Source organism: Streptomyces sp. NPDC001508, from assembly GCF_040298665.1.
In the GTDB taxonomy this organism is placed as follows: domain Bacteria; phylum Actinomycetota; class Actinomycetes; order Streptomycetales; family Streptomycetaceae; genus Streptomyces.
Genome location: NZ_JBEPAP010000019.1, coordinates 82870 through 134759, shown reverse-complemented (window position 1 = coordinate 134759; position 51890 = coordinate 82870). Strand labels below are relative to the sequence as shown.

Sequence of the window (51890 nt, the reverse complement as noted above, 5' to 3'; positions counted from 1 at the left end):
GAACGAGCGGCGCCCCGCGGGGAGTTCCCGCGGGGCGCCGCTTGTTTGAGGACTTGTCAGGACGCGGTCGCCGCCCGGCTGCGCGGGTCCGGGCGCGTCTAGGCCTTGCGCGTCCGTGTCGTCTTCTTCGCGGGTGCCGCCTTCTTGGTGACCCCCTCGGCCTTCTTGGTCGCCGTGTTGTTCGCGGTCTTCGCCGTTCTGGCCGTGGTCGTCCGCTTCGCCGTCGACTTGGCCGCGACGGTCTTCTTGGCCGAGGCCCGGCGCGGGGCGGGCACCGAGGCCGCGTCGCTGATGCGTTCGGCGTCCAGGACCTCACGCAGGAACTTGCCGGTGTGGCTCGTCGGGACCCCGGCGACCTCCTCCGGTGTGCCCTCGGCGACGACGAGACCGCCGCCCGCACCGCCCTCGGGGCCCATGTCGACAACCCAGTCAGCGGTCTTGATCACATCGAGGTTGTGCTCGATGACGATGACCGTGTTGCCCTTGTCGACCAGGCCGGAGAGGACCTTCAGCAGCTTGCTGATGTCCTCGAAGTGCAGACCGGTGGTCGGCTCGTCCAGGACGTAGACGGTGCGCCCGGTGGAGCGGCGCTGGAGTTCGCTCGCGAGCTTGACGCGCTGCGCCTCGCCACCCGACAGGGTGGTCGCGGACTGGCCGAGCCGGACGTAGCCGAGTCCGACGTCGTGCAGGGTCCTGAGGTGGCGGGCGATCGCGGGGACGGCCTCGAAGAAGTCGAGGGCCTCCTCGATCGGCATGTTCAGGACCTCGGCGATGGACTTGCCCTTGTAGTGGACCTCCAGGGTCTCCCGGTTGTACCGGGCGCCGTGGCAGACCTCACACGGCACGTAGACGTCCGGGAGGAAGTTCATCTCGATCTTGATCGTGCCGTCGCCCGCACAGTTCTCGCAGCGGCCGCCCTTGACGTTGAAGGAGAAGCGGCCGGGCTGGTAGCCGCGGACCTTGGCTTCGGTGGTCTCGGCGAACAGCTTGCGGATGTGGTCGAAGACACCGGTGTACGTCGCCGGGTTGGACCGGGGGGTGCGGCCGATGGGCGACTGGTCGACGTGCACCACCTTGTCGACGAGGTCGTCGCCGTCCACGCGCGTGTGCCGCCCCGGCACATTGCGGGCGCCGTTCAGCTCGCGGGCCAGGTGTGTGTAGAGGATGTCGTTGACCAGCGTCGACTTCCCGGAGCCGGACACACCCGTGACGGCCGTGAACACACCCAGCGGGAAGGACACGTCGATGTCCTGGAGGTTGTTCTCCCGGGCCCCGTGCACCGTGAGTCTGCGGGACCGGTCCTGCGGGCGCCGGACGTCGGGCACCGGAATGGACTTCCTGCCCGCCAGGTACTGACCGGTCTGCGACTCCTCGTTGACGAGCAGTTCCTTGAGGGAGCCGCTGTGCACGACCTTTCCGCCGTGCTCGCCCGCGCCGGGGCCGATGTCCACGACCCAGTCGGCGATCTTGATGGTGTCCTCGTCGTGCTCGACGACGATGAGCGTGTTGCCCATGTCGCGCAGCCGGACCAGGGTCTCGATGAGCCGGTGGTTGTCGCGCTGGTGCAGGCCGATCGACGGTTCGTCGAGGACGTACAGGACGCCGACCAGCCCGGAGCCGATCTGGGTGGCCAGGCGGATGCGCTGGGCCTCGCCACCGGAGAGCGTGCCGGCGGCGCGGTTCAGCGAGAGGTAGTCCAGGCCGACGTCCACCAGGAACCTCAGCCGCTCGTTGACCTCCTTCAGCACCCGCTCGGCGATCTTCTTGTCCCGGGCACTCAGCTTCAGCTCGCCCAGGAAGTCCGCGCAGTCACTGATCGACATCGCGGAGACCTCGGCGATCGACTTCCCCATGATCGTGACGGCGAGGACGATCGGCTTGAGCCTCGTGCCCTCACAGGTGGGGCAGGGCACCTCGCGCATATAGCCCTCGAAGCGCTCGCGGCTGGCGTCGCTCTCGGCCTCGCTGTGCCGGCGCTTGACGAAGGGCACGGCTCCCTCGAAGGGCGTCGTGTACACGCGCTCTCGCCCGTACCGGTTGCGGTAGCGCACCTCGATCTGCGTCTTGTGGCCGTAGAGCAGGGCCTTCCTGGCGCGCTGCGGAAGGCCGGCGAACGGAATGTCCGTCCGGAATCCGAGGGCGTCCGCCAGGGCGCCGACGAGTCGGCCGAAGTAGTCCTTGGTGTGCCCGTGCGACCAGGGGTGGATGGCGCCGTCGTCGAGGGACTTGTCCTCGTCCGGGACGATCAGCTCGGGGTCGACCTCCATGCGCGTGCCGATGCCGGTGCATTCGGGGCATGCGCCGAAGGGCGAGTTGAAGGAGAAGGAGCGGGGCTCCAGTTCCTCGAAGGACAGGTCGTCGTAGGGGCAGTACAGGTGCTCCGAGAACATGCGCTCGCGCTCGGGGTCGTCCTCGGGGAGGTCGACGAAGTCGAGCACGACCATGCCACCGGACAGGCCGAGGGCGGTTTCCACGGAGTCGGTGAGGCGCCGCTTGGCGGAGTCCTTCACTGTGAGGCGGTCGACGACCACCTCGATGGTGTGCTTCTCCTGCTTCTTCAGCGCGGGCGGTTCGGAGAGCTGGACGGTCTCCCCGTCCACACGCGCACGGCTGTACCCCTTCGTCTGAAGGTCGGCGAACAGGTCGACGAACTCGCCCTTGCGCTCGCGCACGAGGGGCGAGAGCACCTGGAAGCGGCTCCCCTCCGGCAGTTCCAGGACCCTGTCCACGATGGCCTGCGGCGACTGGCGCGAGATGGGCCGGCCGCACTCGGGGCAGTGCGGCTTGCCGATGCGCGCGAAGAGCAGACGCAGGTAGTCGTAGACCTCGGTGATGGTGCCGACCGTGGAGCGGGGGTTGCGCGAGGTCGACTTCTGGTCGATGGAGACCGCCGGGGACAGGCCCTCGATGAAGTCGACGTCCGGCTTGTCCATCTGTCCGAGGAACTGCCGGGCGTAGGAGGACAGCGACTCCACGTAGCGCCGCTGTCCCTCGGCGAAGATGGTGTCGAAGGCCAGCGAGGACTTGCCCGACCCCGACAGGCCCGTGAAGACGATGAGCGAGTCACGCGGCAGGTCGAGCGAGACATTCTTCAGGTTGTGCTCGCGCGCGCCACGGACGATGAGACGGTCGGCCACGCCGGTCCGCACCTTTCTTCAGAGAAGTGACAGGGGCCGGGGCCCCCGTGCTTCTTCAGACTAGGGGGAGCCACTGACAACGCCGGTCGGATTCCCGGTTGGATAACAAACCCGGGCCATCCAGCATGCCCGACGCCGCCCCCGACGATATAGCACGCACATTCGATTTGCGGGCCAGCCCCACAACCTTCACCCGAAGGAGTGGCGGGGCTAGGGTCGGCCCCATGGTTGATCACGCCCACGACCTGGTGTCTGTACGTACCGCGTCCGATCGGCTCCTCATCGCAGCCGCCGCACTGGACAACGCTGCCGTGACCGAGTCGTCACGGCTGCCCGGCTGGACCCGCGGACACATCCTGGCCCACCTGGCCCGCAACGCGGACGCGCTCGTGAACGTCCTGGAGGGGCGTCCCATGTACGCCTCCGCCGAGGCCCGCGACGCCGACATCGAGCGGGACGCCCCGCGCCCCCTGGACGTCCAGCTCGCCGACCTGCGCAACAGCGCGGCCCGCTTCCATAACGTGGGCGCCGCGCCCGCGGACTGGACCCGGACGGTGGAACTGCGCAACGGGGTCGTCGACGCGGCGTGGCGGGTGCCGTTCCGGCGCTGGGCCGAGGTCGAGCTGCACCACGTGGATCTCGGGATCGGGTACGAGCTGGAGGATCTTCCGGCGGAGTTCGTGGTGCGCGAGATCGACTTCCTAGCAGAGCGCTTCCGCGGTCACCGGGACGTGCCCGCGACGAGTCTGGCCGACGACGAGGGCCACACATGGGCCACGGGCGGCGGCGCCGAGGGCGGCCCGATCGCCGTCGAGGGATCGGCCGCCGACCTGCTCGGCTGGCTGGCCGGGCGGCGCGACGGCTCCGCCCTGCGAGCCGTGGGCGGCCCGCTGCCGACGCTGCCTCCGCTGTAGCCGGCGGAGCCCCCGGGCCGCTCCCCGCTATAGGCTGGCGGCCATGACGTACAGCGGAGAGGTGACGGTCGGCGGACCGGCGGACGTGCACGAACTCAAGGACCTGATGATCACCAAGATCGCGGTCGGGCCGATGGACAACAACGCCTATCTGCTGCGCTGCCGGGCCACCGACGAGCAGTTGCTGATCGACGCCGCCAACGACGCGGAGACGCTGCTCGGCATGATCGGTGACGACGGCATCGCCTCCGTCGTCACCACGCACCAGCACGGTGACCACTGGCAGGCGCTCGACCGGGTGGTGGCGGCCACGGGCGCGCGTACGTTCGCGGGCCGGGACGATGCCGCCGGCATCCCGGTGCCGACCGACGTCCCGGTCGACGACGGCGACATCATCCGGGTCGGCCAGGTCCAGCTGACCGCGCGCCATCTGGTGGGGCACACCCCGGGGTCGATCGCGCTGGTCTACGACGACCCGCACGGCCACCCGCACGTCTTCACCGGGGACTGCCTCTTCCCCGGGGGTCCCGGCCGGACGACGCGACCCGCGGACTTCGAGAGCCTCATGTCCGGGCTTGAGACGAAGGTCTTCACGCTGCCGGACGAGACGTGGATCTACCCGGGCCACGGCAACGACACCACCCTCGGGGCGGAACGTCCCCACATCCAGGAGTGGTGGGCCCGCGGCTGGTAGACCCCCAGGTGCGACCCGGACGTGCTCTGTCACATCGCCCTCACGTCGCCCGCCGTCGCGCTCCCTCTGTCGCACCGTCTCCGAGCCCGTCACGATGTCCCTGGCAGTCGACGGCGAAGGGACGTACATGGACCGCATGGGGGTTCCGCACCGGACGTTCAAGCACTTGCTGAGCGGGTTCGTCCGTAGCGAGGCCGAAGAGATCGCTCACTACGGCCGGGACGCCGACGTCGTGATCCCCGGAGAGCCGTTCGGCAGTGTGTTCGCCTGGCTCTGGGAGGAGCACCGGGATGCCGCGGTGGGGGCTTTCGCCGGTCTCCTGGCCGAGGCGCGACGCGCCGGCGAACTGGGCGACGAGATACGGCTGGAGAGCCTGATCAAGGGTCTGCGTACGGCGCTTCAGCGCTCTCGCCTCGGTCAGGAGCAGGAGTTCTGGGATGTGGAGCGGACACTGCGCGAGCAGGTTCCGGAGCACTTCGGCGGCAGGACCGACCTCTGACAGCGAACGCCGATGCAGCCATTCGCCCCGCCACCGATCGGCGCGGGGCGCTGCGTTGCGAAGTGGTGCACGGTGTGGCGCGCGGTCGCCGTCTTCACGCTGGCGCATGCGCGGCCCGTGCGCATGCGCCGCGTACGCGCCTGCCACGAGCGCCGAGCGCGGGCACTCGGGTCCCGCCCCCGGCGCACACTCGGCCCGTACGCTCCGCGCAAGGTGGCGGCGCGCGCCCCGTGTGAATCGTTCGCACACGTCGAGGGCGCGTGCGCGCTCCCGGAATGCGCTGATGCGCGGTCAACTGGTAGCAGCCCCGCGCAGGATGACGGCTCCTGGGCGGGACGGGCCGTCGGCCACACCATCATCCCGCCCTCGGCCGGCGGCCCAGGCGGCGGACAGGCGGACCCAGGCCGCCGGCCACGGAGGCGGGCGTGGTCGGTCGGGCCCGGGCCGGTCACCGGGAGGCACGGGCCGCCATCGGCGGGCCGGCGGCGTTCACACGGCGGCAACACCCATTCCCAGCATGCGGACAATTACCGTCATGACCTCGACAAACACGGCATTCACTGCCACTCTCCCGCCATGCATCTTGCCCCTCGCGCGCTGCGCGGCGCCGTCGCCGCCGTCATAGCCCTGCTCGCCACCGCCGTCGGCTGCGCTCCGCAGCCCGAGGAGAAGGCGGCCACCACGCCGTCCGGTTCGGACGGGACCACCTGTGCCAAGGGCGAGTTGGACACCAGGACAGCCGGCAAGCTGACCATCGCCACGGACGAACCCGCCTACGAACCGTGGTTCAAGGACGACGAGCCCGCCAACGGGAAGGGCTTCGAGTCGGCGGTGGCGTACGCGGTGGCCCGGCAGCTCGGCTACGACCGGGACGCCGTCGTCTGGCAGAGCGTGCCCTTCAACAAGGCCTTCGCGCCAGGGGCCAAGACCTTCGACTTCGACATCAACCAGGTGTCGATCAGCGCCGAGCGCAAGAAGGCCGTGGACTTCTCGTCCGGCTACTACGACGTGCGCCAGGCCGTCATCGCCCTCAAGGGCACGAAGGCCACGAAGGCGACGGGCATCGCGGATCTGGCGGATCTCAAGCTGGGCGCCCAGGTGGGCACCACCAGCCTGGACTACATCAACGACCTGGTGCGGCCCAAGCGGGAGGCGGCCGTGTACGCCAAGAACGACCAGGCGAAATCCGCGCTGAAGAACGGCCAGGTCGACGCCATCGTCGCCGACCTGCCGACCGCGTTCTACATCACGGCCGCCGAGATCCCGAGCGCCGAGATCGTGGGCCAGTTCGAGAACCAGGGCGGCACCCCGGAGCAGTTCGGGCTCGTCCTCGACAAGGGCAGCGCGCTCACCTCGTGTGTCACGCGGGCCGTCGACGCGCTGCGCAAGGACGGCACCCTCGCCCGGATCGAGACGCAGTGGCTGTCCGATGCCGTCGACGCCCCCGTGCTCAAGTGACGGTCACGAAGGGCGAGTCCGGCCGGGAGGGCGCGGACGACAAGGGTCGCGTCTCGGGTGAGCCGACCGGCGCCCGCCCCGGCGACGGTTACGTCCCGTCGCGGCGGCGGCTCGACCGCGAACGCCACAAGCGCGCCCGGACCCGGCGCGCCACGGCCGTTGCGGCGCTGTCGACGCTGGCGACGGCCGCCGTCCTGTATCTGGTCGTCGTCAACGCACCGGGCTGGCCGCGCACCCAGGAGACGTTCTTCAACGGGCGGTACGCGCGCGAGGCGTTCCCGAAGGTCCTCGAAGGGCTGTGGCTGAACGTCCGGCTGCTGCTCGTCTGCGGCGTCGCCGTCCTGGTCCTCGGCATGCTGATCGCCGTCGCGCGCACACTGCGCGGCCCGGTGTTCTTCCCGTTGCGGGTGCTGGCCGCCGCGTACACCGACTTCTTCCGCGGACTGCCGCTGATCATCAATCTGATGATCGTGGTGCTGGGCGTTCCGGCGCTGCGGCTGCAGGGCGTGACGGTCGATCCGGTGCTGCTGGGCGGCACGGCGCTGACCCTGACGTACTCGGCATACGTGGCCGAGGTCTTCCGCGCCGGCATCGAGTCCGTGCATCCCTCGCAGCGTGCGGCGGCCCGCTCGCTCGGCCTGACCAACCGGCAGGCGCTGCGCCATGTGGTGCTGCCCCAGGCGGTGCGTCGCCAGGTGCCGCCTCTGCTCAACGACTTGGTATCGCTTCAGAAGGACACCGGGCTCGTGTCCATCGGCGGCGCCGTGGACGCCGTGCGGGCCGCGGACATCATCGTGGGCCGCAGTCTCAACTACACGCCGTACATCGTCGCGGGACTGGTCTTCGTCGCGCTGACGATCCCGATGACCCGCTTCACGGACTGGATGACGGCCCGGATGGACCGGCAACGGACCCAGGGAGGCACGATATGAGCACCACGCACACGGAGGGCTCCCCCGTGCTGCGCATGGAGTCCGTCCGCAAGACCTTCGGTGGCACGGTCGTCCTGCGGGACGTGGATCTGGAGGTAGCACCGCACACGGTGACGGCGCTGATCGGCGCCTCCGGCTCGGGCAAGTCGACGCTGCTGCGCTGCGCCAACCTCCTGGAGGAGATCGACGACGGCGCGATCTGGCTGGACGGCGTGGAGATCACCGACCCCAGGGTCGACCAGGACGCGATACGGCGCCGTATCGGCGTGGTCTTCCAGGCGTACAACCTCTTTCCGCACATGACGGTGCTGGAGAACATCACGCTCGCCCCGCGCCGGGTGCACGGGGTGGCGCGCGCGGAGGCGGAGGAGCGCGCCGTGGAGCTGCTGGAGCGGCTTGGTCTGGGTGACAAGGCGCGGGCGTACCCGGACCGGTTGAGCGGTGGCCAGCAGCAACGGGTGGCGATCGTGCGGGCCCTGGCGGTGCGCCCGCGACTGCTGCTGCTCGACGAGATCACCGCGGCCCTCGATCCCGAGCTGGTGGGCGAGGTGCTCACCGTGGTCCGCGACCTGAAGGACGACGGCATGACCATGGTGCTGGCAACGCACGAGATGGGCTTCGCCCGGGACGTCGCCGACCAGGTCTGTTTCCTGGACGGCGGCGTCGTGCTGGAGCGGGGCACCGCCGAGCAGGTCTTCGAGGATCCGCAGCAGGAGCGCACCCGCCGCTTTCTGCGGCGGATCGTGGAGGCGGGCCGCCTCTGAGCCGCTTTCAAGCCGCCTACAAGGCGACGACTTGAAGTCGGCGGCCGGCTCGAAGACGGCAGTCGGCTTTAAGACGTCGATCGGCTTTCAAACCTGTGCGTCCTAGGCGTCGGTCTGTGCCGCGCCCACCAGAGCGGCGACCCGCTCCACGCCGAACACATACCCCTGCACTCCGCACCCGGCGATGACGCCGTCGGCGCGCAGGGAGACGTACGAGTGGTGACGGAACGACTCACGCTTGTGGATGTTGGAGATATGGACCTCCAGTACGGGCAGGCCGTCGCAGACGTTGAGCGCGTCCAGAATCGCGACGGATGTGTGCGAGTAGGCACCCGGGTTGATGACGATCCCGCAGTGGTTGAGCCGCGCCTCGTGGATCCAGTCGACGAGTACGCCCTCGTGGTTGGACTGCCGGAAGTCCACCGTGCCGCCGTGCGCCCCCGCGGCCTTGGCACACAGGGCCTCGATGTCGGCGAGGGTGTCGGAGCCGTAGATCTCGGGCTGGCGCTGGCCGAGCAGGTTCAGATTGGGCCCGTTGAGGATCATGATCGGGGCGTTGGCCAGGGTGCGGGGCACGGTTCCTCCGGTCCGTTCGGGGTGGCGGTGTGTCGACGACCGCTGCTGGGACCCGGTTTACCACGGTGCGCCGGCGGCACGTTGTGCGGCGGCGGCCAGGCTCTGTGCCCGGGCGCCGCAGGCGTACGCCCCCTGCATGCCGGTCGTCTTCGACGTCGACTTCGCTCGCACCGGGCCCCGTTCATGATTCGCCCTGGAGGAACGATCCGCGTCGACGGCCCGGCCCGGCGCGTCACGGTCCTCTGCTGACGCAGGACTCACCTCCGCACGCCCCCGTAACCGCCCATCACTGTGGGTAGTTGACGCGGCATGCGCGATGTACGCACCGTAAGGTCACCGTCCATGCTGCGGATCGCAGCCGCCTCGCTCGTCGGCAGCGCGATCGAGTTCTACGACTTCTTCGTCTACGGGACCGCGGCGGCCCTCGTCCTCGGTCCGCTGTTCTTCCCGACGTTCTCGCCGCTGGCGGGGACACTGGCCGCCTTCGCGACGTTCGGCGTGGGGTTCGTCGCCCGGCCGCTGGGTTCCGTGCTGTTCGGGCACATGGGGGACCGACGGGGGCGGCGGCCGGTTCTCATCGCCTCACTGCTGCTCACCGGCGTGTCGACGGTCGCGGTGGGGTGTCTGCCGACGTACTCGACGATCGGGGCGGGCGCGCCCCTGTTGTTGCTCGTCCTGCGCTTTCTGCAGGGGCTGGGACTCGGCGGTGAGTGGGGCGGAGCGGTGCTGCTGACCGCGGAGCACGCCCCTCCGGGACGGCGGGTGCTGTGGTCGAGCTTTCCCCAGGTGGGGCCTTCACTGGGCTTCCTGCTCGCCAATGGCGTGATGCTGGCCCTGTCGGCGTCGCTGTCGGACACGCAGTTCGCGCAGTGGGGCTGGCGGGTGCCCTTCTGGATGGCCGGGGCGCTCGCCCTGACGGGGCTGTGGCTGCGCTCCTCGCTCACCGAAAGCCCCGGGTTCCTGGCCATCGAGGACCACGCGCGCGTGCCGCTCGTCGACGTCTTCCGGCACCACTGGCGGCTGGTGCTGCTGACGGCCGGAGCCCTCGCGGTGGGGTACGCCGTGTTCTACGCCGTGACCACCTGGGCCCTCGCGTACGGGACGGAGCGGCTCGGGGTGAGCCGCTCCGTCATGCTGACCTGTGTCATGGCCGCCGTGGTGGTGAAGGGGGCGCTGACGCCCTTCATGGCCGTGCTCGGCGACCGCTTCGGGCGGCGGCCCATGTGCCTGACCGGGTGCACCGCCGCCGCCCTGTGGATGTTCCCGATGGTCGCGCTCCTGGCCACGGGGGAGCCGCTGCTCATGTTCCTCGCCTTCCTCGGTGCGCTGGTCGCGTTCATCACCATGTTCGCGGTGATCGCCGCGTATCTGCCGGAGCTGTACGAGGCCCGGCTGCGCTGCACGGGCGCCGCGGTGGGCTACAACCTCGGCGGAGTCCTCGGCGGCGCGCTCACGCCGATCGTCGCGACCGCGCTCGCCGAGCACTCGGGGCGCGTCCCCTGGGGCGTGGGCGCCTATCTGACCGGGGTGGCGCTGCTCAGCCTTTGGTGCTTCGCCCTGCTGCCGGAGACCCGTCCGGTGCCGGCGGTGACGGCCAAGCCGGTCACGGGTTGATCGCCAGTTCCAGATAGGCCGCGAACAGCACCAGGTGCACCCCGCCCTGCAGGGGCGTGGCATGGCCCGGCACCACGGTCAGGGAGCTGACCACCACGGTCAGGGCGAGCAGCAGCATGTGTGTGGAGCCGAGTCCGAGGACCAGCGGTCCGGAGAGCCAGACGGAGGCGAGGGCCACGGCGGGGATGGTCAGACCGATGCTGGCCATCGCCGAGCCCAGGGCGAGGTTGAGGCTGGTCTGCACCCGGTCGCGGCGGGTGGAACGGAGCGCGGCGATCGTCTCGGGCAGCAGCACCAGCAAGGCGATGACCACGCCGACGACCGCATGGTGCAGGCCGGCGGCTTCCACTCCGGACTCGATGGTCGGTGACACGCCCTTGGCGAGGCCGACCACGCCGATCAGGGCCAGGCCGAGCAGACCGAGGCTGGTCCAGGCGGTGCGCGCGGACGGCGCCGTCGCGTGGTCGTCCGCGGTGATCACCTCGCCCTGGCGGGTGATCGGCAGAAAGTAGTCGCGGTGCCGGACGGTCTGGGTGGCCACGAACAGCCCGTAGAGGATCAGTGAGGAGAGTGCCGCGAAGGTCAGTTGCACCCCGGAGAACTCGGGGCCCGGTTTGCTGGTGGTGAAGGTCGGCAGCACCAGGCTGAGTGTCGCCAGGGTCGCGACGGTCGCGAGAGCGGCGCCGGTGCCCTCCGGGTTGAAGACGGCGGTGCCGTGGCGCAGGGACCCGAGGAGGCACAGCCCCACCACGCCGTTGCAGGTGATCATCACCGCGGCGAAGACCGTGTCCCGGGCCAGTGTTGAACTCTTGTCGCCGCCGTCGATCATGAGGGTGACGATCAGGGCGACCTCGATGATGGTGACGGCGATGGCGAGGACGAGGGAGCCGAAGGGTTCGCCGACCCGGTGGGCGACCACCTCGGCGTGGTGCACGGCTGCCAGGACGGACCCGGCGAGGACCACGGTCACCAGCGCGACGACGGCACCGGGCAGACTACGGCCCCAGGTGAAGACGAGAAGGACGATCGCGAGCACCGGCACGAGGAGCGTCCACTGAGTGAGCGACCTGAACCGATGGGTCATGCGGCGATGCTGGCAGAGGCGTACAAGATTCGCATTCCGGTCCTTTCGGTGGCGAGGGAGGCGAGCGCGCAGCGACGCACCCGACAATCCCGAATCGGCGGGGATCCGAGCTGCCCGCGTCCGTCCCGGAGGGACGGGACCGCTCGGCACCCGGCGGAGCAGCGGGAGCGGTGGGCGGCCAGGCACTGCCCACCGCTCCCGTGCTGACTGGTGTCGCCTGCGCCTTGTCCCGCCTTCGCGGGGGTCAGGCGTCGACGCTGTCCTTGGGTCCTTCGCTGGGCGTCGGCGGCTGCGCCGTCTCGGCCGCCGCCTGTTTCTTGCTCGCCATGAGGCTGGTAATCGTCGTGACGATCAGGACGCCGCAGATCACGCCGAGCGAGACGGGGATGCTGATCTCCGGGACGTGCACCCCGGACTCGTGCAGGGCGTGCAACACCAGCTTGACGCCGATGAAGCCGAGGATGACCGACAGGCCGTACGAGAGGTGGACCAGCTTCCTGAGCAGTCCGCCGATGAGGAAGTACAACTGCCTGAGACCCATCAGGGCGAAGGCGTTGGCGGTGAAGACGATGTATGGGTCCTGCGTCAGGCCGAAGATCGCGGGGATGGAGTCCAGCGCGAACAGCACGTCCGTCGTACCGATCGCGAGCATCACGACCAGCATCGGCGTCATGACGCGCTTGCCGTTCTGCTGGATCCACAGCTTGGTGCCGTGGTAGCGGTCGGCCACTCCGAACCTGCGCTCGGCCGCCTTCAGCAGCTTGTTCTCCTCGAACTCCTCCTCCTGCTCCTCCGCCCTGGCCTCCTGGATCAGCTTCCAGGCGGTCCAGATCAGGAAGGCGCCGAAGAGGTAGAAGACCCAGGAGAAGCTCGTGATGATCGCGGCTCCCGCGGCGATGAAGACCGCACGCAGGACCAGGGCTATGAGGACGCCGACGAGCAGCACCCGCTGCTGGTACTGCGAGGGCACCGCGAACTTCGCCATGATCAGGACGAAGACGAAGAGATTGTCGACGCTCAGCGACTTCTCGGTGATGAAGCCCGCGAAGAACTCGCCGGACGGCTGGCCGCCACCGAAGACGAGCAGACCGAGGCCGAAGAGTCCGGCCAGGGCGATCCAGACGACCGTCCAGATGCCGGCTTCCTTGATCGACACGTCGTGGGGTTTGCGGCCGATGAAGAAGTCGACCGAGATCAGAGCGGCGAGCCCCGCGATGGTCAGGACCCACAGGGTCACGGATACATCCACTGCGCCTCCGGTACGTGAACGGGCAAAGGGTCAGCGTCGTCGCTGCCGGAGGTCTCTTCCACCCGAGACGGGCCGACGCCCCGGGATCTGGCCTGATCCGTATTGACGGGTACGCCGCAGCAGACAGGGAGTACTCCCCTCCGTACGAAGGACAGTACCCCAAACACCAAGTAAAGGTAAAGTGATTGGCGAAAAATGACCAAACTGCCTGGTCAAGGGCCTTTACTTGATCTTGGTGCGGGCGATGGCCACCTGGGTGAGCACGTGGTCGAGCACCTGACTGCCGGGCGGGACCAGCGACGGCTCGTACGTCCAGGCATGGCCGACCCAGGGGTCGGCGAGGTGATCGTCGGGTACCGGGGTGAGTCGCATGAGCGAACGCCACAGCGGGTCCAGCAAAGGGCCGTACGCGGCGGCGTCCTGGCGGTCCGCGACCATCAGCAGGTGGACGCCGACCGAGGGGCCCTCGTCCGCGAGGTAGCGCAGGCCCGTGACGGCCCGGTCGTCGAAACCGTGCGGGAAGTCGTTGACGATCAGCAGCTGCCGGGCCGTGTCGAGGCCGGGCGGCAACGCATCGGCGGCGCCGCCGCGCAGCGCCATCTGCACCAGGTCGACGCGCTGGGTGAGCCCGCCCAGGACCTGTGTCACCCCCGCGGCGCCGGTCGCCGGCGGCGCGGCCAGCACGCCCGCCCCTACCAGCGGAGCGAGTTCCCGGGTCGCCGAACCGGCCGGATCGATCACATGGGCCGCGAAGTCGCCCGCCGGATGGGCGGCCAACAGCCGGGTCGCGACCGCCACCGCTGTCTCCATCGCACGCTGCCGCAGCTCACCGGAGTCCAGGAACGAGACGCCCGCCGCCGCGGGACCGCTGTCGATCCACAGTCCCCGCTCCAGGGGCAGCCGCACCAGCAGCGGTATGCGCAGCGCGGGGCTCTCCGGCAGATGGAGGTCGCCCAGCCGCAGGGCCATGGGGGGCTCCGTGGGCACGCGGTACCCGTGCCAGACGGGGTTGTCCCAGCGGGCGTACGCCGGCGGAAACGCGGGCTCTATGACCCCGGCCTCGGCGGTGAGCTGGGCGAGGTCGCGGTCGAGGACCGCCGCGGCCTGGTCGACGAGCTGGGCGCGCTTGGCACGCGCCGCGTCCCGCGCGGCGTCGCCGACGGAGCCGAGCCTGCTGCGCGGGTCGGAAAGGATCTGGTCCAGTTCCTTCTCCATGCGGGAGTCCGCGAAGTCGACGGCGCTGCGGTACGCGGCCGTCGTCCGGGCCAGGTCCTCGAACATGCCCCAGACCTGGTTGTAGAGCCGCTCGTCGAGGGACCAGCCGGCCGCGTCGCCCGCCACGGGTGGCGCGGGCGCGCCCGGCGGGGTGGGCGGCGCCTGTGGCGGAGGCGGTGGAGCCGTCGCGTGTCCGCGGCTCGGGTGGGTGTAGTCGATCGGGCTGCCGGTGGCCGCGGTGGACTGTGTCGTGTCGGCCGCCGCAGCCTCGTACCCGCGCTCCCCCGGTCCTGCCGATGTCTGCGCCGGGTAGGGGCTGGACGCCTCGTACGGATGGGCGGGCCGCGGCGGCACCGGGCCGGCGGCGGCACCGGAAGCGGAGCCCGGCTGGTCGGTGCCGGACGCGGGCGCCGCAGCCCTGCGGATGCGGTCGCCGTCCGCCGGGCGCGGCGGGGGTGTCGCGACCGACCGGGCCAGGCCCCGGGCCACCGCCTCCTGGATGCCGCCCGCGAGGTCGTCGGCCCGGGGCACCCCGAGGTCGGTGAAGAGCGCGGCGAGACCGTCCGCGTAGCCCTGTCCGACGGCGCGCACCTTCCAGGTGCCCTGTCTGCGGTACAGCTCCAGGGCCACCACGGCCGACTCGGCGTCCAGCCCGGTCAGCGTGTAACGGGCGATCTCCGTGCCGTCGAGGCCTGTGACCGCGGCGCGCGGGGCGGTGACGGCGCCGAAACGGAGCGGACCGCCCACCGCGGAGGGCAGGGCGAGCAGCACGTTGACCCGGTGCACGGCCTCGGGCATGGCCGCAAGGTCCACGGCCAGCCGATGGTCGGCGGCAGCCTGCCTGGACACCTCGATGCCGGGCAGCGTGGGCGCGCCCGGGTGGGCGACCCACGCGCCGTCGCGCGCCCTGCCGGTCTCGTCGCTGAGCGTGGCGCCCGCCACGACCGGCACGTCGGCCGTGATCCGGATTTCTAGCCGGGCCTGGGAGAGCGGGTGGTTCTGCCCGCGTACCAGTTCGGCCGTCATCGCCTTCCCCCTGTGTCGTGGTGTCGTGCGCCGCTCGTCGGTGTCGCCGGTCGTCCTACAGGTGCGGCAGGATCGCGGGCATCAGGTCCTGGAAGGTACGGCCGTTGGCCGGGGTACCGATGGCGGTCATCGCCCAGCCGGCACCGGACCGGTGCACCTTGGCCATGACCTGGGCGGTGTAGGCGCCGCCGCCGGCCAGCGTGTAGCGGGCGAGTTCCTGGCCGTTGGTCTCGTCGACCAGGCGGCAGAAAGCGTTCTGCACCTCCTGGAAGGTCTGGCCCGTGAAGGAGTTCACGGTGAAGACGATCTGGTCGATGTGGACAGGCACCCGCTGGAGGTCGACGAGGATGGACTCGTCGTCGCCGCCCTGGCCCGCGCCGCCCACGAGATTGTCACCGGTGTGACGCACGGAGCCGTCGTCGCTCACCAGATGGCGGAAGAACACCACGTCGACGGGCTGCTTGTCGGCGAACAGCACCGCGGAGGCGTCCAGGTCGATCTCCCGCGTGCGGGAGCCGAACAGACCCCGGCGCGGGGCCGCCTGCCAGCCGAGACCCATCCGGACCGCGGTCAGGGTGCCCCCGTCCTTCTTCTCCAGACTGATGGCCTGACCCTTGGTCATGTTGACGGTCACGGCTGCTTCCCCTCTCGGTGTTTCCCCTGTTGCCGCGGCGCCCGCGGTTGACCAGAACCCTACGCACCGGCACTGACAGTGCCGAACCCCGGTCCGCGCTTTGTGTCGGTGTTGCAACACTTCGCGCACGTACCGAGGTCCGGGACGGTCGGTGGCGGGTTCAGGCCAGCCCCGCCTCCCTCATCTGGCGCAGCTCCTTCTTCATCTCGGAGACCTCGTCACGCAGCCGGGCCGCGATCTCGAACTGCAGGTCGGCGGCGGCGGCGCGCATGCGCTCCGTCATCTCCTCGATCTGCGCGGCGAGTTCGGCCGCCGGGTGGTCCGTCGGCACCGCGTCCTTGGCCTTGGCCCTGCCCTTGGCGGGCTTGGCGGTCTTCGCCCCCTTGGCCGCCTTGTCGCCGAGCGACGGGACCGGGGCCTTGGCGCCCTTGCCGTCCTTCGATTTGCGGTATCCGGTGCCGAGAAGCTGCTCGGTGTCGACCTCCTCGCGGGCGATCTGCGCGACGATGTCGTTGATCTTCTTGCGCAGCGGCTGTGGGTCGATGCCGTTGGCCTTGTTGAAGGCGATCTGCTTCTCGCGGCGCCGGTTGGTCTCGTCGATGGCCCGCTCCATCGCCGGGGTGATCTTGTCGGCGTACATATGGACCTGACCGGAGACATTGCGCGCCGCGCGGCCGATGGTCTGGATCAGGGACGTCCCCGAGCGCAGGAACCCCTCCTTGTCGGCGTCGAGGATCGCCACGAGGGAGACCTCGGGCAGGTCCAGGCCCTCCCGCAGCAGGTTGATGCCGACCAGGACGTCGAACTCGCCGGAGCGCAGTTCGCGCAGCAGCTCGACGCGGCGCAGGGTGTCGACGTCGCTGTGCAGATAGCGGACCTGGATGCCGAGTTCCAGGAAGTAGTCCGTGAGGTCCTCGGCCATCTTCTTGGTGAGCGTGGTGACCAGGACGCGTTCGTCCTTCTCTGTGCGCTTGCGGATCTCGTGCACCAGGTCGTCGATCTGGCCCTCGGTGGGCTTGACCACGACCTCTGGGTCGACCAGGCCGGTGGGGCGGATGATCTGCTCCACGACCCCGTCGGAGCGCGACAGCTCGTAGGCGCCCGGAGTGGCGGACAGGTAGACGGTCTGCTCGATGCGCTCCTGGAACTCCTCCCACTTCAGCGGGCGGTTGTCCAGCGCGGAGGGCAGGCGGAAGCCGTGCTCCACGAGGGTGCGCTTGCGGGAGGCGTCGCCCTCGTACATGGCGCCGATCTGCGGGACGGTGACATGCGACTCGTCGATGACGAGCAGGAAGTCGTCCGGGAAGTAGTCCAGCAGGGTGTTGGGCGGGGAGCCGGGCAAGCGGCCGTCGAAGTGCATCGAGTAGTTCTCCACGCCGGAGCAGGTGCCGATCTGGCGGAGCATCTCGATGTCGTACGTGGTGCGCATCCGCAGCCGCTGCGCCTCCAGGAGCTTGCCCTGCTTCTCCAGCTCGGCCAGACGCTCCGCCAGCTCCTTCTCGATGTCGTTCACGGCCCGCTCCATGCGCTCGGGACCGGCGATGTAGTGCGAGGCGGGGAAGACGTACAGCTGCTGGTCGTCGCTGATGATCTCGCCGGTGAGCGGGTGGAGGGTGGACAGAGCCTCGATCTCGTCGCCGAACATCTCGATACGGACGGCCAGTTCCTCGTACACCGGGAAGATCTCGATGGTGTCGCCGCGGACGCGGAAGGTGCCGCGGGTGAACGCCATGTCGTTGCGCGTGTACTGGATGTCCACGAAGCGGCGCAGCAGATCGTCGCGGTCGATCTCGTCGCCCACCCGGAGGGGGACCATCCGGTCCACGTACTCCTGTGGCGTGCCGAGGCCGTAGATGCAGGAGACGGAGGCGACCACGACGACGTCGCGGCGGGTGAGCAGCGAGTTGGTCGCGGAGTGCCGCAGGCGCTCCACCTCCTCGTTGATCGAGGAGTCCTTCTCGATGTAGGTGTCCGACTGCGGGACGTAGGCCTCGGGCTGGTAGTAGTCGTAGTACGAGACGAAGTACTCGACCGCGTTGTTCGGGAGCAGCTCGCGGAACTCGTTGGCCAGCTGGGCGGCCAGTGTCTTGTTCGGCGCCATCACGAGCGTGGGGCGCTGGAGCTGCTCGATCATCCACGCCGTGGTGGCGGACTTGCCGGTGCCGGTCGCGCCCAGCAGGACGACGTCCTTCTCACCGGCCCCGATGCGCTTGGCCAGGTCGGCGATGGCCGTCGGCTGGTCGCCGCTGGGCTGGTAGGGGCTGACGACCTCGAAGGGCGCCACCGTGCGTTCGATGTGGGAAACGGGCCGCATGCCATCCACCGTACGACCCCGCACTGACAACGGGCTCCGGTCAGCGGTTCTGCGGGGTGCGTGAGCTGTGGTGTCCCGGCTGATCGGCCCTCTGGTGGATCCACTGGGGGCCGGCCGGGACCTCCGGGCGGCGGCGCGGATGCGGGGCGACCGCGCCGGCGGGGACGCCCGGTTTGCGCTCCTGCGGGGGCCGGGCGGGCCTGCCCGCGATCATCAGCGGGTCGACCATCACGATGACGCCCGCGAGCAGAAGAAAGGCGAGGGGGCCGATCAGCATGGGCGCGAGCAGGTCCGCGGACGAGGAGTCACCGGATGCCGCGGCGGAGCCGTGGATGTGGACGGTGAGGGCGGCCATGCCGGTGTAGTGCATGCCGCTGACCGCGAGCCCCATGACGAGGCTGGCACCCACGCTCCACAGGAAGCCACGGACCTGTCCCGCGGCCCACAGGGCGGTGGTGGCGGCCACGACCGCTATCACGACGGAGGCGGCGACGGTGACGGTGTTGTACTCCAGCCTCCCGTGCAGGCGTATGCCCGCCATGCCGAGGTAGTGCATCGAGGCGATGCCCAGGCCGGTGATCGTTCCGCCGGTGAACAGTGCCGTTCCGGTGGCGCCGCGGTAGCCGACGATGAAGATCCCGACGCCCACCATGACGATGGCGATGCCGAGGCTCGCGTATGTGATCGGTCTGTCGAAGTGGACCGGGGTCTCCGCGACCGTGAATCCCATCATGGCGACGAAGTGCATGGTCCAGATGCCGGAGCCGATGGCGGCGGCGCCCAGGGCGAGCCAGACGGGGCGCCTGGAGTGGCACACCAGCAGGGACCGGGTCGTGCAGCGCAGACCGAGGGCGCCGCCGAGGCAGGCCATCAGGAAGGCCACCAACGGGGTGACGGCCCCGTAACTGAAGTCGTCGACCGTGCCCTGCATGCGCGGCTGCCCTTCCGCCTTCTTACGTCCCGGATGATCTGATATTCGCCCCCGTCCCAGGACCGCTCGGGCGGTCAGGGTTGTCGCAGAGAGTATGACCCCCACCGGAACGGACGAACGATTTTCCGGCAAAGAAACACGCCCTTGCCCCACTTGTGCGGCATCGGTGAGCGGCCACGGGCATCTCGGTCCAAACTGTGCTCATCCTGTAGCGCGCCGCTGTCCACTCTCTGCTGTCACCCTGGTGCCGTCCGTATTCGCCCGTCGCGAGGAGCACGCATGCACGCGCGCGTCATTGCCGTCACGGCCGTCGCGCTGCTGGGGGCCGCCACCCTGTTGACGCCCACCCACCACGCCCGGGCCGGCGGCACCGGCGGCCAGGTCACGATCGTCGCCCACCGGGGCGCCTCGGCCTACGCCCCGGAGAACACCCTGCCCGCCGTCGACGAGGCGGCACGAAGGGGCTTCACCTGGGTCGAGAACGACGTGCAGCGGACCAAGGACGGCGAACTCGTCGTCATCCACGACGACAGCCTGGCCCGCACCACGAACGCCGAGGAGGTGTTCCCTGACCGGGCGCCCTGGAAGGTGAAGGACTTCACCGCGGCCGAAATCGCCCGCCTGGACGCGGGCAGCTGGTTCGGACCCGCGTACGCGGGCACGCGCGTGCCGACGCTCACGGAGTACATGCGGCGGATCGACCACAACCACGAGAAACTGCTCCTGGAGATCAAGAGTCCGCAGCTGTACCCGGGCATCGAGCGGGACACCCTGAAGCTCCTCGGCAACGAGGGCTGGCTGGACCGGCAGCACCTCGGCCGGCTCGTCGTGCAGAGCTTCAGCGCGGACAGCCTGCGCATCGTGCACGACCTGAAGCCGGGCCTCACGACCGGCTACCTCGGCACGCCGTCGGCGACGGACCTGCGCGCCTACGCCGGCTTCGCGGACCTGATCAACCCGTCCTACACGTCCGTCTCCAGGAACTACGTCACCACCGTGCATTCCTACGACGGGCCGCACGGCAGGCCGCTCGGGGTGTTCGCCTGGACCGTCAACGATGCACCAACCGCCCGGAAAGTCGCCGGGTACGGCGTCGACGGCATCATCACGAACCAGCCCGACGTGATGCGGCAGGCGCTGAGCGCCCCCTGAGTCCGCGCGGCGGAACGGCCGGGACCGACCGGTGGCGGGGCATTTGTCAGTGGCGGGTCGTACGGTGGGGCGCATGGACAGCCATGGGCAGGACGAGCAGCGGGTGGTGTGGGCCGTCGTGGGCACCGACATCGGTCCGCTGCTGCTGGCGGCGACCGGGGGCGGCCTGGTCAACGTCGTGTTCCACGCGAGCGACGGGGTGCGCGACCGGGCACTGGAACGGCTGGCGGCCCGGCTGGGCACCGAGCCCGTCGAGGCACCCGATTCTCCGCTGCTGGGCGAGGCGATACGCCAGATCGAGGCGTACTTCGCGGGGAGGCGGCACGACTTCGAGCTGCCGCTGGACTGGTCGCTGATCTCTGGCTTCAACCGGCAGGTGCTGCGGGAACTGGCTTTTGGCGTCCCGTACGGCACGGTCGTCGGATACGGCGATCTGGCCGGGCGGGTCGGCCAGCCCGGGGCGGCGCAGGCGGTGGGCATGGCCATGGGTTCCAATCCGCTGCCGGTCGTCGTGCCCTGTCACCGTGTCGTGGAGAGCGACGGCGGCATCGGCGGGTTCGGAGGCGGTGTGGAGACCAAGCGGAGGCTGCTCGCCCTGGAGGGCGTGCTGCCCGAGCCCCTGTTCTGACGGTCCTCGGAGCCGACGTTGCGCGGTGCCTCGCCGCGAGCGCTGTTGGAGCCGTGTCCTCCCAGGCTGGTGGCGGGCCCCCGCAGGGCACGAGCGTTTAGCCCGCTGTGCGGGTCGCCAGGAATGAGGGAGGGATGACTGACGGGAGGCTCACCCGTGGTGCTGGTGGTGGCGGAAGAAGTACGGGAGGCGATCGACGCGCGTCGTCCCGTGGTGGCCCTGGAGTCCACGATCATCGCGCACGGGCTGCCGCGCCCGCGCAATCTCCGGGTGGCGCAGGAACTGGAGGAGGCGGTACGGCGAGAGGGTGCCGTGCCCGCCACGATCGCCGTGCTGGACGGGCGTCCCCATGTGGGTCTGGACAAGGAGCAGTTGGAGCGGATCGCGAACGAGGAGGGCCTGCGCAAGCTGGGCCATCGCAACCTTCCGCTCGCCGTGGCGGCTGGGGCGAGCGGGGCGACCACGGTGTCGGCGACCGCGCTGCTGGCGGCACTGACCGGTGTCCGGGTGTTCGCGACCGGCGGGCTGGGCGGAGTGCACCGGCAGTGGACGGTGACGCAGGACGAATCCGCGGACCTGGGCCTGCTGGCGCGTACCCGGATCACGGTGGTGTGCGCGGGGGTGAAGTCGATCCTGGACGTACCGGCCACCCTGCAGCGGTTGGAGACGCTGGGGGTCGCGGTCGCCGGGTACGGCACGGACCGGTTCCCCGGCTTCTATCTGTCCGACTCCGGGCACCCCGTCGACTGGACGGTGCACAGCCCGGAGGAGGTGGCGCGGGTCATGCGCGCCCAGGACGCGCTGGACGGTCCGGAGTCGGCGTTGATCGTCGCGAATCCCGTGCCGGAGACGGAGCAACTGGATCCCGCAACGCACTCGCGGGTGCTCGCCGACGCGCTGCGTGCGTGCGAGCAGCAGGGGATCACCGGCCAAGCGGTCACGCCGTTCCTGCTGGACTACCTGGTCCGGCACACCGACGGCGCCTCGCTGAGCGCCAATCTGGCGGCCGTCCGCGGCAATGTGCGGCTGGCGGCACGGATCGCGGCGGCGTGGACCCGGGGGTGACGACGGGGCGGACGGGGGCGCTGCTGGTCGTCGGGGACATCGTCACCGATGTCGTCGCCCGGCACAGGGGCCCGCTCGCCGCCGGCACCGACACGGCGGCGACGATCCGGACGCTGCCCGGCGGGGCGGGCGCCAATGTGGCCTGCTGGGCCGCTGCGGCGGGCTGCGCCGACGTGCGGCTGCTGGGGCGGGTGGGTGCGGACGCGGCGGCGTGGCACGAGCGGGAACTGGTGTCGGCCGGAGTGCGTCCGCAGCTCGTGCTCGACGCGGAGGCGGCGACCGCGACGGTGATCTGCCTCGTGGACACGGACGCCGCGGCCGAGCGCACCTTCCTCACGGACAGCGGCGCGTCGCTGCGGCTCGAACCGGCCGACTGGTCGGACGCGCTGCTCGACGGGGTGGCCCGGCTCCATCTGTCCGGCTATCTGCTGTTCTCGGAGCCGAGCCGGGCGCTGGCGGCGGTGGCCCTGCAGGCGGCACGCGCGCGTGGGGTGCCGGTGAGCCTGGATCCGGCATCTGCGGGGTTCCTCCGGGACTTGGGGGTGGGCCGCTTCCTGGCGTTCGCCGAGGCGCTGGATGTCCTGCTGCCCAGCCAGGAGGAGGCGTGCCTGCTGACGGGTCTGTCCGATCCGGCGGACGCCGCGGCCAAGCTGAGCCGTCTCATCCCGCTTGTGGTCGCCAAGCTCGGTGCCGGCGGGGCGCTGGTGGCCCGGTCCGGCGAGGTGCTCGCCCGGGTTCCGGCCGTGCCGGTGACGCCCCGGGACACGACGGGCGCGGGAGACGCGTTCACCGGCGCCTTCCTGGCCGCCCTCCTCGCGGGTGCGGGTGCCGAGGACGCGGCGGCGCGGGGGTGCCGGGCGGGTGCCCGTGCGGTGGAGCGGGTGGGCGGTCGGCCACCGGTACGCGAATGACCGCGACGCGGGCTTGATCGCGGCAGGCTCCCGGCACGGGCCGGCTGCGGCGCGGCGGTATATGCGAAACGGCGGGCCCACCGGACTTCCCGCAGCTCGGGCACGGTGATACCGGTGATGGGCAGAAGGAGAGGCGCGGCAGCACACGTGCGCGGGGCGCACGGGGCAATGCCATCAGCGCGGCACGGCAAGCGTCATGCGGGGCAGAAGGCGTGGTGCAGGGCAGAAGGCCCCATGGGGCCTAGGACGACCTCACGTGGCACAGTTCGCGTCGTGCGGCGCAGGGCTCTCGTCTGGCGCAGGCGTCTCGCCAGGCGCAGCATCTTTGGCGCAATTCGGCTCGTTCGGCTCCATTGAGTCTCGCTGGGCGCAATAGGCTCGTCTGGCCCAGCAACACGCCTCTTGAGGCCCAGCAACGCGTCGCGCGGCCAGCAGACGCGGACGGCGGCCCTTGGAGCGGGGCGGTACCGCGGACGGGCGGATACCGCGGTCGTCGGGCGCGGCTCGGCGGGTCGGTTCGGCCTATGCCTTGCGCCCCCACACCGAGATCATCGGTGCCGTGGCCAGGTCCATGCCGCCCGCCGCGACATTGGCGAGGTGCTGGTCGATGTCCTCGTCGGTGGCCAGTCCCGCGGCGACGAGCCGGTCCCGGATCTGCCGCACGGTGGCGGACTCCAGCGCCGCGCAGGCGGGCGAGGTGAGCGGAAAGTACGCGTCGGCCTGCACGTCGCGCAGTCCGGCCTCGCGCAGCAGGCGCGGGAGCCTGCGGCCGTAGGACAGGTCGGCGCCGCGCTCGGCGAGCAGGCTGCGAAAGCCCTTGCGCAGACGGTTGGCGAGTCGCTGCTCGGGGCCGTACTCGTCCGGGCAGGTGAGGGGCTGGAGCGCGGGGTCGGCGTCCTCGATCAGGAGCCGTCCGCCGGGCCGCAGCGCCTGGATCATCGAGTGCAGCGCCCGCTCCCGGTCCGGCACGTGTACCAGGACCAGGCGGGCGTGCACCAGGTCGAACCCCTCCCCTGGCGGCTCCTGCGCGCCGACGTCGTGGACACGCACCTCGACGGGCGGACGGGCGGCCGGAAGGAGCAACGAGGTGTCGATGTCGGTGGCGACGACCTTGCCGGTCGGGCCGACCTTCTTGGCCAGCCAGGACACCACCGAGGTACCGCCGGCGCCGACCTCCCAGCAGCGCCGGCCCGGCCCCACCCCGAGGTCCGTCAAGTGCCGGAAGGTGGTGGGGTCGAAGAGGGTGGCGAAGGCGTCGAAGCGCTGCCCCGCCTCGTTCTGCCGGTTGTCGAGGAGATAGCCGTCGGATTGTGTCATGCCTCGATCATCCCAGTCGGCCCGCCGGTCGATGGTGGTCGACGCTCCAGCGCGACGAGAGGTCCGCCACGGCCGTGCCGGTTTGTCCACAGCCGGGAACCAAGCGGAATGTGTCATTCCCACAGGCTTGCCCGCGTATCGCGCTGGGCTGGCAGACTTTCTGGTCAAGGCGCGACAGCACGGCGCGAGGAGCACCAGGCAGGGGGATCCGGATGTCCATGGCAGGGAATCTGCGCAAGGTCAGGGACCTGAGCGGAGTGGGCCGTCTACGCAAGGTCGCGCGGCTGGCCCGGAGGCGGCCGCGCGTCGATCTGAGCCATCCCGCCCGGTCGCCCCTGGGCTCCTCTGTGGTCAACTGCGTGACGTACCGGGACGGCACCCGGGCCTCCGGCGACGGCGAACTGATCGACACCGTGGAGCGGATACGCAAGAGCGGCGACGGATTCGTCTGGCTCGGGCTGCACGAGCCGACGGACGCCGAGTTCGCCGGCATCGCCGAACTGTTCGACCTGCATCCGCTGGCGGTCGAGGACGCGGTGGAGGCCCACCAGCGCCCGAAACTGGAGCGGTACGGGGAGACGCTGTTCGTGGTGTTCAAGACGGTCTGCTATGTCGAGCACGAGGAGCTGACGGCGACGAGCGAGGTGGTGGACACCGGCGAGATCATGGTGTTCCTCGGCCAGGACTTCGTGATCACGGTGCGGCACGGACGGCACGGCTCCCTGGGACCGCTGCGCGAGGAACTGGAGTCGCAGCCCCGGCATCTGGCCAAGGGCCCGGCGGCGGTGCTGCACGCCATCGCGGACCATGTGGTGGACGAGTACCTGACCGTGACGGACGCGCTGCAGTCCGACATCGACCAGGTCGAGACGGACGTGTTCGCGGAGAACGGGGCGCGGGTCGACCCCGGGCGTATCTACCAGCTGAAGCGTGAACTCCTCGAACTGAAACGGGCGGTCGTACCGCTCGCCCGTCCGGTCGAGGACCTCGCCACACGGCCGATCCGAGTGGTCGACCCGGAGATACAGGCCTATTTCAGGGATGTCCTCGACCACTTGATACGGGCGAAGGAACAGATCGCCTCCTTCGACGAACTGCTCAACTCGATCCTCCAGGCCCATCTCGCACAGGTGACGGTCGCGCAGAACGAGGACATGCGGAAGATCACTGCCTGGGCCGCGATCATCGCCGTACCGACGATGGTGTGCGGGGTCTACGGCATGAACTTCGAGCACATGCCGGAGCTGCACTGGCGGTTCGGCTACCCGCTGGTCATCGCGGTGATATCCATCGCGTGTCTGACGCTGTACCGAGGGTTCAGGCGCAACGGCTGGCTGTGACCGGTCCGGGGCCGGCCCCGGACGTCAGCGGCCGGGCGGCGTGGTCCGGGCGTAGACGCTCTCGGTGAAGGCGGCGATCTGGTCCTCACCCAGGTGCTCGGCGAGGTCGGCCTCGCTGATCATGCCGACCAGACGCTTGTTCTCGATGACGGGCAGGCGGCGGATCTGGTGCCCCCGCATCTCCTGGAGCACTTCACCGACGTCGGCGCTCGCCTCGATCCAGCGGGGTGTGCCGCGGGCCATCTGCCCCGCGGTGATCTGGGCGGGGTCGTGGCCCATGGCCACACAGCCGACCACGATGTCGCGGTCGGTGAGAATGCCGCAGAGCCGTTCGTTCTCGTCGCTGATGGGCAGCGCCCCGACGTTCAGCTCGCGCATCAACTGGGCGGCGCGGTCCAGGGTCTCATGGGCGGGGATCCACTGGGCGCCACGGTGCATGATGTCTCCGGCGGTGGTCATGGTGCACCTCCCGGTACCGGACTGGCCGGCGCGGCGCGGGAAACACCGCTGGTCCCGGCGGCCTTCATTCTCCCGCGCACGGCCCGGTCTCCGCACCCGCAGACGCGGGCCTCGCTCCACCCCTGGGCCGCGGAGCGCGGGCCGCGCCCGCCGCGGGAGCAGGCCCACGCGGGAGAAGGTCCGCGCGGGTCCGCACAGAGAAGGCCCGCGCCGGGGAGGTCCACGCGGGTCCGCACAGAGAAGGTCCGTGCGGGGACGGCCGTGCGGGGACGGCCGTGCGAGGGGTGGTTCAGCCGTTCCAGGCGGGGTGCCGGGGGTCGTCGGCGCGGATCAGGACGTCGGCCGTCGTAGCGGGGTCGGTCTCGTCCGCGTACCGCTCGAAGGCGGGCAGCGTCCAGTGGTCCGCCTCGGGGGTGCGGCGGCGCAGGGCGTCCGGTGAGAGGAGGACATGGACGGTCAGGTCGAAAGGAAACCAGTGCCGCAGAAGGAGCGGACCGTGCAGCAACAGCAGCCCACCGGGCGGGAGTCGGACGTAGGAACTGCGGGTGGCCCGATCGGTGGCCGGGTCCCACAGGTCGGGCAGGACGCGGCCGTCGCCGCCGGGTTCGAGCGGGCCGAAGACCTCGCGCCACAGTGCCGCGGTGTCGACCCAGCCGCTGTAGTACGACTCCACGTCCCGGTGGCCGTGCTCCAGCCGGACGGAGGCGGGGCGCAGGAATCCTTCGGCGCCCACGACGAGCGAGGGACGGCCGCGTACCCGCAGCGCCTGCGCGACCCGCTCCGCGAGGTCGCCCGGGCGGGCGGCCGAGGCGCCGTCGAAGGCGATGCGCGGCCAGGTACCGCCGTCCGCGGGCCGGACGTCGAGCAGCCGCTCGGCCAGCCGTTCGGCGAGCCGGTCCCAGGTGATCGCTTCGAGTCGCACGGGCCCATGATGCCGCGCCGGGCCGACCGCACCGGCACGGGGACCGACCGGGCCCGTCCGACAGCCGCCAAGGGGACCGCGGCCCGACGGCGGGGCGGGCGCCGGTGCCGGGTTCGGCGGGAGCCGCACTCGCCGGCCGGTCCTTGTGCCCCGTCGCGAGATCCGGCGGGCGTGTGGTGGCCGGTGGCGGTCAGGAGAGCCGTTCGTGGGCGCGGCGGGCGGCGAGAAGGGCCGGCAGATGCGCCTCGCTCCAGGCGCGAGCGGCATCGAGAAGGGGGATCAGGGTGCGACCGAGAGGGGTGAGGGCGTATTCGACACGAGGCGGGTTCTCGTCGTACGTGGTGCGGGTGAGCAGACCGTCGCGTTCCATCGCGCGCAGGGTCTCGCTGAGGACCTTGGGGGTGATCGTCCGGAGCGGGACACGGAGTTCGCCGAAGCGGCGCGGGCCGCCTTCGAGGCAGCGGATCACCATGCCGGACCATTTGTCGCCGACCCGGAACGGCATCGCCGAGGACGGGCAGACGGGGTCGAACATGTCGGGTTCGAGCAGGGCGTGGTCGAGCGGGGCCGGCCGCTCGCGGTCCATCGCTTCGGTCATCCGTCGAGGGTAGCGCCGATACCGTTGAAGTAACCGGGGTCCCAGCCCCTAACGTCCAGGTCAGCACGCGAAACCGCGGTGCGGACAAGGAGGTTGGGCATGGGCGGGAGCAAGGGCGGGATCGTCGTCTTCGGAGCCGGCGGGCGGGCCGGGCGGGCGGTCACGGCGGAGGCGCGCGGGCGCGGGTACGAGGTGACGGCGGTGGTGCGGGATCCGGCGCGGTATCCGGACCTCGCCGTGGCCGGAGTGACCGTCGTACGCGGGGATGTCACCGATCGCGGTTCGGTGGCCGGCGTCGTGGGCGGGCGGGTCGCCGCCGTGCACGCGGTGACCCCGTTCAGCGGTCCCGAGCAGGGGTTCGACACGCTTGACCCGGCGTTCTTCGTGAAGGCGGCGGACGCGCTGCTCGGTGGACTTGCCGCCACCGGGGTGGGCCGCCTCGTGGCCATCGGGCTGGGCGCCAATCTGCTCGGCGCGGACGGCCGACCGGTGATGGATGATCCCAAGGCGTTCCCGGCGGAGATACGGCCGTTCGCGCTGGCGCACACCGCGGGGCTCGAACGACTCCGTGAGCACCGTGCCGGGGTCGTCGACTGGGTGATGCTCACGCCGGCCGGGCACCTGGAGCACGGCGGGGCGCGGACCGGGCGGTACCGGGTCGGCGGGGAGCGGCTGCCCGACGGCGACGCCTGGCTGTCGTACGCGGACCTCGCGGTGGCGGTCGTCGACGAGATCGAGGCCCCGGCGCGGCACCGCACCCGCGTCTCGGTGTTCAACCTCCGCGCGGACGCCGGACCCGACCATCACGCGGACGCCTGATCCGACCTTCGCGCGGGACGCCGGACCCGGCCTTGGCGGAAGACACCGATACGGGGCCACGTCTCCGCCGGGACTTGGGAGCCCACCGAGGGGATGTGGGGCCGCGCCGGCGCACGGGAGAACCGGGACCGGGAGGGGAAGGTACCGGGTATGGCGCGCCTTGCAACTCACCCGTCGTCCAACGGACTTCTCGTGATCCAGCCGCTGCGGCGGAAGCAGTGCGCCGCATGCCGTCGCGGACCGTTGCCCCTGCTCGTGTTCGAGGACGGAATGCCACGCTGCCTCGACTGCGCCGACCTCGGTCACCTGGTGTTCCTGCCGCGCGGCGACACCGCACTGACGCGCAGGTCGCGAGAGGAGAGCGGGCTGTCGGCGGTGGTGATGCGGTTCAACCGGCGCAGGAGCCGGTACGAGCGGCAGGGCATGCTCGTCGAGGAGGCGGCCCTGGCCCGGGCGGAGGAGCGGTGCCTGGCCGACGCGGAGGCGCGAAGACGGCGTCGGGCGCGGGACGCGCGGCGCCGGGCGGCGCAGGACGCGCGGTTCGCGGAGGCGTTCGCGGGGCAGATCCGGCGGCTGTTTCCCGGGTGTCCGGCCGACAGGGCGGAGGCGATCGCCGGGCACGCGTCCGTGCGGGGCAGCGGGCGGGTGGGGCGCAGCGCGGCGGGGCGGTCGCTGTCCGAGGGTGCGGTGGTCTCGGCGGTCGTGGCGGCCGTGCGGCACCTGGACACGCCGTACGGCCGGCTGCTGATGAGCGGGGTGCCGCGGCACGAGGCGCGGCGGCGGATCGCGGCCGCCGTGGAGACAGTGCTGCGCGGGTGGCGGGGGGCCGGGGCGGACGTGGGGTGAGACCGGCAGGCCGGGGCGGCCGGACGCTCGCGCATGCGCTCGCGCGTCACGGCGATGGTCAGGGTTTCGCAGGGGGAATTCACTGGGGCGACGGTGAGTGCCGGGCGGACCCGGTTCGAGTTGGGGAGTGGATGAGGACATGATCGACGGGCCGTACTTCGTGCTGATCGTGCTGGGGGTGCTCGGTACCGGGCTGGTGGCCGGGGTGTTCTGCGGGTTCTCCACGTTCGTGATGCGCGGGCTGGGCGCGTTGCCTTCTGCGCAGGGCGTCGCCGCGATGAACGCGATCAACGTGGCCGCGGTGACGCCCGCGTTCATGCTGGTGTTCGCGGGGTCCGCGGTGGTGTGCGCGATGATCGCCGTGGTGACGTTCGTGCTGTGGCCGGACGAGGGCAAGGTGGAGTTGCTGCTGGGCAGCGCACTGTTCCTGTTCGGTTCGTTCGGGCTGACCCTGGTCGCGAACGTGCCCCGCAACGACACCCTGGCCGGAATGGAGCCGGGCAGCCCGGAGGCAGCCGCGTACTGGCCGACGTATGTGCGCGAGTGGACCATGTGGAACCACGTCCGCACGGTCGCCTCGGCCGCCGCCGCGGTGGCGTATGTGCTGGCGCTCACCTGAGTGCGTCCGGGGCCCGCCCGCGTGGGTCCCGAGCGGGCGGGCCGCGCTGGTGAGGGGCCCGTCGGCGGCTCTGCGGGTGCGGCCGGAGGGACGTATCGTGGCCGCAGGAGTGCCGCCCGAAGACGCATGGTCCGTCGTACGCGGAGGCGAGGAAGACGACCATGGCCGACCCCAAGGGTTTTATGACCACGCCGCGCGAGGAGTGGCCACGTCGGCCCGTCGAGGAACGGGTCAGGGACTGGGACGAGGTGTACGTCCCGGGGGCGCTGCTGCCCATCATCAGCAAGCAGGCCGACCGGTGCATGGACTGCGGCATACCGTTCTGCCACGAAGCCTGTCCGCTGGGGAACCTGATCCCCGAGTGGAACGACCTGGTGGCGCGTGAGGACTGGCGGGCGGCCGCCGACCGGCTGCACGCGACGAACAACTTCCCCGAGTTCACGGGCCGGTTGTGTCCGGCGCCGTGCGAGGCGGGGTGCGTGCTCGCGATCAATCAGCCGGCGGTGACCATCAAGAACGTCGAGTGCGCCATCGCCGACCGGGCCTGGCAGGAGGGCTTCACCCCGCCCCGGCCGCCGGACCGGCTGTCCGGGCGGACGGTCGCGGTGATCGGATCGGGCCCCACGGGGCTCGCCGCGGCACAGCAGCTGACCCGGGCCGGGCACACCGTCGCCGTGTACGAGCGGGACGACCGGGTGGGCGGGCTGCTGCGGTACGGCATCCCGGCCTTCAAGATGGAGAAGCGGCACCTGGAGCGGCGGCTGGAGCAGATGCGCGCGGAGGGCACCAGGTTCCGTACGTCGACGCTGGTCGGGCGGGACGTCGGGGCGGACGAGCTGCGGACGCGGTACGACGCCGTGGTGATCGCCACGGGCGCCACGGCGTGGCGGGAACTCCCCGTGCCGGGGCGGGAGTTGGCGGGAATCCACCAGGCGATGGAGTATCTGCCGCTGTCCAACCGGGTGGGCGAGGGCGATCTGACGGTCTCGCCGCTGTGCGCGGCGGGGAAGCACGTCGTCATCGTGGGCGGCGGTGACACCGGTGCGGACTGTCTGGGCACGGCGGTCCGGGACGGCGCCGCGTCCGTGACCCAGCTGGACATCTACGCCCAGCCGGGCGCCGAGCGGGACGCGGACGCCGAGCCCTGGCCGACGTATCCGAAGATCTATCGGCTGTCGGCCGCGCACGAGGAGGCACGCGACCTGGTGACGGCGCCGGCGGCCGACGCGGACGCGCGGCTGTTCGCGGCGTCGACGCTGCGCTTCACCGGGGACGAGAGCGGGCATGTGCGCTCGCTGCACCTGGTGGAGGTGGACGCGGCGCGCCGGCCGCTGCCGGGCACCGGACGGAACCTGCCCGCGGACCTGGTGCTGATTGCGCTCGGCTTCTCCGGGCCCGATCGTACGGACGGGCTGATCGACCAGCTGGGGCTGGCGATGGACGCACGCGGCACGATCGCCCGGGACGCGGGTTTCGCGACCGGTGTCCCCGGTGTGTTCGCCGCCGGGGACGCCGCGCGCGGACAGTCGCTGATCGTGTGGGCGATCGCGGAGGGCCGGGCGGTGGCCGCGGCGGTGGACCGGTATCTGACGGGGAGTTCGCGGCTGCCCGCGCCGATATCGGCGTACGACCGGCCGATGGCCGTGTGACGGCAGAGGGCCGGCGTCCGCCGGCCCTCCACCGCTGTCTTACGGGCGTGGGCGCTACCCCCGCCCGTCGATGGTGCGGTCGTCCTTGCCGCCGCGGTACCGGTCAGTCATGGGGGGAACTCCGTAAACGTCGGTCGCGGTTGGTGATCAAGTCGGTACCGGAACAGGGAAGTCGATTAAGAGAAGTCGAGTTAGCAGCAACATCAAGGTGCGGGGTTCAGGACAGCAGGAAGTCCGCGTCACCTGCCTTCGCGCCCTGGATGAAGGCGTTCATCTCGTCCGTGGTGTAGATGAGCGCCGGCCCGTCCGGGTCGGTGGACTGACGGACGGCGATCCGGCCGTCGGCGAGCTTCATGGCCTCCAGGCAGTTGCCTCCGTTGCCGCCGCTCCACGGCTTGTGCCAGCCCTCGCTGCCCAACTCGCGCGAGGGCATGCCGTTGTAGATCCGCTGGGCGCGGGGCAGCGGCTTGGCGTGGGTCTTGCTGCGTTCCATTCACAACTCCTTGCGAAGATCCCGGAGGATCTCCTTGGTGCGATGTGCCGTGGCGGCCTGAGCCGCCATGCGGTCCATGACCTCAAGGTGGGTCGCCACCTCAGAGCGCGCGTCCAGGTAGACGGCGCCGGTCAGGTACTCGCTGTAAACCATGTCCGGCAGTTCCGACTCGGCGAATCGGAACAGCACGAACGGCCCGTACGTGCCCGGATGCGGCCCGCCGGCGAACGGGGCGATCTGGAGGGTCACGTTGGGCAGCTTCGCGGCCTCGAGCAGCTTGTCGGTCTGAGCGCGCATCACCTTCGGGCCGCCGACCTGGCGCAGCAGGACGGTCTCGTCCATCACCACCCAGAAACGGGGCGCGTCGGTGCGGGTGAGCAGGCCCTGGCGCTGCATGCGCAGCGCGACATGGCGCTCGATGTCCTCGGGCCGGGTCTGGCCTATGGCGCCGGATTCCAGGACACCGCGCGCGTAGTCCTCGGTCTGCAGCAGGCCGGGCACGAAGTGCGGCTCGTACGAGCGGATCAGGCCGGCCGCGCCTTCGAGGCTCACGTACATCGAGAACCAGCCCGGCAGGATGTCGTGGAAGCGCTGCCACCAGCCGGGCTTGTTGGCGTCCTCGGCGAGCTGCACGAAGAGGTCGGCCTCGTCGTCAAAGACGCCGTAGGCCTTCAGGAGCAGCTGGAGGTACGGGATCTTGAAAGCGACTTCGGCCATCTCCATGCGGCGGACGGTGGCGGGGGCCACGCGGAGGATGCGGGCGGCCTCCTCGCGCTTGAGCCCGGCGCGTTCCCGCAGGTCCAGCAGGCGCCGACCGAGGACGACCTGGCCCACGGTCGGCGCGGACCGCGGTTCGCTCACGCTCCACCTCCCACCTCTTGAACGCGCTGGACACGCATGGATCCGGACAGCCCTGCGGCGCCGTTCGAAGGAGTCATCGGTGATCAGCTGGATCGCCGGTGATTCGAACTGGCGCCGCCGGACGTGCTGTTGCGAGCAGTGTGCCACGGCCCTCCACCGAGTCACACAGCACTCTGCAATTTTCAGAGTGACACTTGCCAAGTGTTCGCGGCGGAGCGATAGTGGCAAGTGTGATTCCGTCCGCGCCCTTAGGAACAGAGGCCGCCGCAGACCGACCGGGTCTCGGCGCCGCCGCGGGAGCAGCCGCAGGTCAGGCCGCTGCCGAGCGTCGGTTCCGGTTCGAGCTGGCCGCACATCCGGGCTCACCCGCCCAGGCGAGACGCCTGACGCGGGCCCGGCTGTCCGGCTGGTCGGTGTGCGCGGATACCTGCGACACCGCAGCCCTGGTGATCTCGGAGCTGGTCACCAACGCGGTCGTGCACACGGCCAGCACCCGGGTGGTGTGCGAGCTGCACGACCACGACGACGTGCTGCGGATAGCCGTGCGTGACGAGGGGTGCGCGCCGGGTGAACCCCACCCGTCGCCACGGCGGGCCGAGGAGGAGCATGGGAGGGGATTGCTTCTCGTGGATGCCATGTGCCGGGCCTGGGGTGCCCAGGAGCACGGGCCGGGCCTGCTGGTCTGGGCCGAGCTGCCGAGCCAGACCGACGCCGCCCCGGACACCGCAGAACCGCGCAACGACCTGGGCTGGGGCACCCGCCCCAAGCCCGGCCCCGGCCGGGGCGCCGGCGAGGAGGAGCGGGTGCAGAAGCAGTACCGCAGGACGTCCGAGACGGAGACAAGGCATTCCGGGAGGGCTGAATGGCTGTGAGCGGTGCCCCCCATCACGGTCCGGTGCTCGGGCTCGACACCCTGGTGCGGCTGCGGCGCGAGCAGCGTTCGCCGGGCGCGACCGGGCGGCTCGCGCTTCCCGAGGGCATGACGACACCGCTGGGCTGCGACGCCGTTGCGGTGCCCGCCCGCTTCGGGCCGCTCGTCGTCCCCCGGCTGCCGCGGGTGGGTTGTGTGTACGCCGACGGATCGCACTGGTGGTGGATCGTCCCGTCGGACTCCGACTACGAGCTGACATGGCCGACCCCGGCGCAGTACACGCCCGGCGCCCGGCTGCCCGCCACCAGCCGTCTCATCCACCGGCCGGACGGCACGGTTCCGTACACCCCGCCGATTCCGCTCTATCTGGCCCTGTGCCGGGTGACGGGGACCACACCGGACTGGTCCCAACAGCTCAGCGCGTAGCCGCCGACGGCAGGACACGGCAGCCCGGGCCGCCCGGGCGCCTCGTAGGCGTGCTCGTCAGTCGTACTCGTCCTCCTCAGCCGTATCCGTCAGTGGTACTCGTCGTGATGGCGGACCCGGTCGCTGCCCTCGGGGGTGCGGCCGAGCGCCGTCAGGTCCAGCAGGCTGGGGACGGAGCCCAGTCCGTCAAGTCCGTCCTCGTAGGCCGAGTAGGTGTGGAAGACCCGGTCGTGCTCACGCAGGAAGCAGCTGATCCCGGGCCGGTCGGCGAGCGTCCCGTCCCGTTCCAGGGTCACCTCGAAGTCCCGGTTGAAGTCGTTGCCGTACGACGAGAACCAGGGCAACGCCCAGCCCATCCGCGCCTTGAACGGCAGGATCCGGGTGATCGGCGCCCGGGAGACGACCGCGAACGACGTCCCGCGCGCGTGGAGGTGCGCCAGGTGCCCGACCTGGTCGAGGAACGCGGAGCAGCCGGGGCAGCCCGCGCCCCATTCGGGCGCGAACATGAAGTGGTGGACGACCAGCTGGCGCCGCCCCTCGAACAGGTCGAGGAGCGTCGCCTTGCCGTCGCCGCCCTCGAACACGTACTCCGTGTCGATCTCGACCACGGGCAGCCGGCGCCGCTCCGCGTTCAGCACGTCGCGTGCGCGCCGGACCGCCTCCTCCTTGGCGAGCAAGTCCGCCCGCGCCGCGCGCCACTGCTCGCGCGAGACGATCTCCGGTAACCGCATGGAGCCTCCTGTACGACGGTCACGACCCTGCGCTCCGGGTGGTGACCGGTGGGCCGGGCGGAACTCATCGCAGCGCGGCGGATTTTTCTCCACCGCGCGGCACGGGCGCCGCAATCAGTAGGTCACGGGCAACGCGACCAGCCCCCGCGCGCGCAGCGACCGGCGCCACCGCAACTCGCCGTCGGCGAGGGCCAGATCCGCGAACCGCTCCAGCAGCGCGGCCAGGGCGATCTCGGTCTCCGCGCGGGCCAGCGGAGCGCCGAGGCAGTAGTGGATGCCGTGGCCGAGGGCGAGATGTCCGCCGGCGTCACGGCCGAGGTCGAGGCGGTCGGGGTCGGGGAAGCGGTCGGGGTCGCGGTTGGCGGCTGCCGGTGACACCCAGACCGTCTCGCCCGCTGGCACGGTCACCCCGCCGATCGTGACGTCCTCGACCGGGAAGCGGCGGATGGCGAGCAGCGCGGGCCCCTCGTAGCGGGCGAACTCCTCGACGGCGCCCGGCAGCAGGCCGGGGTCCCGGCGCAGCGCGGCCAGCTGCTCGGGGTGGCTGAGGAGGGCGAGCACCGAGTTGCCGATGAGCTGCACCGCGTTCTCGTAGCCGGCGAACAGGATGAGGAAGGCGAGGGACATCAGTTCGTCCTCGCTCAGCCGGTCGCCGTCGTCGCGCACCGCGATCAGGTCGGAGAGCAGGTCGTCGCCCGGCTCGGCACGCTTGTCGCGCAGCAGCCGGGTGAAGTACCCCAGCATCGCCACCACGGCCTCCTTGCCGGCCTCGGGCCGTGCCGGGTCGGGGGCGACGAGGCTGTCCGTCCAGACCCTGAAGTCGAGCCGGTGCTCGTCCGGAATGCCGAGCAGGTCGCAGATGACGGTGATCGGCAGGGGTGCGGCGTAGGCGGCGACGAGGTCGGCGACGCCGTGCGGGCCGAGCGCGTCGAGCAGCGTGTCGGCGGTGCGCCGGATCGGCGCGCGCAACCGCTGCACGCGGCGCGGTGTGAAGGCCCGGCCGACCAGGCGGCGCACACGCGTGTGGTCGGGCGGGTCCATGTTGAGCAGGTTGGCGTCGAGTGCGGGTGGCAGCGAGAAACCCTTGTAGGTGCCCGCCGAGGCGTGCTGTTTGTCGAGCGCGAGCCGGGGGTCGGCCAGGGCTTCGCGTACGTCGTCGTAACGGGTGACGAGCCAGGCGGGGGTGCCGTCGGGGCCGGTGATGCGGTGCACCGGCGCGCTGTCACGCAGCCGCCGGTACACGTCGTACGGGTGGTCGAGGAGGCCGTCCGCTAGATCCATGAGGCACAGCCTAGAAAGAAGCGGGTGCGCGGGTGGCGTACTCCTGAAGGCGGCACCGTCGGCCGCCGGACGGGGCGGCGGTCGGGGCGAACCGGCGGGGCGGGGCGCCGCGGTGGCCGGCGGGGCAGGCGCGCAGGCGCCGACGACCGGCCGGCTGCGGCCATCAGCCCGCGAGCGGCAGTTCTGGGGCCGTGGGCCCGAGATGCCGTCTGCCGCGCTCCAACTCGGTGACAGGTGCACGGGGGTGTTCCTTGTCCGGAGGCCCCCTTGGTGCTCTCGTCGTGCTGAACACCACGGCGTGGCCGGAGCGGGTCCCGGTCGGTTCGTCCGGCCGAACGGGAGCGGACCCGGGGGCGTAGCCTGCCCCCGGGCCCTGGAAATGCCGTCCACGATCACACGCCGGCACGCTTGAGGGTCCAGGTCAGTCGTTATGTCGTCGCGTCCTGCCTTTGGACCACCGCACATCGAGCTGTGCGGACCGGACTTGAACCGGCATCTCGACGCCCTGGGGCCTGGGCCCGGTCGATCCGGCGATCGACGGCGAATGCTGAGTCTGGAGCGAGAGTCTGAGATTGATCGCGGTCTGCCTCTGCCGGTTGGGCCACCGCGGCACGGGGATGGTCCATGGATGCCGCGGGGAGGACTCGAACCTCCACTGGAACCGCGCAGTCACGACAAGCTTCAGCTTCAGCTTGCGCTCCTCGCGCACCCCGGTCACCAGGACCGGGGAGTCTTACATGGTGCGGTTACCGGAAGAGGTAACCGAACACGGCGTCACCGACCCGCTGGTCGACGACGTCGACGCCGTTCGCCTCCTCCCGCGCGAACTTCACGGCCTGCTGCAACTTCTCGACCCGGTCGAGGAGTTCGTTGACGCGGCGGGCGGGAAGCGCGCCGGAGAACTTCACGGTGGTCCAGTATCCGATGGGCATGTCCTCGTGGTAGACCTCGACCTGGGCCGGATGCTTGTCGGTGGCCTCCGCCTTGACGTGGTTGCGCGGCACCTTCTTGGTACGCAGCGTCCGTACCGGCTCGGTCTTCCAGGCGTCGGTGGACGGGTCCTGCACCCATGACTCGGAGGCGTCGAGCACCGGCAGCTTCCGCACGAAGGTGTTGAGGTCGACGAGCTGCTTCTCCAGGAACAGCAGGTAGGACACGGGGACGTCGGCGACGAGCACCCGCCCGTCCACCGTCACATCCGCCCGCGCGGTGCAGTTGGCCCAGTCCTTGGTGGCGGTCACGTCGAACAGCCGCGTCAGGGTCGCCGCGGTCTCCCGCAGCACATCCTCGGCCTTGACCTGCACCCGCGTCGACTCGGGCGGCAACTGCTCGCCCTCCTCGTCCTTCGGCTGGTACGTCCGGGAGATGCCCGCCAACAACGCGGGCTTCTGCAGCCCGTGATGAGCGGCCGTCAGGTCCTGGTGCGCCTTGGACTTGATGCCCTTCTCGACTGCGATGATCTGGTTGAGTTTCGCCACGGGAAAACGCTAACAGCGTCAACTCAGCTATTTCGAACGATTATTCTGCGGGCCGGCCGTCATCGCCGGCCGGGCCGGCGGCCATGGCGCGGGCCACGGCGACCGACTCTTCGAAAAGGGCCTCGGCCCGCTCGATCCCGGCCACCGGACCGGCGCCGTCCAGATCGGTCACGATGTCGTCGACGGCGCGCAGTCCTGCCCGCTCCAGCAGCCGTTTCTCGTTGGTCACCCATTCCCCGCGGGCTGCGAGCACCGCGTGGGCGGTCTGGGCGGCGGCCACGGCGAGGGCGCCGGCAACCTCGGTGAGGCGGCCGAGCGGCGCGTGGTTGGCCTTGGCGTAGGCGAGGGTGGCGCGGGCAGTGCCCCGCCAGTGTTCGGGGGCGGTGCGGCGCAGCTTCGGCGGGTAGGCCGCGGGGCGCGGCAGTTCTCCCCGCAGCACCGTGTTGATCGCGAGTTCGGCGACGAGCAGGCCCGAGCCTCTGCCAGTTCATGCTCGACGACGTCCAGGTCGCGGTAGTGCACATCGACGCGCCGGCCGTCGATGGTCAGCCAGGCGCCGCCGTTGAAGACGCCGCCGCCCCAGTCGCCGATCTCTGACACCTCGCCCGGCCAGCCGAGGGCGCGCAGCTCCGCGGGGTCGAAGCGGCCCCGGTAGTAGACGGCGAGGTCCCAGTCGCTGTCCGGCCGGTGGATGCCCTGGGCCCGGGAGCCGCCGAGCGCCACAGCCCGAACGGCGGTAAGCGCAGCAAGGCGGTCGGCGATGGTGTCCAGAAACGTCTGGTCAGGATCGGACAGCATGGGCGGCTCCGGCGGGCGAACGGGACGTCGGGTGCGGCGCGGTGCGTTTCCGCGGGGATCGGCGAGAGGCGGAGATCGGCTGGAATCGAGGATCGACGGGGACCGGCGGGAGCCTGTGTGCGGCGGGCGTGATCAGTACGTGGGCGCTGTGTACTTGTCCGTCGCTGCTACCACCGCGTCCACGATGCCCGGCGCGCCGGCGTTGTGGCCTGCCTCGTCCACGATCACCAACTCGCTGCCGGGCCAGGCGTGATGGAGCCGCCAGACCATCCCGACGAGGTTCGCCAGGTCGAGACTGCCCTGGACGAGGGTCCCCGGGATGCCCTTCAACAGGTGCGCGTCGCGCAGCACGACGCCCGTGTCGTTGCCCTCGCCCAGGAAGTGGTCGTTGCCCCAGTAGTGGGTGACCGTGCGGGCGAAGCCCATCCGGAATTCCGGGTCCTCATACCGTTCGACCGACCGCGGCGGCGCGGGAACGATCGCCGTCTCCCAGTCGGTCCAGGCGCGCGCCGCCCGCTCCCGCACGGCCCGGTCGGGCGACTCCAGCAGCCGGTGGTAGGCGGCGGCGATGTTGCCGTCCCGCTCGCCCTCGGGCAGCCCGGCCAGGAACCGCTCGAACGCCTCGGGGAAGATCTTCCCCAACCCCCGGGTCAGCAGCGCCACTTCGGCGTTGGAGCCGGTCGCCACCCCGGCCAGCACCAGCTCGGACACAACCTCCGGATGCGTCTGCGCGTACCGCAGCCCCAGCACCGAGCCCCAGGAGACGCCCCACACGAGCCACCGCTCGATCCCGAGGTGCCGGCGCAGCAGTTCCAGGTCGGCGATCAGATGGGCCGTCGTGTTGACGCTCATGTCGGTGCCGTACGCGCTCGCCCTCGGCGTCGAACGGCCGCTGCCGCGCTGGTCGAGCAGCACGATGCGATAGGCGGCCGGGTCGCAGTAGCGGCGCAGGTGCGGGGTGCTGCCGGAGCCCGGACCGCCGTGCAGCATGACCGCTGGCTTGCCGCGCGGATTGCCGCAGGTCTCCCAATGGACGAGATTGCCGTCGCCGACGTCGAGCATGCCGTGGTCGTACGGTTCGATCTCCGGATAGAGGCTCACCGGGGCACCGTAACGACCCCGCGGCGGGCCTGTCCTCTCATTTGCGGCCCGGCAACCCGGCCGCGTCCGCCGCCGTGCGCAGCACCTCCCGCAGCATCTCGGGCGTGAGCCGCCCGGTGAAGGTGTTGCGCTGGCTGACGTGGAAGCAACCGAAGAGGTCCAGCCCCTCAAGGGACACCCGGGCGCCGTGCGCGAAGGCCGGCCGGGGACGCGGGATCGTCCAGCCCGTCGCGGCGAATGCGGGCAGCGCGGCCTGCCAGCCGAAGGCGCCCAGCACGACCGCCGCCCGCAGGGTGGGCCGCAGCAGCCCCAGCTCCCGCACCAGCCAGGGGCGGCAGGTGTCGCGTTCGGCGGGCGTCGGCCGGTTGGCGGGCGGGGCGCAGTGCACGGGCGAGGTGACGCGCACGCCGTACAGTTCCAGACCGTCGTCGGCGCTCACGGACGTGGGCTGCGAGGCCAGCCCGATGTCGTACAGGGCCCGGTACAGCACATCGCCCGAGCGGTCGCCGGTGAACATGCGGCCGGTCCGGTTCCCGCCGTGCGCGGCGGGCGCCAGCCCGAGGATCAGCAGCCGGGCGTCGGACGGTCCGTAGCCGGGCACCGGGCGGCCCCAGTACGTCCAGTCGGCGAAGGCGGCGCGCTTGGTCCGGGCCACCTCCTCGCGCCAAGCGACCAGCCGCGGGCAGGCCCGGCAGTCGGCGATGCGCCGGTCGAGAGCGTCGAGGCCACTGCTGTCCATGCCCCCACGGTATGCCCGTCGAACGGCCACACCCGCCGCCATGGACGGAAACGGCGGACGGCACAGACAGCGGGCGCCGTACGGCGGGCGCGAGCAGCCGGCACTGGGCAGCAGACGGCATAGGGCGACCGACCGACCCCGGGCAGCGGGCACCACGCCGCGGGCAGCCGACAGCCGGCGTCCGGCAGCCGCGGGCAGGAAAACGCTGCCGTGCTCCCCGGTCCGGCGAGCTAAGGTCGGGGCATGGCTTCCGAGGATGCGGACGTGAACGGCGACCATGGGACCGAGCGGTCCGGCTCCCCGACAGGCCCCCGGACGGGTGCCCGGGCCGACGCCCCGGCCGAGGACCTTCCCGCGCGGACCGACGCCGAGCCGGAGGGCTCATCGGACGCGCCCGCCGCGGACACCATGGACCCCAAGGTCGCCGCGGCGGTGGCCGCCGCCCAGGCGGCCGGTCCGGGAAAGGGCGAAACCGTCCGCATCGACAGCTGGATCTGGGCGGTCCGTCTGATCAAGACCCGCTCGCTGGGCGCCGCCGCCTGCCGTGGCGGCCACGTCCACGTCAACGGCGAGCGTGTGAAGCCCGCGTACTCCGTGCGCGTCGGCGACGAGGTGCGGCTGCGGCACGAGGGCCGGGAGCGGATCGTCATCGTCAAGCGCCTGATCCGCAAGCGGGTCGGCGCCCCCGTGGCGGTTCAGTGCTATGTCGACAACTCGCCGCCTCCCCCGCCTCGGGATGCCGTCGCCCCCGCGGGCGTGCGCGACCGCGGCGCCGGCCGTCCCACCAAGCGGGACCGCCGCGAACTGGAACGACTGCGGGCCCTGCGCAGCCTCGGCAACCGCCCCCCAGGACCCCGATAACCCCCTGGTCATGCCTGTCGGCGCACCAGTCGCAGCAGGTCCGCGTTGCGCCCGCGTCGGGCCCAGGCTATGAGGGCCAGGGGCACGATCAGGATGAGCGGGGTCGCCGCGTTCTCCCCGTCGAAGGCGGTGAGCTGGACGACGAACGCCCCTACCATGAGCGCGCCCAGCGCCATGGCCGCCACCGACTGCAGGACCGGTATCAACAGGGCCACGGCCCCGGCCAGTTCGAGCACACCGATGATGTACATGCCGGTGTTGCCCCAGCCGATCTGGTCGAAGGACTCGGCGGCCGAGGAGTGCGCGATCAGCTTGGGCAGGGCACTGGCGATGGCGTAGAAGAGCGCGAGCAGCATCTGCAGGCCGAACAGGGCGGCACGGGCGCGCCGGCCACGCGGGGTCGCGGACTCGGCGATGACCGTACCGGAGGAGGTGTCAGTGGCGGACGTGCCGGAGGCACTGATCTCGGACATGGGTTCTCCCGTTGAAACGTCCTGGTCGCTGTCACAGAGGCAGACCCCTTTTCGACACGGAACTCATCGCCGTCCGGCGAACCCGGTGCGGTCACAGCCCTGGGCCGTCCGGACCGCTCTGACCCACACCCGGTCCGGTGTCAGATACTCGTCCACCTCCAGTCCGGCCTCCGCCAGTGCCTCCTCGAACTGTTCCTTCGTCAGCGGACGGGCCAGGAACCTCTGTGTCCAGACCGCGTCCGGGAACACATACTCGGCGTGCACCGAGTTCACCCCGTCGCCGACCGGCTCGGCCGAGACCATGCGCACGGTGTAGCCGCTCGGATCGACCCGCTCCCTCGGGAGATTCGTGTGGTAGTCCTCGCCCTCCCGCTGGATCAGCACGCAGCCGCCCTCCGCGACATGCCGGGCGCAGGTGCGCAGCAGGCCGCGCCGCACCTCTATGTCCCCGGCGTGCACCAGGAACGACGCGAGCATCACGACGTCGAACGTCTCACCCAGGTCCAGATCCTCGATCGGACTGCATAGGGTGCGCGCCCCGCGGACGCGCTCCAGCATTTCCGCGGACTCGTCGACCGCGGTGACCATGAAGCCGCGCTCCAGCAGGGGGTGGGTCACACGTCCGACGCCGCAGCCCAGTTCCAGGATGCTCGCCCCGACCGGCACGGCCGCGGCGATGATGTCCGGCTCGTCACCGACCGGCAGGCGCGAGTAGAGCTCCACCGCGCAGCCGTCCGGGGTGATCGCACCGGGCCCCGTGCCCTCGTATCCCTCTCGCATTTCAGCCGTCATGCCCGAACAACGGCCCGACGCCGCACACCCGTTCCCATGACGCAGCGGTTCACCCGTTCGAGTGGACGGGCCGGTGCGCTGCCCACACCCGCCGCGGCCCGTCGCCCGCGCTGGACGGCCATGATCCCGGGCACGCCAGGTCGAGCAGCAGGTCAGACAGGTCTCCCGCGCCGGTCGGCACGGCGGACCGCTGCCGGTCGGCACGGCGAAGCCGCCGGTCGGCGTCCGCTCGGAGACCTCGACCGTTGCACTTGGTCGGCGTCCGCATCGAAGAGTACGTTGCAATCAGGAGTGGTGATCTCGATGCGTACGGGCAGTGAGCCGACGACCGCGCGCAGTGCTCTGCGGGCGCGGTTCTGGCTGAGCGTATGGGGGGTGGCCTGGGCGATCTTCGGAACGGCGGTGTTCGCGCTGCTGGGCCGGACGGGCTGGGCCATTGCCTGCGGAGCGTTGTGGCTGGTGACCACGATCGACCTGCTCGTGATCGTCCGGCATATCCGGCAGGGGCCGCACTACCAGCCGGGCCGCGATGTACCGCCGTACCCTCCGGCAGAGAGCCCGCCGCCCTACCGCCGCCCGCCGCAGCGCCGGCCGCGGTATCGCCGCCCTCCCCTGCACCGGCACCCGTGACCATCGGGGGCACCGGCATGCACGGCCCCGCCGCTTCCCGCGACACCGGCACTCAGGCGCCCCCGGGCTCAGGAGCCCTCAGGCCCCGGGCTCAGGAATCGAACTGCGCCGCCTTCAGATACTGCGGGTTCGGGTCGAGCGCCGCCGCCAGCCGGAAGTGCCGCTTGGCCTGGTCACGGCGGCCCTGGCGCTCGTAAGTGCGGGCGAGAGCGAAGTGCGCGAACGCGTTGTCCGGCTCTCGTTCCAGGACGATGGTGAACTCCAGCTCGGCGGGCCGCAGTTGCGCGGCGGCGAAGAAGGCACGCGCGCGAAGCAGACGAGCGGCCGTGTTCTCGGGGTGCGCGGCGATGACTCCGTCGAGCAGTTTCACCGCGCCCCGCGGATCCCGTGCGTTGAGCAGATGCTCGGCGGCACGGAAGTCGATGACATGCGTTTCCGGAGTACGTCCGGGTGATCCGCTGGTCTCGGGCACGGCACACTCCTTCCCTCGCAGAGACCGTTCAACGCCCCGTCGGGCGCATGCTATTCCCCGGCTGCCCCTGCGGCGTCCGCGCGGTGGGCGTGTTCCCTGCGGACCAGGTCGGCCCACACCTCGGCGACGCGCCGCCGCAGGGCGTCGAGGGACACGTCGTTGTCGATGACGACGTCCGCGATCTCCAGGCGCTTGTCCCGGGTCGCCTGCGCCGCCATACGCGCGCGTGCGTCCTCCTCGCTCATTCCGCGCCGCCGTACGAGCCGGTCGAGCTGGGTCTCGGCGCCGGCGTCCACGACGACCACGACGTCGTAGAGCGGCGCGAGGCTGTTCTCGGCGAGAAGCGGCACGTCGTGCACGACGACGGCGTCATCGGCCGCCGTGCTCTCCAGCTCACGGGAACGGGCACCCACCAGGGGGTGCACGATCGAGTTGAGAACAGCCAGCTTCTCGGGGTCGGCGAAGACGATCGCGCCGAGCGCGGGCCGGTCCAGGCCGCCATCGGCGGCGAGGACCCGCTCACCGAAGGCGTCGACCACCGCCGCGAGTCCGGGGGTGCCGGGCGCGACGACCTCGCGGGCGATGCGGTCGGCGTCGATCAGCACGGCACCGTGCTGCACGAGCAGCCGCGACACCTCGCTCTTTCCGGCGCCGATTCCGCCGGTCAGGCCAACTTTCAGCATGGTCGGAAGCCTAGACGCTGCGCTTGGCGGACGGGATGGGAGGGGACGGACCGGCCGCCCCCGGTCACTGCGGGTCGGGATCCGAGTCCGGGGGCGTCTGTGTCCGGGGCCGATCAAGACGGGATCCTTTACAGCCGGGGCTGTCCGAGTCCGGGCCGTTTGCGTGCGGGAGGTCGGGGCCCGGCCATCGGGGTGGGGGCCCTTCGAAGGTGGCGTCATTCGTGTCGGGAGCGCTCGTGCCTGCGCTGCGTGCGCCGGCTGCGCGAAAGGGCGTGCCGCCCGTGCTGCCCGTAGGCGGCCCGAGCGCCCCCGGACTCGGACGGATCTGAGCCGAACCGCCTCACACACGAACGGCCCCGGACTCGGACAGCTCTGGGCTCGGACGGGCCCGAACCGCCCCGCACAAGAACGGGCGGACTCATACACCCCGGGCTCGGACGAGCCTGGGCTCAGACCCCCGGACCCCCGGCTCGGACGAGCACAGGTTCAAACGCCCCGGGTTCAGACGAGCATGGGCTCGAACACCCCCTGGTTCAGACGAGCACGGCCTCGAACACCCCCGGCTCGGACGAGCACAGACTCAGACACCCCCGGTTCAGAGGAGCAGAGGCTCAGACGCCCCCGGACTCGAACCGTTCAGACCCCTCGGGTCCGAACCTGATCGCCCCGGGACCCGTCAGCCCTCGCCCTCCCGTTCCGCCAGGAAGCGCTCGAACTCCTGGCCGATCTCGTCCGCCGACGGGATCTCGACCGGTTCGGCGAGCATGTTGCCCCGGGTCTCGGCGCCCGCCGCGGCGTCGTACTGGTGCTCAAGGCCCTGGACGAGTGCCGTCAGTTCCTCGTCGCCCTCCTGGATCTGCCGGTCGATCTCGGTCTGCGTGCGGTACGCGTCCGTACGCAGCGAGTGTGCGATGCCCGGCAGGACCAGGCCGGTGGCGGCCGTGATGGCCTCCAGGACGGTCAGCGCCGCGTCCGGGTACGTGGAGCGGGCGATGTAGTGCGGAACGTGCGCGGCGACGCCCAGGACGTCGTGTCCGGCCTCCATGAGGCGGTACTCCAGGAGCGCCTCGGCGCTGCCGGGCACCTGGGCCTCTTCGAAGGGGCTGCGGCCCGGTACGAGGTCGGTGCGGTTGCCGTGCGGCGTGACGCCCACGGGGCGGGTGTGCGGGACGCCCATGGGGATGCCGTGGAAGTTCACCGACAGACGGACGCCGAGCCGTTCCACGATCTGCCGTACGGCGGTGGCGAAGCGCTCCCACTCCACGTCGGGCTCCGGGCCGGACAGCAGCAGGAAGGGCGCTCCGGTGGCGTCCTGGACGAGGCGGACCTCGATGGCCGGGACCTCGTAGTCGGTCCAGCGGTCCCGTTTGAACGTCAGCAGCGGGCGGCGGGCCCGGTAGTCCACGAGCCGGTCGTGGTCGAAACGGGCCACGAGTTGGTGAGGCAGCGAGTCGAGCAGCCGGTCGACGATCTGGTCGCCGGTCTCGCCCGCGTCGATGTATCCGTCGAAGTGGTAGAGCATGACAAGGCCGGCCGACTCCTGGGCCAGCGCCATGTCGACGACGGCCAGCCCCTTCGGCTCCCATGCGTACAAACCCTGCGGATCAAGCACTGTGACCGCTCCTCCTCTGTTCCCCCCGGCTCAACGTCCGCGGGAACGCGGGCATTCCCGCCTCCCGGGTCCGGTCGCGGCGGCTGCGGGCGGTGCCGGGACCGCGTGGAGCCGCCGTGTCGAGGCGTCGGACGGGGGCAGCAGGCGAGCACGCGCCGGTGCAGCCCGGTGACGGCCTTGCGGGCGGAGGTGATCGCACCGTGCTGCCAGGCGTCCAGGTAGCTCAGGTAGTCGCCGGCGAAGTACGCATGGCCCTGTGCCCGGGTCCAGGTCGGTCTCGGTGATGCTCCCGAAGGTCCTGAAGTCCGCTCCCACCAACGGCTGCTGTACTCAAGGCCGATCTTGGAGGCGTGGTCGCTGTGGCGGGGCGGCTGGAACGGCGTCTTTTTCTCGGCCGCGTAGGCGGCGGTGGGGGCAAGGCCGAGCGCCCCCCATGGCGGCGAACATGGCTCCCGCTGCGCCGGCGACGCCGACGCTGCGCAGGAAGGTACGACGACTCGTTCCCCACCCGGGCTGAGGCTGTGCCATGTCGGAGGCTCCCATCTCGGTCATGAACGACCGAGGAAGCCTCCCCATGGGCGGTTACGGGCCATCGGTTCTTGGTGTATCCCGCACGTTTCTACAAGGGCGGGGGCAACGCCGGTGAGTCGCGGAGCTGCCGGGGGCTCGCAAGGCGGAGCTGCCGGGGGCTCGCAAGGCGGAGGGGCCGCACCTCGAAAGGTGCGGCCCCTCTTTCAACTGCCCAGCCTCAGCGGCAAGCGCTCAGGTCAGCTCTGACCACCGGCGAGCTTCTCGCGCAGCGCGGCCAGCGCCTCGTCCGAGGCCAGCGCGCCGGAGTTGTCCGCGCCCTCGGAGGAGTACGAACCGCCACCGGACGCGGCCGGAGCGGCGGCCTCGCCGCCCTCGGCGGCAGCAGCGGCGTCGGCCTCACGGGACTTGATGACCTGCTGCTGGTGCTGCTCGAAGCGCTGCTGCGCCTCGGCGTACTGGCGCTCCCACTCCTCGCGCTGCTTCTCGTAGCCCTCGAGCCAGTCGTTGGTCTCGGGGTCGAAGCCCTCGGGGTAGATGTAGTTGCCCTGGTCGTCGTAGGACGCGGCCATGCCGTACAGGGTCGGGTCGAACTCGACCGCGGCCGGGTCGGCACCGAAGGACTCGTTGGCCTGCTTCAGGGACAGCGAGATCCGGCGGCGCTCCAGGTCGATGTCGATGACCTTGACGAAGATCTCGTCGTTGACCTGGACGACCTGCTCCGGGATCTCCACGTGGCGCTCGGCCAGCTCGGAGATGTGGACCAGACCCTCGATGCCCTCGTCGACGCGGACGAACGCACCGAACGGAACCAGCTTCGTGACCTTGCCGGGCACGACCTGGCCGATCTGGTGGGTGCGGGCGAACTGCTGCCACGGGTCTTCCTGGGTCGCCTTCAGCGACAGGGAGACGCGCTCGCGGTCCATGTCCACGTCGAGAACCTCGACGGTGACCTCCTGGCCGACCTCGACGACCTCGGACGGGTGGTCGATGTGCTTCCAGGACAGCTCGGAGACGTGGACCAGACCGTCGACGCCACCCAGGTCCACGAAGGCACCGAAGTTGACGATCGAGGAGACCACACCGGAGCGGACCTGACCCTTCTGGAGGGTCGTGAGGAACGTCTGGCGGACCTCGGACTGGGTCTGCTCCAGCCAGGCGCGGCGGGACAGGACCACGTTGTTGCGGTTCTTGTCCAGCTCGATGATCTTGGCCTCGAGCTCCTTGCCGACGTACGGCTGGAGGTCGCGGACCCGGCGCATCTCGACGAGGGACGCGGGCAGGAAGCCACGGAGGCCGATGTCGAGGATGAGACCACCCTTGACGACCTCGATGACGGTACCGGTGACGATGCCGTCCTCTTCCTTGATCTTCTCGATGGTGCCCCAGGCACGCTCGTACTGGGCGCGCTTCTTCGAGAGGATCAGGCGGCCTTCCTTGTCCTCCTTCTGGAGGACCAGGGCCTCGATCTCGTCACCGACGGCGACGACCTCGTTCGGGTCGACGTCGTGCTTGATCGAGAGTTCGCGGCTCGGGATGACACCTTCGGTCTTGTAACCGATGTCGAGCAGGACCTCGTCCCGGTCGACCTTCACGATGACGCCGTCGACGATGTCGCCGTCGTTGAAGTACTTGATCGTCTCGTCGATCGCTGCGAGGAACGCGTCCTCGTTACCGATGTCGTTGACCGCTACCTGCGGGGTGGTGGCGGTGGTCTCGGTGCTGCTCGTCATGTGGGAAAGGGCTCCGGTACGGACATTGAAGTCGTAGGTACTGCTTACGCCGGGAGCCCGTTTCGCTCTGCAGAAGCCGGACAGCCTAGGAAGCGCCTCACCGGGAATCCGGCGACGGCGCCTCGACAACCGAGGGGACATACAACAGATGCGAGCGCAGCCTGCTACGTCTGAGGAGCGCAGGCCCGCAGCGCAACTTGTAGCATACGGGGGCAGCCGGACAGGGTCAATGCACGAAGGCGCACAGCCGGGGCGGATCGCCGCATACCCGGCACAAGAACCGTCCAGCCAGGCCACGCCGGTCCCCGTGACGCTGCGTTACACGCCGTGCGTGACACGCCCCCAGGGGTGCAGGGAACAGTACGACGAGGGAGCCGATCATCCAAGAGTCCGAAGCGTTCGAGCCGGAGGCCACCCGGCGTGCGGCCGGTGTCGCGGAGAGCGCACGCGCCAATCGCGGCTGGTGGGACCGGAACGCGGACGAGTACCAGGCCGAGCACGGCACGTTCCTCGGGGACGACCGTTTCGTGTGGGGGCCGGAGGGCCTCGACGAGGTGGAGGCCGAACTGCTCGGCCCCCCGAAGGAGCTGAAGGGCAGGGCCGTCCTGGAGATCGGGGCGGGTGCGGCGCAGTGCGCGCGCTGGCTGGCCGCGCAGGGCGCGCGTCCGGTGGCCCTGGATCTCTCGCACCGCCAGTTGCAGCACGCGCTGCGCATCGGCGGTTCGTTTCCCCTGGTGTGTGCCGACGCCGCCGCGCTGCCGTTCGCGGACGCCTCCTTCGACCTGGCGTGCTCGGCGTACGGGGCGCTGCCGTTCGTGGCGGACCCGCGGCTGGTGCTGCGGGAGGTGCGCCGGGTGCTGCGGCCGGGCGGCCGGTTCGTCTTCTCCGTCACGCACCCGATCCGCTGGGCGTTCCCGGACGAGCCGGGGCCGGAGGGGCTGACGGTCTCGGCGTCGTACTTCGACCGCACGCCCTACGTGGAGCAGGACGACGAGGGCCGGGCCGTGTACGTCGAGCACCACCGGACGCTCGGCGACCGGGTCCGTGACATCGCCTCCGCCGGTTTCCGGCTGGTGGACCTGGTCGAGCCGGAGTGGCCGGCGTGGAACACGTCCGAGTGGGGCGGCTGGTCCCCGCTGCGGGGCGCTCTCGTCCCGGGTACGGCGGTCTTCGTCTGCGAGCGGGACTGAACGCACACACGCGTGGGACGGCGCCGACGCACACACGCGCGTGCACGCGACCCGGCCGGCGCGGACGTCGTGGCGAGGCGCCTGCTGACGCACACGCGCGTGGGGCGCGACCGGTGCACACGCGCGTGAGGAACGGTTCCGCGGGCGTACGACACTGGGGTGCGTGATCCGTTACGACGCCCTGGACGCCCTGCCCGTACGCGCTGCCCTGCCCGTGCTGGACGACGCCCTGTCGGGGCACGGCACCGCGGTCCTGGTGGCGCCGCCCGGCACCGGCAAGACCACGCTGGTGCCGCTCGCGCTGGCCGGGCTGCTGGGCGAGGGTCCGGCGCGCCGGGTGGTCGTGGCCGAGCCGCGGCGTATCGCGGCACGCGCGGCGGCCCGCCGGATGGCGTGGCTGCTCGGCGAGGAGGTCGGACGCTCCGTCGGCTACACGGTGCGCGGCGAGCGGGTCGTGGGGCGCCACGCGCGCGTGGAGGTGGTCACCACCGGTGTGCTGCTGCAGCGGCTCCAGCGGGACCAGGAGTCGGCCGGTGTCGACGTCGTCGTGCTCGACGAATGCCATGAGCGGCATCTGGACGCGGACACCGCGGCGGCGTTCCTGTGGGACGTGCGCGAGACGCTGCGGCCGGACCTGCGGCTGGTGGCGGCCTCGGCGACCACGGACGCGCAGGGCTGGGCGCGGCTGCTGGGCGGTGCGCCGGTGATCGAGGCGCGGGGCGCCGCGTACGACGTCGAGGTGGTGTGGGCGCCTCCGGCGCGTCCCGTGCGGCCGCCGCACGGCCTGTGGGTCGATCCGGCGCTGACGGCGCATGTGGCGTCGGTGGTGCGGCGGGCGCTGGCGGAGCGCTCGGGTGACGTGCTGTGCTTCCTGCCGGGTGTGGGTGAGATCGCCCGGGTCGCCGGTCAGTTGGGGGATCTGCGTGGCCTCGGTGACGTCGAGGTGCTCCAGGTGCACGGGCGGGCGCCGGCGGCGGTGCAGGACGCGGTGCTGGCGCCCGGGGAACGCCGTCGGGTGGTGCTGGCCACGTCCGTCGCGGAGTCCTCGCTGACGGTGCCCGGGGTGCGGGTGGTGGTCGATTCGGGGCTCGCGCGTGAGCCGCGGGTGGACCACGCGCGCGGGTTGAGCGCGCTGACGACGCTGCGGGCGTCGCGGGCGGCGGGGCGGCAGCGGGCGGGCCGTGCCGGGCGCGAGGCGCCGGGCACGGTGTACCGGTGCTGGGCGCAGGCCGAGGACGCGCGGCTGCCGCGCTTCCCGGCGCCGGAGATCAAGGTGGCCGATCTGACGGCGTTCGCCCTTCAGACGGCCTGCTGGGGCGATCCGGACGCCTCCGGCCTCGCGTTGCTGGATCCTCCGCCGGGCGGGGCGATGGCGGCGGCGCGCGAGGTGCTGACGGCGATCGGCGCGGTGGACCCGGCGGGCCGGGCGACGCCGCGGGGGCTGCGGCTGGCCCGGCTGGGGCTGCACCCCCGGCTGGGGCGTGCGCTGCTCGACGCGGCGCCGCTGGTGGGCGCGGAGCGGGCGGCAAAGGTGGTCGCGCTGCTGAGCGAGGAGGCGCCGCGGGCGTACGGCGACGATCTCGCGGGCGCGGTGCGGGCCGACCGCGTCGGCGACGGCACACCAGCGCTCCACGTCCAGCGGCAGCGACCAGCCGTCGCCGCGGCGCAGGCAGAGCGGACCGCGGCCGGTGCGCAGCGCGTCCGCGTAGGGGCCGTTCGGCACCCCACGGCGGGGAGACGACCCGCGCGCAGGCACCGGGTGCACCGCTCATCGGCCGGTGCCGGTGCCGGTGCCGGTGCCGGTGTCGGTGACCGTGCCTGTGCCTGTGCCTGTGCCTGTGCCCGTGCCCGTGCCGAGCCGGGCGAGCCGCGCGGCGAAGCGCCCGCGCGGGGCCGCCGCGGCGACCGCGCGGGCGTCGGCGGCGGTGTCCACGTCACGCAGCCGGGGCAGATCGCGTACCCGCAGACCGGCCGCGACGAGCCGGGCCCGCTGGACCGCGCCCGTCCGTGCCGTCGACATGGGCACGCCCCTGAGCAGTTCGGGGGCGGGCACTGCGAGGCCCAGCGCCCAGAAGCCGCCGTCCTCGGCCGGTCCGAAGTACGCGTCGCAGCCGGCGAAGTCCACCGTGAGCAGAGCCGGAGTCACCTGCGGTGTGTCCATGCCGATCAGCAGGGCCGGTCCCGTACAGCCGGCGAAGGCGTCCGCCAGCCGCTCGTCCAGACCGCCCGCGCCCTGCGGTACGACGTCGAAGCCGGGCGGCAGCCAGCGGCCGGGCGAGCCGTCCAGCACGAGAACGCGCCGGGCGGCCGGCGCGTCCGCCACGGCCGCCAGCGTGTCGGCGAGCGCGGCCTCGGCCAACTCCGCCGCCTGCCGGGGCGTGAACGGCGGAGTGAGCCGAGTCTTCACCCGACCCGCCCGAGGCTCCTTGGCAATGACAAGCAAGGTGATCAACGCCCCCCGCCACCTTCCACAGTGCCGCCGCCATCTGCGGTGGGTGCGCTGCGTCCCTCGGCGGGTGCGCCGCCATCTGCGGTGGGTGCGCTGCGTCCCTCGGCGGGTGCGCCGCCTTCTGCGGTGGGTGTGCCGCTTTCCTTGGGGGGCGTGCGGCCTCCTGCGGTGGGCGTGCGGCCGTCCGCGGTGGGTGCGCCGCTTCCCTTGACGGGTGCGCCATCTTCCGCGGTGGGTGCGCCGCTTCCCTTGACGGGTGCGCCATCTTCCGCGGTGGGTGCGCCGCTTCCCTTGACGGGTGCGCCATCTTCCGCGGTGGGCG

General features: G+C 71.3%; 48 protein-coding genes and 3 pseudogenes. 22 read left to right on the top strand and 29 right to left on the bottom strand.

Annotated features, from left to right (window positions below; translation table 11 throughout):
* Positions 1 to 98: 98 nt before the first annotated feature.
* A complete protein-coding gene (gene uvrA / locus ABT245_RS19495; RefSeq protein ID WP_351735145.1) occupies positions 99 to 3137 on the bottom strand; it encodes an excinuclease ABC subunit UvrA in 3039 nt (1012 codons plus the stop codon).
* Positions 3138 to 3361: 224 nt separating this feature from the next.
* Here uvrA and ABT245_RS19490 point away from each other — a divergent pair, with 224 nt between their 5' ends.
* The 6 genes from ABT245_RS19490 (at position 3362) to ABT245_RS19465 (ending at position 8398) form a co-directional block, all read left to right on the top strand.
* Positions 3362 to 4051, top strand: coding sequence for a maleylpyruvate isomerase family mycothiol-dependent enzyme (locus ABT245_RS19490; protein ID WP_351735143.1), 690 nt, complete (start codon positions 3362 to 3364; stop codon positions 4049 to 4051).
* 43 nt (positions 4052 to 4094) lie between these two features.
* Positions 4095 to 4745, top strand: a complete 651-nt coding sequence (locus ABT245_RS19485) for an MBL fold metallo-hydrolase (RefSeq protein WP_351735141.1) — start codon at positions 4095 to 4097, stop codon at positions 4743 to 4745.
* Positions 4746 to 4839: 94 nt separating this feature from the next.
* Positions 4840 to 5244, top strand: coding sequence for a hypothetical protein (locus ABT245_RS19480; RefSeq protein WP_351735139.1), 405 nt, complete (start codon positions 4840 to 4842; stop codon positions 5242 to 5244).
* A 576-nt stretch (positions 5245 to 5820) separates the two neighbouring features.
* Positions 5821 to 6702 (top strand): ABC transporter substrate-binding protein, encoded by an 882-nt coding sequence (locus tag ABT245_RS19475; protein WP_351735137.1) that lies wholly within the window; start codon positions 5821 to 5823, stop codon positions 6700 to 6702.
* On the top strand, positions 6699 to 7634 hold the full coding sequence (locus ABT245_RS19470; RefSeq protein WP_351735135.1) for an amino acid ABC transporter permease: 936 nt from the start codon (positions 6699 to 6701) through the stop codon (positions 7632 to 7634). Before ABT245_RS19475 ends, ABT245_RS19470 begins: the two co-directional genes overlap by 4 nt.
* Complete coding sequence (locus tag ABT245_RS19465; RefSeq protein ID WP_351735133.1) at positions 7631 to 8398, top strand: amino acid ABC transporter ATP-binding protein; 768 nt, start codon at positions 7631 to 7633, stop codon at positions 8396 to 8398. Before ABT245_RS19470 ends, ABT245_RS19465 begins: the two co-directional genes overlap by 4 nt.
* Positions 8399 to 8500: 102 nt before the next feature.
* On the opposite strand, the gene aroQ is transcribed toward ABT245_RS19465, so the two are convergent.
* On the bottom strand, positions 8501 to 8974 hold the full coding sequence (gene aroQ / locus ABT245_RS19460; protein ID WP_351735131.1) for a type II 3-dehydroquinate dehydratase: 474 nt from the start codon (positions 8972 to 8974) through the stop codon (positions 8501 to 8503).
* A gap of 342 nt (positions 8975 to 9316) precedes the next feature.
* Between aroQ and ABT245_RS19455 the strand changes: the two genes are divergently transcribed.
* Positions 9317 to 10588 carry an MFS transporter gene (locus ABT245_RS19455; RefSeq protein ID WP_351735129.1) on the top strand — a complete coding sequence of 424 codons (1272 nt, stop codon included), beginning with the start codon at positions 9317 to 9319 and terminating at the stop codon, positions 10586 to 10588.
* On the opposite strand, the gene ABT245_RS19450 is transcribed toward ABT245_RS19455, so the two are convergent.
* The 6 genes from ABT245_RS19450 to ABT245_RS19425 form a co-directional block, all read right to left on the bottom strand.
* Positions 10578 to 11672: a calcium:cation antiporter gene (locus ABT245_RS19450; protein WP_351735127.1), complete on the bottom strand. Its 1095-nt coding sequence runs from the start codon at positions 11670 to 11672 to the stop codon at positions 10578 to 10580. The two genes, ABT245_RS19455 and ABT245_RS19450, sit on opposite strands and share 11 nt — an antisense overlap.
* Before the next feature lie 244 nt (positions 11673 to 11916).
* Positions 11917 to 12909: a TerC family protein gene (locus tag ABT245_RS19445; RefSeq protein WP_351735125.1), complete on the bottom strand. Its 993-nt coding sequence runs from the start codon at positions 12907 to 12909 to the stop codon at positions 11917 to 11919.
* Between the two features lie 234 nt (positions 12910 to 13143).
* Positions 13144 to 15162 carry a TerD family protein gene (locus ABT245_RS19440; protein WP_351735123.1) on the bottom strand — a complete coding sequence of 673 codons (2019 nt, stop codon included), beginning with the start codon at positions 15160 to 15162 and terminating at the stop codon, positions 13144 to 13146.
* 55 nt (positions 15163 to 15217) lie between these two features.
* Positions 15218 to 15796 carry a TerD family protein gene (locus ABT245_RS19435; protein WP_351735121.1) on the bottom strand — a complete coding sequence of 193 codons (579 nt, stop codon included), beginning with the start codon at positions 15794 to 15796 and terminating at the stop codon, positions 15218 to 15220.
* 160 nt (positions 15797 to 15956) lie between these two features.
* Entirely contained in the window at positions 15957 to 18110 is a 2154-nt protein-coding gene (gene uvrB, locus ABT245_RS19430; protein WP_351735119.1) for an excinuclease ABC subunit UvrB, read from the bottom strand.
* 40 nt (positions 18111 to 18150) lie between these two features.
* Positions 18151 to 19041, bottom strand: coding sequence for an MHYT domain-containing protein (locus ABT245_RS19425; protein ID WP_351735117.1), 891 nt, complete (start codon positions 19039 to 19041; stop codon positions 18151 to 18153).
* Between the two features lie 279 nt (positions 19042 to 19320).
* On the opposite strand from ABT245_RS19425, the gene ABT245_RS19420 reads away from it, so the two are divergent.
* From ABT245_RS19420 to ABT245_RS19405, 4 genes are all read left to right on the top strand, one after another.
* Positions 19321 to 20193 carry a glycerophosphodiester phosphodiesterase gene (locus tag ABT245_RS19420; protein WP_351735115.1) on the top strand — a complete coding sequence of 291 codons (873 nt, stop codon included), beginning with the start codon at positions 19321 to 19323 and terminating at the stop codon, positions 20191 to 20193.
* A gap of 73 nt (positions 20194 to 20266) precedes the next feature.
* A complete protein-coding gene (locus tag ABT245_RS19415) occupies positions 20267 to 20821 on the top strand; it encodes a methylated-DNA--[protein]-cysteine S-methyltransferase (RefSeq protein ID WP_351735113.1) in 555 nt (184 codons plus the stop codon).
* A 156-nt stretch (positions 20822 to 20977) separates the two neighbouring features.
* The gene (locus tag ABT245_RS19410; protein WP_351735111.1) at positions 20978 to 21886 is read left to right on the top strand and encodes a pseudouridine-5'-phosphate glycosidase; all 909 of its coding nucleotides are present in this window, start codon (positions 20978 to 20980) and stop codon (positions 21884 to 21886) included.
* A complete protein-coding gene (locus tag ABT245_RS19405) occupies positions 21883 to 22797 on the top strand; it encodes a carbohydrate kinase family protein (RefSeq protein WP_351735109.1) in 915 nt (304 codons plus the stop codon). Before ABT245_RS19410 ends, ABT245_RS19405 begins: the two co-directional genes overlap by 4 nt.
* A gap of 522 nt (positions 22798 to 23319) precedes the next feature.
* Here the strand turns inward: ABT245_RS19405 and ABT245_RS19400 are convergent.
* Positions 23320 to 24114, bottom strand: a complete 795-nt coding sequence (locus tag ABT245_RS19400) for a methyltransferase (protein WP_351735107.1) — start codon at positions 24112 to 24114, stop codon at positions 23320 to 23322.
* 212 nt (positions 24115 to 24326) lie between these two features.
* Between ABT245_RS19400 and corA the strand changes: the two genes are divergently transcribed.
* Positions 24327 to 25454 (top strand): magnesium/cobalt transporter CorA, encoded by a 1128-nt coding sequence (gene corA / locus ABT245_RS19395; RefSeq protein WP_351735105.1) that lies wholly within the window; start codon positions 24327 to 24329, stop codon positions 25452 to 25454.
* A gap of 24 nt (positions 25455 to 25478) precedes the next feature.
* Here corA and ABT245_RS19390 read toward each other — a convergent pair whose 3' ends face one another.
* The 3 genes from ABT245_RS19390 to ABT245_RS19380 form a co-directional block, all read right to left on the bottom strand.
* On the bottom strand, positions 25479 to 25913 hold the full coding sequence (locus ABT245_RS19390) for a CBS domain-containing protein (protein ID WP_351735103.1): 435 nt from the start codon (positions 25911 to 25913) through the stop codon (positions 25479 to 25481).
* A 289-nt stretch (positions 25914 to 26202) separates the two neighbouring features.
* Entirely contained in the window at positions 26203 to 26835 is a 633-nt protein-coding gene (locus ABT245_RS19385) for a nucleoside/nucleotide kinase family protein (protein WP_351735101.1), read from the bottom strand.
* 190 nt (positions 26836 to 27025) lie between these two features.
* Complete coding sequence (locus tag ABT245_RS19380; protein WP_351735099.1) at positions 27026 to 27433, bottom strand: winged helix-turn-helix transcriptional regulator; 408 nt, start codon at positions 27431 to 27433, stop codon at positions 27026 to 27028.
* Positions 27434 to 27532: 99 nt separating this feature from the next.
* Between ABT245_RS19380 and ABT245_RS19375 the strand changes: the two genes are divergently transcribed.
* From ABT245_RS19375 to ABT245_RS19360, 4 genes are all read left to right on the top strand, one after another.
* Positions 27533 to 28252 (top strand): NAD(P)-dependent oxidoreductase, encoded by a 720-nt coding sequence (locus ABT245_RS19375; protein WP_351735097.1) that lies wholly within the window; start codon positions 27533 to 27535, stop codon positions 28250 to 28252.
* Positions 28253 to 28402: 150 nt separating this feature from the next.
* Positions 28403 to 29098, top strand: a complete 696-nt coding sequence (locus tag ABT245_RS19370) for a DUF2293 domain-containing protein (RefSeq protein ID WP_351735095.1) — start codon at positions 28403 to 28405, stop codon at positions 29096 to 29098.
* Between the two features lie 139 nt (positions 29099 to 29237).
* Positions 29238 to 29717, top strand: coding sequence for an anthrone oxygenase family protein (locus tag ABT245_RS19365; protein ID WP_351735093.1), 480 nt, complete (start codon positions 29238 to 29240; stop codon positions 29715 to 29717).
* Positions 29718 to 29878: 161 nt separating this feature from the next.
* Entirely contained in the window at positions 29879 to 31366 is a 1488-nt protein-coding gene (locus ABT245_RS19360) for a glutamate synthase subunit beta (RefSeq protein ID WP_351735091.1), read from the top strand.
* A 217-nt stretch (positions 31367 to 31583) separates the two neighbouring features.
* Here ABT245_RS19360 and ABT245_RS19355 read toward each other — a convergent pair whose 3' ends face one another.
* Positions 31584 to 31859 (bottom strand): DUF397 domain-containing protein, encoded by a 276-nt coding sequence (locus tag ABT245_RS19355; RefSeq protein ID WP_351735089.1) that lies wholly within the window; start codon positions 31857 to 31859, stop codon positions 31584 to 31586.
* Complete coding sequence (locus ABT245_RS19350; protein ID WP_351735087.1) at positions 31860 to 32720, bottom strand: Sco1979 family transcriptional regulator; 861 nt, start codon at positions 32718 to 32720, stop codon at positions 31860 to 31862.
* Positions 32721 to 32941: 221 nt separating this feature from the next.
* On the opposite strand from ABT245_RS19350, the gene ABT245_RS19345 reads away from it, so the two are divergent.
* Together ABT245_RS19345 and ABT245_RS19340 are read left to right on the top strand one after the other, a co-directional pair.
* Positions 32942 to 33592, top strand: a complete 651-nt coding sequence (locus tag ABT245_RS19345; protein WP_351735085.1) for an ATP-binding protein — start codon at positions 32942 to 32944, stop codon at positions 33590 to 33592.
* Positions 33583 to 34017: a hypothetical protein gene (locus ABT245_RS19340; protein ID WP_351735083.1), complete on the top strand. Its 435-nt coding sequence runs from the start codon at positions 33583 to 33585 to the stop codon at positions 34015 to 34017. The genes ABT245_RS19345 and ABT245_RS19340 overlap by 10 nt, the downstream gene beginning before the upstream one ends.
* A gap of 89 nt (positions 34018 to 34106) precedes the next feature.
* Here the strand turns inward: ABT245_RS19340 and ABT245_RS19335 are convergent, their stop codons facing one another.
* From ABT245_RS19335 to ABT245_RS19310, 6 genes and pseudogenes are all read right to left on the bottom strand, one after another.
* Positions 34107 to 34748 (bottom strand): DUF899 domain-containing protein, encoded by a 642-nt coding sequence (locus tag ABT245_RS19335; RefSeq protein ID WP_351735081.1) that lies wholly within the window; start codon positions 34746 to 34748, stop codon positions 34107 to 34109.
* Between the two features lie 114 nt (positions 34749 to 34862).
* Positions 34863 to 36029, bottom strand: a complete 1167-nt coding sequence (locus ABT245_RS19330) for a cytochrome P450 family protein (RefSeq protein ID WP_351735079.1) — start codon at positions 36027 to 36029, stop codon at positions 34863 to 34865.
* A 746-nt stretch (positions 36030 to 36775) separates the two neighbouring features.
* Complete coding sequence (locus tag ABT245_RS19325; protein WP_351735077.1) at positions 36776 to 37507, bottom strand: DUF7873 family protein; 732 nt, start codon at positions 37505 to 37507, stop codon at positions 36776 to 36778.
* A gap of 40 nt (positions 37508 to 37547) precedes the next feature.
* Positions 37548 to 38305 (bottom strand): annotated as a pseudogene (locus tag ABT245_RS19320) (nucleotidyltransferase domain-containing protein).
* A 132-nt stretch (positions 38306 to 38437) separates the two neighbouring features.
* A complete protein-coding gene (pip, locus tag ABT245_RS19315) occupies positions 38438 to 39406 on the bottom strand; it encodes a prolyl aminopeptidase (RefSeq protein ID WP_351735075.1) in 969 nt (322 codons plus the stop codon).
* A 37-nt stretch (positions 39407 to 39443) separates the two neighbouring features.
* A complete protein-coding gene (locus ABT245_RS19310) occupies positions 39444 to 40145 on the bottom strand; it encodes a uracil-DNA glycosylase (RefSeq protein WP_351735073.1) in 702 nt (233 codons plus the stop codon).
* A gap of 243 nt (positions 40146 to 40388) precedes the next feature.
* Between ABT245_RS19310 and ABT245_RS19305 the strand changes: the two genes are divergently transcribed.
* Positions 40389 to 41006: an RNA-binding S4 domain-containing protein gene (locus ABT245_RS19305; RefSeq protein WP_351735071.1), complete on the top strand. Its 618-nt coding sequence runs from the start codon at positions 40389 to 40391 to the stop codon at positions 41004 to 41006.
* 8 nt (positions 41007 to 41014) lie between these two features.
* On the opposite strand, the gene ABT245_RS19300 is transcribed toward ABT245_RS19305, so the two are convergent.
* Positions 41015 to 41479 (bottom strand): DoxX family protein, encoded by a 465-nt coding sequence (locus ABT245_RS19300; protein ID WP_351735069.1) that lies wholly within the window; start codon positions 41477 to 41479, stop codon positions 41015 to 41017.
* A gap of 63 nt (positions 41480 to 41542) precedes the next feature.
* Positions 41543 to 42259, bottom strand: a complete 717-nt coding sequence (locus ABT245_RS19295; RefSeq protein ID WP_351735067.1) for a class I SAM-dependent methyltransferase — start codon at positions 42257 to 42259, stop codon at positions 41543 to 41545.
* Positions 42260 to 42574: 315 nt separating this feature from the next.
* Here ABT245_RS19295 and ABT245_RS19290 point away from each other — a divergent pair, with 315 nt between their 5' ends.
* A complete protein-coding gene (locus ABT245_RS19290; protein WP_351735065.1) occupies positions 42575 to 42901 on the top strand; it encodes a DUF6343 family protein in 327 nt (108 codons plus the stop codon).
* Positions 42902 to 42992: 91 nt separating this feature from the next.
* On the opposite strand, the gene ABT245_RS19285 is transcribed toward ABT245_RS19290, so the two are convergent.
* From ABT245_RS19285 to rpsA, 5 genes and pseudogenes are all read right to left on the bottom strand, one after another.
* Positions 42993 to 43373 (bottom strand): tetratricopeptide repeat protein, encoded by a 381-nt coding sequence (locus ABT245_RS19285; RefSeq protein WP_351735063.1) that lies wholly within the window; start codon positions 43371 to 43373, stop codon positions 42993 to 42995.
* A 50-nt stretch (positions 43374 to 43423) separates the two neighbouring features.
* Complete coding sequence (gene coaE / locus ABT245_RS19280) at positions 43424 to 44056, bottom strand: dephospho-CoA kinase (RefSeq protein WP_351735061.1); 633 nt, start codon at positions 44054 to 44056, stop codon at positions 43424 to 43426.
* 676 nt (positions 44057 to 44732) lie between these two features.
* Positions 44733 to 45668: a PAC2 family protein gene (locus tag ABT245_RS19275; RefSeq protein ID WP_351735059.1), complete on the bottom strand. Its 936-nt coding sequence runs from the start codon at positions 45666 to 45668 to the stop codon at positions 44733 to 44735.
* 146 nt (positions 45669 to 45814) lie between these two features.
* Positions 45815 to 45922: pseudogene (locus tag ABT245_RS46135) on the bottom strand (FAD-dependent oxidoreductase); the annotation flags it as partial.
* Positions 45923 to 46435: 513 nt separating this feature from the next.
* Complete coding sequence (gene rpsA, locus ABT245_RS19270; RefSeq protein WP_351735057.1) at positions 46436 to 47929, bottom strand: 30S ribosomal protein S1; 1494 nt, start codon at positions 47927 to 47929, stop codon at positions 46436 to 46438.
* Positions 47930 to 48306: 377 nt separating this feature from the next.
* Between rpsA and ABT245_RS19265 the strand changes: the two genes are divergently transcribed.
* On the top strand, positions 48307 to 49119 hold the full coding sequence (locus tag ABT245_RS19265; RefSeq protein WP_351735149.1) for a class I SAM-dependent methyltransferase: 813 nt from the start codon (positions 48307 to 48309) through the stop codon (positions 49117 to 49119).
* 163 nt (positions 49120 to 49282) lie between these two features.
* Positions 49283 to 50251, top strand: a pseudogene (locus ABT245_RS19260) (DEAD/DEAH box helicase); the annotation flags it as partial.
* A gap of 167 nt (positions 50252 to 50418) precedes the next feature.
* Here ABT245_RS19260 and ABT245_RS46130 read toward each other — a convergent pair.
* Positions 50419 to 50739, bottom strand: coding sequence for a hypothetical protein (locus ABT245_RS46130; protein WP_502982151.1), 321 nt, complete (start codon positions 50737 to 50739; stop codon positions 50419 to 50421).
* Positions 50740 to 50887: 148 nt separating this feature from the next.
* Positions 50888 to 51571, bottom strand: coding sequence for a TIGR04282 family arsenosugar biosynthesis glycosyltransferase (locus ABT245_RS19255; RefSeq protein ID WP_351735055.1), 684 nt, complete (start codon positions 51569 to 51571; stop codon positions 50888 to 50890).
* Between the last annotated feature and the right edge of the window lie 319 nt (positions 51572 to 51890).

Excerpts from the sequence above, each read along its gene's own strand:
- ABT245_RS19490 (WP_351735143.1), top strand. The coding sequence starts at position 3,362 with ATGGTTGATCACGCCCACGACCTGGTGTCTGTACGTACCGCGTCCGAT.
- ABT245_RS19485 (WP_351735141.1), top strand. The coding sequence starts at position 4,095 with ATGACGTACAGCGGAGAGGTGACGGTCGGCGGACCGGCGGACGTGCAC.
- ABT245_RS19480 (WP_351735139.1), top strand. The coding sequence starts at position 4,840 with ATGTCCCTGGCAGTCGACGGCGAAGGGACGTACATGGACCGCATGGGG.
- ABT245_RS19475 (WP_351735137.1), top strand. The coding sequence starts at position 5,821 with ATGCATCTTGCCCCTCGCGCGCTGCGCGGCGCCGTCGCCGCCGTCATA.
- ABT245_RS19465 (WP_351735133.1), top strand. The coding sequence starts at position 7,631 with ATGAGCACCACGCACACGGAGGGCTCCCCCGTGCTGCGCATGGAGTCC.
- ABT245_RS19455 (WP_351735129.1), top strand. The coding sequence starts at position 9,317 with ATGCTGCGGATCGCAGCCGCCTCGCTCGTCGGCAGCGCGATCGAGTTC.
- ABT245_RS19450 (WP_351735127.1), bottom strand. The coding sequence starts at position 11,672 with ATGACCCATCGGTTCAGGTCGCTCACTCAGTGGACGCTCCTCGTGCCG.
- ABT245_RS19440 (WP_351735123.1), bottom strand. The coding sequence starts at position 15,162 with ATGACGGCCGAACTGGTACGCGGGCAGAACCACCCGCTCTCCCAGGCC.
- uvrB (WP_351735119.1), bottom strand. The coding sequence starts at position 18,110 with ATGCGGCCCGTTTCCCACATCGAACGCACGGTGGCGCCCTTCGAGGTC.
- ABT245_RS19425 (WP_351735117.1), bottom strand. The coding sequence starts at position 19,041 with ATGCAGGGCACGGTCGACGACTTCAGTTACGGGGCCGTCACCCCGTTG.
- ABT245_RS19420 (WP_351735115.1), top strand. The coding sequence starts at position 19,321 with ATGCACGCGCGCGTCATTGCCGTCACGGCCGTCGCGCTGCTGGGGGCC.
- ABT245_RS19415 (WP_351735113.1), top strand. The coding sequence starts at position 20,267 with ATGGACAGCCATGGGCAGGACGAGCAGCGGGTGGTGTGGGCCGTCGTG.
- ABT245_RS19400 (WP_351735107.1), bottom strand. The coding sequence starts at position 24,114 with ATGACACAATCCGACGGCTATCTCCTCGACAACCGGCAGAACGAGGCG.
- corA (WP_351735105.1), top strand. The coding sequence starts at position 24,327 with ATGTCCATGGCAGGGAATCTGCGCAAGGTCAGGGACCTGAGCGGAGTG.
- ABT245_RS19390 (WP_351735103.1), bottom strand. The coding sequence starts at position 25,913 with ATGACCACCGCCGGAGACATCATGCACCGTGGCGCCCAGTGGATCCCC.
- ABT245_RS19380 (WP_351735099.1), bottom strand. The coding sequence starts at position 27,433 with ATGACCGAAGCGATGGACCGCGAGCGGCCGGCCCCGCTCGACCACGCC.
- ABT245_RS19375 (WP_351735097.1), top strand. The coding sequence starts at position 27,533 with ATGGGCGGGAGCAAGGGCGGGATCGTCGTCTTCGGAGCCGGCGGGCGG.
- ABT245_RS19370 (WP_351735095.1), top strand. The coding sequence starts at position 28,403 with ATGGCGCGCCTTGCAACTCACCCGTCGTCCAACGGACTTCTCGTGATC.
- ABT245_RS19365 (WP_351735093.1), top strand. The coding sequence starts at position 29,238 with ATGATCGACGGGCCGTACTTCGTGCTGATCGTGCTGGGGGTGCTCGGT.
- ABT245_RS19360 (WP_351735091.1), top strand. The coding sequence starts at position 29,879 with ATGGCCGACCCCAAGGGTTTTATGACCACGCCGCGCGAGGAGTGGCCA.
- ABT245_RS19355 (WP_351735089.1), bottom strand. The coding sequence starts at position 31,859 with ATGGAACGCAGCAAGACCCACGCCAAGCCGCTGCCCCGCGCCCAGCGG.
- ABT245_RS19340 (WP_351735083.1), top strand. The coding sequence starts at position 33,583 with ATGGCTGTGAGCGGTGCCCCCCATCACGGTCCGGTGCTCGGGCTCGAC.
- ABT245_RS19335 (WP_351735081.1), bottom strand. The coding sequence starts at position 34,748 with ATGCGGTTACCGGAGATCGTCTCGCGCGAGCAGTGGCGCGCGGCGCGG.
- ABT245_RS19330 (WP_351735079.1), bottom strand. The coding sequence starts at position 36,029 with ATGGATCTAGCGGACGGCCTCCTCGACCACCCGTACGACGTGTACCGG.
- ABT245_RS19310 (WP_351735073.1), bottom strand. The coding sequence starts at position 40,145 with ATGGACAGCAGTGGCCTCGACGCTCTCGACCGGCGCATCGCCGACTGC.
- ABT245_RS19305 (WP_351735071.1), top strand. The coding sequence starts at position 40,389 with ATGGCTTCCGAGGATGCGGACGTGAACGGCGACCATGGGACCGAGCGG.
- ABT245_RS19300 (WP_351735069.1), bottom strand. The coding sequence starts at position 41,479 with ATGTCCGAGATCAGTGCCTCCGGCACGTCCGCCACTGACACCTCCTCC.
- ABT245_RS19295 (WP_351735067.1), bottom strand. The coding sequence starts at position 42,259 with ATGCGAGAGGGATACGAGGGCACGGGGCCCGGTGCGATCACCCCGGAC.
- ABT245_RS19290 (WP_351735065.1), top strand. The coding sequence starts at position 42,575 with ATGCGTACGGGCAGTGAGCCGACGACCGCGCGCAGTGCTCTGCGGGCG.
- coaE (WP_351735061.1), bottom strand. The coding sequence starts at position 44,056 with ATGCTGAAAGTTGGCCTGACCGGCGGAATCGGCGCCGGAAAGAGCGAG.
- rpsA (WP_351735057.1), bottom strand. The coding sequence starts at position 47,929 with ATGACGAGCAGCACCGAGACCACCGCCACCACCCCGCAGGTAGCGGTC.